Source organism: Parafrankia discariae (assembly GCF_000373365.1).
GTDB lineage: Bacteria > Actinomycetota > Actinomycetes > Frankiales > Frankiaceae > Parafrankia > Parafrankia discariae.
On the sequence record NZ_KB891126.1, the window covers coordinates 57,672 to 115,342 of the forward strand.

49 protein-coding genes and 1 riboswitch (2 of these 50 cut by a window edge) are annotated in these 57,671 nt (G+C 72.8%); of the genes, 29 read left to right on the plus strand and 20 right to left on the minus strand.

What is annotated here, in order from left to right; translation table 11 throughout:
* On the minus strand, nt 1-614 hold the 5' portion of the coding sequence (locus B056_RS0106290) for a CaiB/BaiF CoA-transferase family protein (protein WP_026239391.1). It extends 1,807 nt beyond the left edge of the window; 614 of the gene's 2,421 nt are visible here — the first part of the coding sequence; it begins with the start codon at nt 612-614; its stop codon lies beyond the left edge, outside the window.
* A 536-nt stretch (nt 615-1,150) separates the two neighbouring features.
* Between B056_RS0106290 and B056_RS35415 the strand changes: the two genes are divergently transcribed.
* Nucleotides 1,151-2,737 (plus strand): WS/DGAT domain-containing protein, encoded by a 1,587-nt coding sequence (locus B056_RS35415; RefSeq protein WP_018501044.1) that lies wholly within the window; start codon nt 1,151-1,153, stop codon nt 2,735-2,737.
* Between the two features lie 72 nt (nt 2,738-2,809).
* Here the strand turns inward: B056_RS35415 and B056_RS0106305 are convergent, their stop codons facing one another.
* Nucleotides 2,810-3,817 (minus strand): helix-turn-helix domain-containing protein, encoded by a 1,008-nt coding sequence (locus tag B056_RS0106305; protein WP_018501045.1) that lies wholly within the window; start codon nt 3,815-3,817, stop codon nt 2,810-2,812.
* Nucleotides 3,818-4,065: 248 nt separating this feature from the next.
* On the opposite strand from B056_RS0106305, the gene B056_RS0106310 reads away from it, so the two are divergent.
* Nucleotides 4,066-4,905: an alpha/beta fold hydrolase gene (locus tag B056_RS0106310; RefSeq protein WP_018501046.1), complete on the plus strand. Its 840-nt coding sequence runs from the start codon at nt 4,066-4,068 to the stop codon at nt 4,903-4,905.
* A 16-nt stretch (nt 4,906-4,921) separates the two neighbouring features.
* On the plus strand, nt 4,922-5,779 hold the full coding sequence (locus B056_RS0106315; RefSeq protein ID WP_018501047.1) for an alpha/beta hydrolase: 858 nt from the start codon (nt 4,922-4,924) through the stop codon (nt 5,777-5,779).
* Between the two features lie 113 nt (nt 5,780-5,892).
* Here B056_RS0106315 and B056_RS0106320 read toward each other — a convergent pair whose 3' ends face one another.
* The 3 genes from B056_RS0106320 to B056_RS0106330 all read right to left on the minus strand — a co-directional run bounded on the left by B056_RS0106320 (nt 5,893) and on the right by B056_RS0106330 (nt 8,864).
* Nucleotides 5,893-6,657 carry a maleylpyruvate isomerase family mycothiol-dependent enzyme gene (locus B056_RS0106320; protein ID WP_018501048.1) on the minus strand — a complete coding sequence of 255 codons (765 nt, stop codon included), beginning with the start codon at nt 6,655-6,657 and terminating at the stop codon, nt 5,893-5,895.
* A 128-nt stretch (nt 6,658-6,785) separates the two neighbouring features.
* The gene (locus B056_RS0106325) at nt 6,786-7,952 is read right to left on the minus strand and encodes an acyl-CoA dehydrogenase family protein (RefSeq protein ID WP_018501049.1); all 1,167 of its coding nucleotides are present in this window, start codon (nt 7,950-7,952) and stop codon (nt 6,786-6,788) included.
* A gap of 150 nt (nt 7,953-8,102) precedes the next feature.
* Nucleotides 8,103-8,864: an SDR family NAD(P)-dependent oxidoreductase gene (locus tag B056_RS0106330; protein WP_018501050.1), complete on the minus strand. Its 762-nt coding sequence runs from the start codon at nt 8,862-8,864 to the stop codon at nt 8,103-8,105.
* A gap of 204 nt (nt 8,865-9,068) precedes the next feature.
* Between B056_RS0106330 and B056_RS0106335 the strand changes: the two genes are divergently transcribed.
* A complete protein-coding gene (locus B056_RS0106335; RefSeq protein WP_018501051.1) occupies nt 9,069-9,266 on the plus strand; it encodes an antitoxin in 198 nt (65 codons plus the stop codon).
* Nucleotides 9,267-9,350: 84 nt separating this feature from the next.
* A complete protein-coding gene (locus tag B056_RS0106340) occupies nt 9,351-10,592 on the plus strand; it encodes a low temperature requirement protein A (RefSeq protein ID WP_018501052.1) in 1,242 nt (413 codons plus the stop codon).
* A gap of 63 nt (nt 10,593-10,655) precedes the next feature.
* Here the strand turns inward: B056_RS0106340 and B056_RS0106345 are convergent, their stop codons facing one another.
* On the minus strand, nt 10,656-11,000 hold the full coding sequence (locus B056_RS0106345; protein WP_026239392.1) for a YybH family protein: 345 nt from the start codon (nt 10,998-11,000) through the stop codon (nt 10,656-10,658).
* Between the two features lie 200 nt (nt 11,001-11,200).
* Here B056_RS0106345 and B056_RS0106350 point away from each other — a divergent pair, with 200 nt between their 5' ends.
* Nucleotides 11,201-12,124, plus strand: coding sequence for a LysR family transcriptional regulator (locus B056_RS0106350; RefSeq protein WP_018501054.1), 924 nt, complete (start codon nt 11,201-11,203; stop codon nt 12,122-12,124).
* A 50-nt stretch (nt 12,125-12,174) separates the two neighbouring features.
* Here the strand turns inward: B056_RS0106350 and B056_RS0106355 are convergent, their stop codons facing one another.
* Complete coding sequence (locus B056_RS0106355; RefSeq protein WP_230202850.1) at nt 12,175-12,975, minus strand: alpha/beta fold hydrolase; 801 nt, start codon at nt 12,973-12,975, stop codon at nt 12,175-12,177.
* Nucleotides 12,976-12,983: 8 nt separating this feature from the next.
* Nucleotides 12,984-13,916, minus strand: a complete 933-nt coding sequence (locus tag B056_RS0106360) for an enoyl-CoA hydratase (RefSeq protein WP_018501056.1) — start codon at nt 13,914-13,916, stop codon at nt 12,984-12,986.
* 273 nt (nt 13,917-14,189) lie between these two features.
* Between B056_RS0106360 and B056_RS0106365 the strand changes: the two genes are divergently transcribed.
* From B056_RS0106365 to sigJ, 6 genes are all read left to right on the plus strand, one after another.
* Nucleotides 14,190-15,050 (plus strand): hypothetical protein, encoded by an 861-nt coding sequence (locus B056_RS0106365; RefSeq protein ID WP_018501057.1) that lies wholly within the window; start codon nt 14,190-14,192, stop codon nt 15,048-15,050.
* A gap of 217 nt (nt 15,051-15,267) precedes the next feature.
* Nucleotides 15,268-15,666, plus strand: coding sequence for a PPOX class F420-dependent oxidoreductase (locus B056_RS0106370; RefSeq protein ID WP_018501058.1), 399 nt, complete (start codon nt 15,268-15,270; stop codon nt 15,664-15,666).
* A 304-nt stretch (nt 15,667-15,970) separates the two neighbouring features.
* Nucleotides 15,971-17,110, plus strand: a complete 1,140-nt coding sequence (locus B056_RS0106375) for an acyl-CoA dehydrogenase family protein (protein ID WP_018501059.1) — start codon at nt 15,971-15,973, stop codon at nt 17,108-17,110.
* Complete coding sequence (locus B056_RS0106380) at nt 17,107-18,375, plus strand: acyl-CoA dehydrogenase family protein (protein WP_018501060.1); 1,269 nt, start codon at nt 17,107-17,109, stop codon at nt 18,373-18,375. The genes B056_RS0106375 and B056_RS0106380 overlap by 4 nt, the downstream gene beginning before the upstream one ends.
* A gap of 171 nt (nt 18,376-18,546) precedes the next feature.
* Nucleotides 18,547-19,242 carry an NAD(P)-dependent oxidoreductase gene (locus B056_RS0106385; protein ID WP_018501061.1) on the plus strand — a complete coding sequence of 232 codons (696 nt, stop codon included), beginning with the start codon at nt 18,547-18,549 and terminating at the stop codon, nt 19,240-19,242.
* Entirely contained in the window at nt 19,235-20,113 is an 879-nt protein-coding gene (gene sigJ / locus B056_RS0106390) for an RNA polymerase sigma factor SigJ (protein ID WP_018501062.1), read from the plus strand. The genes B056_RS0106385 and sigJ overlap by 8 nt, the downstream gene beginning before the upstream one ends.
* 13 nt (nt 20,114-20,126) lie before the next feature.
* Here the strand turns inward: sigJ and B056_RS0106395 are convergent, their stop codons facing one another.
* Nucleotides 20,127-21,785: a carotenoid oxygenase family protein gene (locus tag B056_RS0106395; protein ID WP_018501063.1), complete on the minus strand. Its 1,659-nt coding sequence runs from the start codon at nt 21,783-21,785 to the stop codon at nt 20,127-20,129.
* A gap of 185 nt (nt 21,786-21,970) precedes the next feature.
* Between B056_RS0106395 and B056_RS0106400 the strand changes: the two genes are divergently transcribed.
* The 5 genes from B056_RS0106400 (at nt 21,971) to B056_RS0106420 (ending at nt 26,303) form a co-directional block, all read left to right on the plus strand.
* Nucleotides 21,971-22,864, plus strand: coding sequence for an NAD(P)-dependent oxidoreductase (locus B056_RS0106400; protein ID WP_026239393.1), 894 nt, complete (start codon nt 21,971-21,973; stop codon nt 22,862-22,864).
* A 560-nt stretch (nt 22,865-23,424) separates the two neighbouring features.
* On the plus strand, nt 23,425-23,997 hold the full coding sequence (locus tag B056_RS0106405) for a carboxymuconolactone decarboxylase family protein (RefSeq protein ID WP_026239394.1): 573 nt from the start codon (nt 23,425-23,427) through the stop codon (nt 23,995-23,997).
* Between the two features lie 97 nt (nt 23,998-24,094).
* Nucleotides 24,095-24,928 (plus strand): TauD/TfdA dioxygenase family protein, encoded by an 834-nt coding sequence (locus B056_RS0106410; RefSeq protein ID WP_018501066.1) that lies wholly within the window; start codon nt 24,095-24,097, stop codon nt 24,926-24,928.
* A 122-nt stretch (nt 24,929-25,050) separates the two neighbouring features.
* Nucleotides 25,051-25,245: a ferredoxin gene (locus B056_RS0106415; protein ID WP_026239395.1), complete on the plus strand. Its 195-nt coding sequence runs from the start codon at nt 25,051-25,053 to the stop codon at nt 25,243-25,245.
* Nucleotides 25,246-25,493: 248 nt separating this feature from the next.
* A complete protein-coding gene (locus B056_RS0106420) occupies nt 25,494-26,303 on the plus strand; it encodes a CYTH domain-containing protein (protein ID WP_018501068.1) in 810 nt (269 codons plus the stop codon).
* A 93-nt stretch (nt 26,304-26,396) separates the two neighbouring features.
* Here the strand turns inward: B056_RS0106420 and B056_RS0106425 are convergent, their stop codons facing one another.
* Entirely contained in the window at nt 26,397-27,089 is a 693-nt protein-coding gene (locus tag B056_RS0106425; protein WP_076784648.1) for a TetR/AcrR family transcriptional regulator, read from the minus strand.
* Nucleotides 27,090-27,217: 128 nt separating this feature from the next.
* Here B056_RS0106425 and B056_RS0106430 point away from each other — a divergent pair, with 128 nt between their 5' ends.
* The 4 genes from B056_RS0106430 to B056_RS0106450 all read left to right on the plus strand — a co-directional run bounded on the left by B056_RS0106430 (nt 27,218) and on the right by B056_RS0106450 (nt 31,653).
* Nucleotides 27,218-28,726: an NAD(P)/FAD-dependent oxidoreductase gene (locus B056_RS0106430; RefSeq protein WP_018501070.1), complete on the plus strand. Its 1,509-nt coding sequence runs from the start codon at nt 27,218-27,220 to the stop codon at nt 28,724-28,726.
* A 353-nt stretch (nt 28,727-29,079) separates the two neighbouring features.
* The gene (locus B056_RS0106435) at nt 29,080-29,388 is read left to right on the plus strand and encodes an EthD family reductase (protein ID WP_018501071.1); all 309 of its coding nucleotides are present in this window, start codon (nt 29,080-29,082) and stop codon (nt 29,386-29,388) included.
* Between the two features lie 478 nt (nt 29,389-29,866).
* A complete protein-coding gene (locus B056_RS0106445; protein ID WP_018501073.1) occupies nt 29,867-30,259 on the plus strand; it encodes a PadR family transcriptional regulator in 393 nt (130 codons plus the stop codon).
* Complete coding sequence (locus B056_RS0106450) at nt 30,256-31,653, plus strand: permease prefix domain 1-containing protein (RefSeq protein ID WP_018501074.1); 1,398 nt, start codon at nt 30,256-30,258, stop codon at nt 31,651-31,653. Before B056_RS0106445 ends, B056_RS0106450 begins: the two co-directional genes overlap by 4 nt.
* Before the next feature lie 51 nt (nt 31,654-31,704).
* Here B056_RS0106450 and metH read toward each other — a convergent pair whose 3' ends face one another.
* The 4 genes from metH to B056_RS0106470 form a co-directional block, all read right to left on the minus strand.
* Nucleotides 31,705-35,463 carry a methionine synthase gene (gene metH, locus B056_RS0106455; RefSeq protein WP_018501075.1) on the minus strand — a complete coding sequence of 1,253 codons (3,759 nt, stop codon included), beginning with the start codon at nt 35,461-35,463 and terminating at the stop codon, nt 31,705-31,707.
* A 16-nt stretch (nt 35,464-35,479) separates the two neighbouring features.
* Nucleotides 35,480-35,556, minus strand: a riboswitch (S-adenosyl-L-homocysteine riboswitch).
* 28 nt (nt 35,557-35,584) lie between these two features.
* Complete coding sequence (locus B056_RS0106460) at nt 35,585-36,466, minus strand: alpha/beta fold hydrolase (protein WP_230202852.1); 882 nt, start codon at nt 36,464-36,466, stop codon at nt 35,585-35,587.
* Nucleotides 36,467-36,919: 453 nt separating this feature from the next.
* Nucleotides 36,920-38,800, minus strand: a complete 1,881-nt coding sequence (locus B056_RS0106465) for a lytic murein transglycosylase (protein ID WP_230202853.1) — start codon at nt 38,798-38,800, stop codon at nt 36,920-36,922.
* Between the two features lie 267 nt (nt 38,801-39,067).
* Nucleotides 39,068-39,502: a VOC family protein gene (locus B056_RS0106470; RefSeq protein ID WP_018501078.1), complete on the minus strand. Its 435-nt coding sequence runs from the start codon at nt 39,500-39,502 to the stop codon at nt 39,068-39,070.
* A 160-nt stretch (nt 39,503-39,662) separates the two neighbouring features.
* Between B056_RS0106470 and B056_RS0106475 the strand changes: the two genes are divergently transcribed.
* Nucleotides 39,663-40,823, plus strand: a complete 1,161-nt coding sequence (locus B056_RS0106475; protein WP_018501079.1) for a helix-turn-helix transcriptional regulator — start codon at nt 39,663-39,665, stop codon at nt 40,821-40,823.
* 113 nt (nt 40,824-40,936) lie between these two features.
* Nucleotides 40,937-42,250, plus strand: coding sequence for a DUF2252 domain-containing protein (locus B056_RS0106480; RefSeq protein ID WP_018501080.1), 1,314 nt, complete (start codon nt 40,937-40,939; stop codon nt 42,248-42,250).
* 63 nt (nt 42,251-42,313) lie between these two features.
* Here B056_RS0106480 and B056_RS0106485 read toward each other — a convergent pair whose 3' ends face one another.
* Complete coding sequence (locus B056_RS0106485) at nt 42,314-42,997, minus strand: alpha/beta fold hydrolase (protein ID WP_026239399.1); 684 nt, start codon at nt 42,995-42,997, stop codon at nt 42,314-42,316.
* 108 nt (nt 42,998-43,105) lie between these two features.
* Here B056_RS0106485 and B056_RS0106490 point away from each other — a divergent pair, with 108 nt between their 5' ends.
* Complete coding sequence (locus B056_RS0106490; protein WP_018501082.1) at nt 43,106-43,576, plus strand: MarR family winged helix-turn-helix transcriptional regulator; 471 nt, start codon at nt 43,106-43,108, stop codon at nt 43,574-43,576.
* Complete coding sequence (locus tag B056_RS0106495; RefSeq protein ID WP_018501083.1) at nt 43,576-45,417, plus strand: MFS transporter; 1,842 nt, start codon at nt 43,576-43,578, stop codon at nt 45,415-45,417. The genes B056_RS0106490 and B056_RS0106495 overlap by 1 nt, the downstream gene beginning before the upstream one ends.
* Here B056_RS0106495 and B056_RS0106500 read toward each other — a convergent pair.
* Complete coding sequence (locus B056_RS0106500; RefSeq protein WP_018501084.1) at nt 45,398-46,063, minus strand: response regulator; 666 nt, start codon at nt 46,061-46,063, stop codon at nt 45,398-45,400. The genes B056_RS0106495 and B056_RS0106500 overlap by 20 nt on opposite strands.
* Complete coding sequence (locus tag B056_RS0106505; RefSeq protein WP_018501085.1) at nt 46,060-47,478, minus strand: sensor histidine kinase; 1,419 nt, start codon at nt 47,476-47,478, stop codon at nt 46,060-46,062. Before B056_RS0106505 ends, B056_RS0106500 begins: the two co-directional genes overlap by 4 nt.
* 247 nt (nt 47,479-47,725) lie before the next feature.
* Between B056_RS0106505 and B056_RS0106510 the strand changes: the two genes are divergently transcribed.
* Together B056_RS0106510 and B056_RS0106515 are read left to right on the plus strand one after the other, a co-directional pair.
* Complete coding sequence (locus B056_RS0106510; RefSeq protein WP_018501086.1) at nt 47,726-48,511, plus strand: ABC transporter ATP-binding protein; 786 nt, start codon at nt 47,726-47,728, stop codon at nt 48,509-48,511.
* The gene (locus tag B056_RS0106515; RefSeq protein WP_018501087.1) at nt 48,508-50,961 is read left to right on the plus strand and encodes an ABC transporter permease; all 2,454 of its coding nucleotides are present in this window, start codon (nt 48,508-48,510) and stop codon (nt 50,959-50,961) included. The genes B056_RS0106510 and B056_RS0106515 overlap by 4 nt, the downstream gene beginning before the upstream one ends.
* A 34-nt stretch (nt 50,962-50,995) precedes the next feature.
* Here the strand turns inward: B056_RS0106515 and B056_RS0106520 are convergent, their stop codons facing one another.
* The 3 genes from B056_RS0106520 to B056_RS0106530 form a co-directional block, all read right to left on the minus strand.
* Entirely contained in the window at nt 50,996-53,047 is a 2,052-nt protein-coding gene (locus B056_RS0106520; protein ID WP_230202854.1) for a DUF6461 domain-containing protein, read from the minus strand.
* A 320-nt stretch (nt 53,048-53,367) separates the two neighbouring features.
* Nucleotides 53,368-54,822: a glycoside hydrolase family 6 protein gene (locus B056_RS0106525; protein WP_018501088.1), complete on the minus strand. Its 1,455-nt coding sequence runs from the start codon at nt 54,820-54,822 to the stop codon at nt 53,368-53,370.
* Between the two features lie 461 nt (nt 54,823-55,283).
* The gene (locus tag B056_RS0106530; RefSeq protein WP_018501089.1) at nt 55,284-55,721 is read right to left on the minus strand and encodes a type II 3-dehydroquinate dehydratase; all 438 of its coding nucleotides are present in this window, start codon (nt 55,719-55,721) and stop codon (nt 55,284-55,286) included.
* Between the two features lie 336 nt (nt 55,722-56,057).
* On the opposite strand from B056_RS0106530, the gene B056_RS0106540 reads away from it, so the two are divergent.
* On the plus strand, nt 56,058-57,224 hold the full coding sequence (locus B056_RS0106540; RefSeq protein WP_026239403.1) for a DegT/DnrJ/EryC1/StrS family aminotransferase: 1,167 nt from the start codon (nt 56,058-56,060) through the stop codon (nt 57,222-57,224).
* 200 nt (nt 57,225-57,424) lie between these two features.
* Nucleotides 57,425-57,671 carry the 5' end (the start) of a Gfo/Idh/MocA family protein gene (locus B056_RS0106545; protein WP_035750363.1) on the plus strand. It continues 848 nt past the right edge of the window, so only the first 247 of its 1,095 coding nucleotides appear in the window; its start codon is at nt 57,425-57,427; its stop codon lies off the right edge, out of view.

The window sequence follows — 57,671 nt, forward strand, 5'->3', positions numbered from 1 at the left end:
CCGGCCAGGGCGCCCACCGTCGCCGCGAGACCGGCGCCCGCGCTGGCCACGGTGAGGTCGGCGAACGCCGGGCCGGGGCGGTTCGCCCGGATCTGGGTGAGCAGGCCGGACCGGGCCGCCAGCAGGATCTCCAGCCCCTCGGTCCCGCCCCCGGCGTTGAAACCGGTCCCGACGCGGACGGCGACCAGCCGCGGGTTGGCCCGGCCGAGGTCCGCGCAGCCCAGCCCCCGCAGCTCGATCGTCTCCTCCGGCCCGGCGAGGAGGATGACGTCGGCGTCGCGGGCGAGCGCGGCGATGGTCTCCGCCGCCGCGGGCTCACCCTCGTCCACCTCGACGATCCGCTTGCCGTGGTCCCAGACCCGGTTGAACTCCACCCCGGTGTCCAGGGCGGGACGGCGGCGCGGGCGCACCCGCGTCACCCGCGCGCCGAAGTCGCGCAGCAGCGCGCCGGGGAGGCTGGCGGCGAGCCCCGCGCCGACCGCGGTCACCCCCAGGGCGACCTCGACCACCCGAATCCCGGCCAACGGAGCGGCGCTGACAGCGCCGTCAGCGGCGGTGGTGCCGTCGGCCGGCCGCGGTAACTCCGAGTCCGATCGTGATGTTGCCGTGCTCATCGAGCCCCTCCAACCAGGTGGCGGCCGGCGGGACCCGTCAGCCGAGGGAGAATGTCGACGTGGACGTCGGCCAACTCTCCCCGGCGGGCGCGGTGACGTGCAAGGCCACCGTCGGCGACCGCCCGCCGGCCTGACCTGCGTCCTGTCGCCGGCGGGGCCCGCGGCGCCCGCCGGCGGGACCTGTGGTGCGCCACTGCGTGACCTGCGGTGGTCTGACCAGCTGACCCAATTAACCCGTTTCGCCTCCTTTATGGCACTTTGGTGCGCCCGACCGAAGGTACCGTGGTCATAGCCGGACGCGGCGTATGCGCTGGTCACCCCCAATGATCGCTGCAGGTTGCAGATCGCTTGCTGTGCGTCTCCGATCGGCGACGAGAGACCTCCACCACAACTGCGGATGTTCCTGTCGGTACTGGCAGTAATCAATGCATGGGTATAGGTATCTCTCGCGCACAGTCGCGCCGATCCGCCAGGACCGTTGATCAGTTGGTTCCGGCCTGTACCCGACGCCCGCGGACGGGTTGGGGCAGCGTCTGATGGGTCTGCTCGACGCGATCACGAACATGGGCCACACTCCGGCGCACGTCCGCCCGCTGACCCCGGGCGACCGCGCCTATCTCGCCTTCGTCCGCCGCAATCCCGGCGAGTACCAGGACATCGGCGCGCTGCTGCACTTCGACGGCGCCCCGCTGGACCTGCCGGCCCTGCGGGCCCACGTGGCCGAGCGGCTGCGTGACCCGCGGGCGCGGATGTTGACCGACCGTCTCGACACGGTGCGGGTCTGGTCCCCGGAGCGGGGAGCGTCGGCCGAGGAGACCCGCTGGGTCTCCGACCCCGACATGAACCTCGACGACCACGTCGTCGCCGTCGACCTGCCCCCCGCCGACGGGGCCACCGCGACGGGCCAGGCCGCGGACGCCGCCCACGACGTCCGGCTGCGGGCCGCCGTCGACGCGATCGCCGCCCGGCCGATCGACCTCACCCGGCCGCCGTGGATGCTCTACCTGCTGCGTGACCCGACCCCGGGCGCGACGGGCACCGCGCTGGTCTACCGCTCCAGCCACGTCCAGCAGGACGGCTTCGCGCTCTACCGGGTGATGCACCTGCTGTTCGGCGAGAGCGACGAGGTCGATCTCGGGCTGGCGCCGGCGATCCGCCGCCCCCGCCCGGCCGACTACGCCCGGTTCGTCGGCCGCGGGATCTCCTGCCTGCTGCCGACCCGGCGTCTCGAGTCCTGGGGCGGCCCGCCGAGCGGTCCGGCCCGGCACACCTGGGTGACCGTGGAGCTCGCCACGCTGCGCGCGGTGGCCCGTCAGCACGGCGTCACCGTGAACGACGTCTACCTCGCCGCGCTCGCCGGGGCCCTGCGCGCCTGGTCGCTGCCGGAGTGGGAGCGCAGCGGCCGGCAGCTGCACGCGCTGATGCCGGTCAGCATCCGCTCCGCGGCCGAGCAGGACATCCTGTCGAACCACAGCACGGGAGCGCGTGTCCCGCTGTTCTGCAGTGAGCCCGACCCGGCCCGGCGGGTGGCCCTGATCGCGGCGGAGACCCGCCGGATGAAGCAGGGCGGGCTGGGCCTGGTGGAGCGCCACCACTTCCCGCTCATGGCGGCGCGGGCCTCCCAGCGGATACTCGCCAGCGTCGGCAGCTACCCGGCGCAGATCAACAAGATGGCGGTGGTGGCGACCAACGCCCGGTCGATCCGCGGCCCGTTCTCCATCGCCGGCCGCCGGATGACCAGCCTGGTCGGCATGGGCCCGCTGCTCGTCGGACGTCAGCACCTGGCCGTGGCGATGTTCGGCGTGGACGACCGGGTCGGGGTCACCTTCGTGGCCAGCGAGAGCGTCCCGGACCATGCCCGGCTCGCCGACCTGTGGCTGGCCGAGCTGGCCGCGCTGGGCCGCTCCGACGCGCCGGCCGGGGTGAGCGTGCCGACCCAGCGCCTGCCCGCGGCTTCGGCCGCGGTGACCGCCGTCATGGCCGGCGCGGTGCCCGGTGCCGTCTCCGGTGCCGTTTCGGGCGCTGTCTCGAATGCGGTGACCGGTGCCGTCCGGACCGAGGTCGGCGCCCTCATCCGCCCCTGGCGCCGCCGCCTCGCCACCCCGGCGACCCCCGCCGTGTGACTCTCCCGTTCCCTGCCGGAACCACCCCCGCGGCGGCCCGGTGATACGTGGTGGGTGAGTGATCCCTGGATGTCACTCACCCACCGCGCATCCTCCGGCGCTGAGACGGGACCCCGGGCTCGGGGGTCCGGCGGGCTGGCGGCGCCATTGCTGGGGAGTGGTGCCGTAGGCGGCTCGGAAACGGCGGGTGAAGTGGGAGGGGTCGGCGAAGCCGTTGGCCCGGGCGATGGCGGCGATGCTGCGGCCGCGGGCGTCCCGGGCCACGAGCTGGGAGCGGGCGCGTTCCAGCCGGTTGCGCACGATCCACTGTTCCAGGCTGAACTCCGCCTCCCGGCACAGCCGGTAGAGGTGACGCACGGAGATCCCGACCGCGGCCGCGACGCCGTCCGCGTTCAGACCGGGATCGGCCAGGTGGGTCAGGACGTGGTGCCGCACCCGGGCCAGCGTGATCTCCGCCGGTGTTCCCGGGGCCCCGTCGGGGCCGCGGGCCGCGCTCACCAGTAGCGCCCGGACGAGCTCGACGGTCGCGGTGCCGATGCCCGCGGCGGACTCGTCCCGCTCGAGGGCCGGGGCGTCGCGGGCCAGCGCGGCGAGATGGTCGGCGACCAGCGGGTAGAGCGGGCTGCGCGCGAGGTTCGGGGCGCCGCGCCGGACGACCTCGCCCGGCAGGCCGAGCGAGGCGAGCGGTACCTGCAGGCCCTGGCCGCATCCGCCCTCGGCGTTGGCGTACTCGAACGCGGAACTCAGATCGGTGCAGTACAGCTCGCCGGCGCCCAGCTCGCGGCGGACCCCGAACTGCTCCTGGACGGCGCGCCCGTGCCGGCGCTGCGCGAAGGACAGCACCGGGGGAGCACTGTCCCGGCGCACGTGCCGGTCGGTACGGATCATGTGCTGGCCGGCGTTGACGGTCGTGCGGATCAGGGCGACCTCGCCGAAGCTCCACGACTCGATCCGGCCCCGGATGTCGTGCCGCGCGTGCACGCTGAACCGACTGGGGACGGTGAGCGCCACGATGGCGTCCCGGGCGACCTCGGCCCGCCGCGGCGCCGGCAGATGGTCGAGATCCAGAACCGTCCCCACCGGTGCTCCTCCCGTCCCGCTTCTTTCTGCCCGGCCGGCGCGGGGTGGCGGCGGACCGGCCATGAGCCCCGCCGAACGGTCCGATCAGTCGTCCCAAGGCTCGCGGATGTGGCACGGAGAGTCCAGAACCGTGCGCGCAGAGACCAGCGGAATCCACCCGATCCGCCTAGCGTGGAAGTGAGAGGACGCCTGCTGACGACCGGCGCCGGGGTCGACTCGCACGACCCGGGCCGCCGAGAGGAGACATCGTGGCGACCGTGACGACGCTGGACGGCACCGAGATCTACTACAAGGACTGGGGCGAGGGCCGGCCCGTGCTCCTCAGCCACGGCTGGCCGCTGCAGGCGGACAGCTGGGAGGCCCAGATGCTCTTCCTGGCCTCGAACGGGTACCGCGTCGTCGCGCACGACCGCCGCGGGCACGGGCGGTCGTCCCAGCCGTGGAACGGCAACGACATGAACACCTACGCCGACGACCTCGCCGCCCTGATCAGCCACCTGGACCTGCGCGAGGTGACTCTGGTCGGGTTCTCGACGGGCGGCGGTGAGGTCGCCCGCTACGTCGGCCGGCACGGCACGGACCGGGTCGCGCAGATCGTGCTGGTCTCCTCCGTGCCGCCGTTCATGCTGAAGACCGACGACAATCCCGGCGGCGTTCCGATCGAGGTTTTCGACGGCCTGCGGGCCGCCTCGCTCGCCGACCGCTCGCAGGCCTACCGGGATCTCGCCGACGGGCCGTTCTTCGGCGCCAACCGCCCCGGGCAGGAACGCTCCCAGGGCATCCGTGACTCGTTCTGGCTGCAGGGGATGCAGACCGGCGCGCGCAACGCCTACGAATGCATCGCCGCGTTCTCGGCCACCGACTTCCGGCCCGATCTCGCCGCGTTCGACGTGCCGACGCTGGTGATCCACGGGGACGACGACCAGGTGGTCCCGATCGAGGTCGGCGGCAGGCGTTCGGTGGAACTGGTCAAGGGCGCCGAGCTGACGGTGTACGAAGGTGCTCCGCACGGCCTCACCGAAACGCACAAGGACCGGCTGAACGCCGACCTGCTCGCTTTTCTCGCCACCCATCCCGCCTCCGTCTGACCGACAAGGAGACACGTTGAGCATCGACAGCGGCTCGGCCGGCCCCGCCGGCCCCGGCGAACCCGACACGATCGTCCTGGTGCACGGCCTGTGGATGACTCCACGCAGCTGGGAGGGCTGGGTCAGCCGGTTCGAGGAGAAGGGGTACCGGGTCATCGCGCCGGCCTACCCCGGTTTCGAGGTGGAGGTCGAGGCACTGCGGGCGGACCCGCAGGTCATCGCGGACCTCACCGTCCCGGCCACCGTCGACCATCTGGCCGCGGTGATCGAGGGCCTCGACTCCCCGCCGATCATCATCGGACACTCGTTCGGGGGCACTCTCACCCAGCTGCTGCTCGCTCGCGGGCTGGGCGCCGCGGGGGTCGTCGTCGACTCGGCGCCGACCGAGGGAGTGCACGTCAACCCGCTGTCCCAGGTGAAGTCGCTGTTCCCGATCCTGAAGAATCCCGGGAACTTCCACAAGGCGGTCGGGTTCACCCCGGAGGAGTTCCACTACGCCTTCGCCAACACCCTCAGCCGGGAGGATTCCGACAAGGTCCACGAGCGTTACCACATCCCGGCTCCGGGGAACTGGGTGTGGGTCTACGGCCTGATCGCCAACTTCAAACCGGGACACCAGGAGACCTGGGTCGACTACGACCGCGACGACCGGGCACCGCTGCTGTTCATCGGCGGCGGGTCGGACCACATCATGCCGCCGTCGGTGAACAGGTCGAACGCGAAGAAGTACCACAACTCCGCCGCACTGACCGAGTACTTCGAGTTCGAGGGCCGGTCGCACTGGACCTGCGCCGAGCCCGGCTGGGAGGCCGTCGCCGACCACGCGCTGCAGTGGGCCCTGAAGCACGCCGGCCAGCGCCCGGCCACCGGCTGACCCCGCCCGTCCCACTTCACCCGCTGATACCGGGGTGACCTTCGGTCGCCCTCCGGGCGCGCCGGCGCCGCGACCTGCGTGCGGTAGCGGCGCCGGCGCGCCCGGACGTCAACTCAGGACGCGTAGTTCCGCAGGACTCGCAGTGCCAGTTCGGCGTGCGGCCCGCGGGCGACCAGGCCGGAGGCGGCCGGGTCCAGCCGGCCTGCCCCGACCCGGCAGAACGCGCCCGCGGAGCCCGTGACGGTCGAGGCGGCCGCGGGGGGTCCGTACCGCCAGGCCGAGCCGTCCGGCGCGGTCAGCTCGCAGTACACCTCGTGCGGTTCCGCGCCGGCGATGATGAAGGAGTAGGGAAGCGTGCGGTGCCCCAGCCACGCGATGTGGCGCAGCCGGGCGGTGTCGGGAAAGTCGATCCCGAACGGGCTGGTGATGTCGAGCCCGTGCGCCCAGTGCTCCGCGATCCGGGTGACCGCAAGCGTCGCCGGCCGCAGTGGTGCCGCCACCCAGCGGAGCTGGCTGCCCGGATCGGCTCGCCGCAGCGCGGCGAGCGCGGCGTGCCGCGCGGTGCGCCAGCGTTCGAAGACGGCGCTGGGCGCGGCGCGCTCCCGGCGCACCCAGACATCCATGAGGTCGTCCACGGTGGACGTGCCGCCGTCCGAGCCGGACGTGCCGGTCAGCAGCGGTGACGGGCGGCCGTCGACGCTCGCCGCGACGGCTTCCTCGCTCTGGGCCAGATGCAGCACCACGTCGGCGACGGACCAGCCCGCGGCGGCGGACGGAGCGGCCCACCGGGCGTCGCCGAGACCGTCGAGGATGGCTTCGAGGCGATCACCCTCGGCCGCGAGGTCGTCGAAGATCTCCACAGTCGAGATGATCCCCATGGCCGCAGCATAGATCATTCCGCGACCGCCGTTTCACCGGACGCCCACTGCCCGCCACCCGAGCAGCCGAGTGGTCGTGCCCGGTCGGCTGCTCGGGCGGCGCATGCGGTGCGCCGCGTGCGGCGTGCTCAGTACGACTTGGGCAGGCCGAGCACGTGCTGGGAGACGTAGTTGAGGACCATCTCCTGGCTGACCGGGGCCAGCCGCATGATCCGCGACTCGCGGAAGTAGCGCTCCACGTGGTACTCGCGGGCGTAGCCCATCCCGCCGTGGGTCTGGATGGCCTGGTCGGCGGCCTTGAAGCCGGCGTCCGCGCACAGCCACTTCGCCATGTTCGCCTCGGGCCCGCAGGGCAGCCCCTGGTCGTAGCGCCAGGCGGCCTTGCGCGCCATCAGCTCGGCGGCGTCCAGCCGGATCTGGGCCTCCGCCAGCGGGAAGGCGATCCCCTGGTTCTGCCCGATCGGCCGGTCGAAGACGATCCGCTCCTTGGCGTAGCGGGTGGCCTTCTCCACCGCGGCCCGCCCGATGCCCAGCGCCTCGTGGGCGAGCAGGATTCGCTCCGGGTTCAGCCCGTCGAGCAGGTACTTGAACCCCTTGCCCTCCTCGCCGATGCGGGTGGACTCGGGCACGAAGTAGTTGTCGATGAAGACCTCGTAGGACGAGACCGCGTTGCGCCCCATCTTCGGGATGGCGCGCAGGTCGATGTGGTTGCGGTCGATGTCGATGAGGAACAGCGACATTCCCTCGGTGGGCTTGGTGACCTCCTCGCGCTTCGTCGTCCGCGCGATGAGGATCATCTTCTGCGAGTCGCCGGCCTTGGTGATCCAGACCTTCCGGCCGTTGATCCGGTAACCGCCGTCCACCTTCTCGGCGAAGGTGGTGATCCGGGTGGTGTCCGTCCCGGCGTTCGGCTCGGTGACGCCGAAACACACGTGCAGCGAGCCGTCCGCCGCCGACGGCAGGATCTCCTTCTGCAGGTCCGGGCTGCCGTGCTTGACGATCGTGTTCAGGCCGAAAATCGTCAGGTGCATGATGCTGCACCCGTTCATGCCGGCACCGGAGGCGGCGATCTCCTCAAGCAGCAGTGACGCCTCGGCGATCCCCAGGCCGCCGCCGCCGAACTCCGTCGGGATGGCGATGCCGAGCCAGCCGCCCTCGGCGAACGCGTTGTAGAAATCCCATGGGAACTCGCCCTGCTGGTCCTTCTCCGCCCAGTACTCGTCCCCGAAGCTGCGGGCGAGCTCCCGCGCACCGGCCCTGAGCTGCTCCTGATCCTCGGTGAGTTCGAAGTGCATCGGCTGACCTTCCACTGGACGAGGCGGGGACGAGATGGGCGGGACGGCAGTCGCCTGCCGGACTGCTGTTAGACAGCGCTAACAGACTGGCACGTCACGGAGCCTCCGGTCGCGGGCCTGTTCCGATTTTCACGGACCGGCGCTCGGCGCTCAGCGCAGGACCGTGCCGCCGTCGACGTTCACGACCTGCCCGTTGATCCAGGATCCCTCGTCCGAGAGCAGGTAGGCGACCATGCTCGAGATGTCCCGGGCCTCGCCGTGCCGGGTGCTGCGGGTGCGGGCCAGCATCGCCGACAGCATGTCCGGCGGGGCGCCCTCCCGGATCTCGGTGGTGAGGATCAGCCCGGGCGTCACCGCGTTCGCGCGGATCCCCTCGGTGCCCCACCGGGACGCGACGTGCCGGGCGAGCGCGTTGATGCCCGCCTTGGTCACCGCGTACGCGGGGCGCTGCGGCTCGCCGGTGAACGACGCGATGGACGACGTGTAGACGAGCGCGCCGCCGCCGCGTTCCAGCAGCCGCGGGATGGCGTGCCGGCTGACGAGCATGTGGCCGCGCAGGTTCACCGCGACCGTGCGGTCCCAGATCGCCAGGTCGATGTCGACGACGTTGCTGTCCTTCTGGACGGCGCCCATGTCGCCGGCGTTGACGTGCACGGCGTCCAGGCCGCCGTGGGTGCGCACGGTGAAGGCGACCAGTTCGGCGACGGAGGCGTCGTCGGAGATGTCGAAGCCCGCCGCGACCGCGTCGCCGCCGGCCTCCCGGATGGCCGCCGCGGTCCGCTGCGCGCCGGCGAGGTCCAGATCGCCGACGACGACCTTGGCGCCCTCCCGGGCCAGCCGCCCGGCCGAGTCGGCCCCGAGCCCGGTGGCCGCGCCCGCCACCAGGATGATCTTTCCCTGTAGTCCGTCCATATCCCGCTTCTCCCACAGTCTCGCGGCGGGGCGCCACCAACCGCTGCCCAGGTCCGTCCGCCGCGTCCGGCCGGCCGCGCGGGAAAGCGGTGCCTCTGACCTGGGCAGTGGTGCTGTGGACCGGCGCCGCTGTCCCGCCGCACGTGAGACCATGTGCCCCGCATGCGGGCAGGGCCCGCCAACGACGGAGCGGAGAGCCAACGGATGTTCGACCGGCTGAAAGATCTCAAGGACAAGGCCGAGGATCTCGCCGAGGAGCACGACGACAAGATCGTCGACGGTCTGGAGAAGGCCGGTGACATCGCCGACGACCGGACCGGCGGCAAGTACGGCGACAAGATCGACATCGGTGTCGACAAGGCTCAGGACTACGTCCGGAAGCTCGGCGAGACCGACAGCTGAACGCCTGCGCCGGCGCCCACGAGCTGTCGTCTCCCGGAACCGCTCGTAACGCGGTCGTTGGCTCGGCTCCGGTGTCGTACGCGAATGATCACGAAGGGGTCGACCGTGCCGGAGACGTCCGAGCCGACCGCCCCCGTCGGGCGCCGCTGGCGGGTGCCGATGGGGGCCCGCTCCGCCGATGAGAGCCACCGGGCGTCGACGCCGCTGGAGCTGCTGTTCGACCTGACCTTCGTGGTCGCCGTCGCCGCCGCGGCGGTCGAGCTGGCGCACGCCGTCGCCGACGACCACGTCGGGGACGGCCTCGTCAGCTTCCTGATGGTCTTCTTCGCCATCTGGTGGGCGTGGATGAACTTCACCTGGTTCGCCTCCGCCTACGACTGCGACGACGTCCCGTACCGACTGCTGACGCTGCTGCAGATGGGCGGTGTGCTCGTGCTCGCCGCGGGCGTGCCCGCCGCGTTCGAGGACACCGACTTCACCGCGGTGACGGCCGGCTACGTGATCATGCGGGCGGCGATGGTGACGCAGTGGCTGCGTGCCGGGCACGGCGACCCGGCGAGCCGGGCGACCGCCTACCGCTACGCCGCCGGCACCGTCGTGATCCAGGCCGGCTGGCTGGCCCGGCTGGCTCTGCCGGAGACCGCGGGGTTCGTCGGCTTCTTCGTGCTCGTCGCGCTGGAGCTGGCCGTCCCGCTGTGGGCCGAGCGGCACACGGCGACCACCTGGCACCCGCACCACATCGCCGAGCGGTACGGCCTGTTCACGATCATCGTGCTCGGCGAGAGCGTGCTCGCGGCCTCCCGCGCGCTCACCCCGGCGGTCGAGGCCGGCGTCACCACCGACGCCGTCCTGCTCGGCGGCGGCGGGCTGGGCGTGCTGTTCGGCTGCTGGTGGCTGTACTTCGCCGCGCCCGCCGGCCGGGGCCTGGCCACCCACCGCGGGATGTCGTTCTACTGGGGCTACGGGCACTACGGGATCTTCGCCGCCCTCGCCGCGCTCGGCGCGGGCCTCGAGGTCACGGCGGAGACCCTCGTGCACGACATCCACGCCTCGGACGGCGTCGCCGGGTTCGCCGTCGCGCTGCCCCTGATCGCGTTCCTGCTGCTGCTCTGGGCCCTGCACGCGCCGCTGGAGGCCGCGCCGGTCACCTACCTCGGTGTCGTCGTGGCCGCCTGCGGCGCGCTGGCCGTGATCGCCTGGACGGCGGCCGCCGGCCTCGCCCTGCCGTGGGCCGTCGTCGCGCTGAACCTGCCGATCTGGGCCGCCATCGCGCTCCAGGTCATCGTGGACGACCGCCGCGCCCGGACGTCCACCGTGTTCGGATGACCACCCCCGTGCTCGGATGACCACCGTGGACGCCTGACCGCCCGTGGGCGTGGGCCCACGGGCTCAGCGTGCCGGCGGGGTGAACTCGGGCTGGTCGAGCAGCCGCAGCCAACTCCCGTCCGGCTGGCGGCGGACGACCTGCGCCCGGGCGCCGGCCCCGTCCCTCGGCGGCGTCGACGTGAGCGCGATGTCGCCGCTGACCAGGGTGGGCAGCGGCTGCTCCGGCTCGAAGCGGGGGCCGCCGGCCAGCACCGCCGCCCACAGCTTCCGGATGGCCTCCCGGCCGACCGTCCGTCCGCCGGGCGGGTAGGCCAGCACCGCGTTCTCCTCGTAGAGCGCGGCGACGCCGGTGGCGTCACCGGCGTTGGAACGCTCGACGAACAGCCGGGTGATGTCCTCGGGCCGCATGGCCTTCTCGTAGTCCTGGTAGCGCCGCTCCTGGCCCTGGTCAAGGTCCTGCTCCTGCTCCTGCCGGCGCGCTTCCTGCCGGTCCGCCTGCTGCTGCGGCATGGCTGCCTCCCTGGTCGGCTGTGTCCTGCCGTCCAGCCTGCGACCGGGGGAATCAGAAGTCCAACAGATGGATCTACTCACGGCTAGCATCATTGCTTATGGAACTGCGTCAGCTGGAGTACTTCGTCGCGGTCGCCGAGGAGCGGAACTTCACCCGGGCGGCCGAGCGCAGCCACGTCAGCCAGTCCGGGGTCAGCGCACAGATCCGCCAGCTCGAACGGGATCTCGGCGCCGAGCTGTTCGACCGGTCAGGACGCGCGGTGACGCTCACCGCCGCCGGGGAGGCCGCGCTGGGCTGCGCCCGGGCCGCGCTCGCCGCCACCGCGGCCCTGCGCCAGGCGGTCGGCGAGGTCACCGGCCTGATCCGCGGCCAGCTCACCGTCGGCATGGTCACCGGCTGCACCGTCACACCGTTGTTCGACGCCCTCGCCGGTTTCCGCGGCGCCCACCCAGGGGTGGACGTCTCCCTGCTGGAAGGCAACTCCGACCAGCTCGTCTCGGAGGTCCGCGCCGGGACGGTAGACCTGGCCCTGGTGGGCAGCGCCGCCCCGGCCCCCGAGGGGCTGGGGGCGCTGACGATCGTCGAGGAGCTGCTGGTGGCGGCGGTCCAGCCCGGTCACCCCCTGGCGGAGCGGCCCCGGATCACCCTGCGTGACCTGTGTCGGCACCCGGTCGTGTGCATGCCGCCCGGCACCGGCCTGCGCACCGTGTTCGACCGGGCCTGCCAGGCCCGCGACCTTCACCCCAGGATCGCGTTGCAGGCCAGCGCGCCCGATGCCATAGCCGACCTCGCCAGCCGCGGCCTGGCCGTGGCCGTCCTCAGCACGTCGATGGCGGCGGCGTACGGCGACCGCCTCGTCGCGCTCCCCGTGGAGGGCCTCGACCTGCCGGCGCTGCTCACCCTCGTCTGGCGCGCCCCGGCCGGCCCCGCGGTCCGAGAACTGCTCGCCCACGCCCGCCGGGCCTTCGCCGTCCCCGATCCGGACAGTCCCCGAACGGCGCTCCAGCCCCGCCACGCCTGATCCGCCATGGCGGATCCCTCGGTGAGCCGGCCCGGGGGCGGCGAGGTCCGTCACGCGCTCACGGCACCGTCCCGGCCGACGTCGGTGAGCCGGTCCAGGAAGGGGACGAGGGCCGCGAGGTAGGCGTCGGGATCACCGCTCCACAGGTCGTGGCCGGCGCCGGGGATGGTCTCGATCTCGACCGCCGGCAGCGCGCGGCGCCACTGGTCGGCGACCTGGTCGGTCACCACCGTGCTGCGGCGCCCGCCCCTGATCACCAGGACGGGGAAGTTCAGTCCGGAAAGCCGGTCCCACAGCGGTACGTCCCGGCTCTCGGCGAAGATCGCCCGTGCCGCGTGGTCCGCCATCCGGTCGATCATCGGCACACCGCGGATCTCCGCCCGCAGCTGCCGCTCGACGACGGCGTCGGGCGGGCGCACGTGCCGTGCCCCGTAGTCGCCGACCACCAGCCCACGCACCCGCTCCGGATGCGCCAGCGCATGACCGAGCGCGTAGGACGACCCGCGTGAGAACGCGACGAGGACCGGCCGCTCCACCTCGAGCGCGCTGATGACCGTGCCCAGGTCGCCGACGTGGTCCTCCCAGGTGTACCCGCTGGCCGGCGCGTCGCTGCCGCCCCGCCCCCGCAGGTCGACGACGACGACCCGTCGCCCGGTGGACCGGTGCTCGTGGACCCGCTGCTCACCGAGCCGGTCGAGTAGCCAGCCGTACTCGGCCGCGGACTCGCCCATGCCCGGCACCACCACGACCGGCGGCGCGGCGGCGCCCCGTCGTCCGTTGTCGAGCGCGTGCAGCCGGACCCCGCCGTTGCTGACGAAGACGGACCCCCCGGCGCCACGCGGCTCGGTCACCGCCGCCGTCACGAGGACCTGCCGCGGTTCTTCATGGATGTCAGCCCGGCGAGGGAGGGAGTGCCGTTGTTCCGCAGCGCGGCGCGGGCGTGGGCGAGGTGGTGCATGTCGAACACCGAGTCGACGGCGGTGGTGAAACCCTGGACGTCGAGGGTGTGGTTGACGGCGCGCTTGGCCATGCGCAGCGCGAACGGGTCCTGGCGGGCGATGCGGCGGGCAAGCTCCAACGTGGCCGGGTACAGGTCGTCGAGCGGGACGACCCTGTTGACCATGCCGAGCCCGAGCGCTTCGGCGGCCGTGACGGGACCACCGGTGAACAGCAGCTCCTTGGCCTTGCGAGCCCCGAGCTCCCAGGTGTGACCGTGGTACTCGACCCCGCCGATGCCCATGTGCAGGACGGGGTCGGAGAACTCGGCGTCGTCGGCGGCGACGATGAGATCGCAGGGCCAGCAGAGCATGAGCCCACCGGCGATGCACTTGCCCTGGACGGCGGCGATCGACGGTTTCGGGATGTCCCGCCAGGTCTTCGCGTAGTGCAGGTAGTGCCGGGTCTCCCAGTCGTAACCACTGTCGGGCGTCCACGCCGGGCGCGGGACGTCACTCTCGGTTCCGGACATGTCGTGGCCGGCCGAGAAGTGCTTCCCGGTAGATCTCAGGATGATGACCCGGACCTCGGCGTCGGCGTCGGCGGCCTGCCAGGCCTCGTCGAGCTCGCGCAGGACCGTGGCGTTCTGTGCGTTGGCGGCCTGCGGCCGGTTCAGTGTGATGACGGCGATGTGCTCGTCGACGACCTCGTAGTCGACGTGCTCGGCCTTGTGGTCGACGTGCTCGGGCCGCGTCGCGCTGTCACCCGCGCCGCCGGCCGGGTTCGTGGTCGGGCTGTCGTTCGCGTTGCCGGTCGAGCTCAGGGCCGGGCTGTCGGTCGCGTTGTCGGGATGCATCGGGTCTCCTTCGCCGGTGCTGGGCGGACGGGAGCGGGACCGCGGTCGACGGGAACCCGGGGGAGCTGTCCGACATTGACGTCGACATCAGTATTCATCCACGGGAGTCGGAAAAGGTCAACGCTCACCCCCAGCCTCGCCCCCATCCCATGCTTCCCGCCACCCCTGCGCCCCTTCCCGCCCCGCTCACAGCCCCACTCGTCCGGGTGGGTGTTCTGGGAGGCTCGGGCTCGCTTTGATGGTGTCCCGCTGGACGCGAGGGGGTCGGTTGCCGTGGAGATCGACGGGATGATGCTGGCGTTGCTGGAGATCCCGGCTGAGTGCACGGTCGAGTACAACCGGTGGTACGACCTCGACCACATGCCCGAGCACCTGGCCAAGCCCGACGTGCTCCTGGGACGTCGCTACGTCGCCCCCCGCGACCTGCGGGAAGCGCCGGGGGTCGTCCGTTCCGACCTGCTCGGCGGGTATCCGCCGTACCTGACCACCTACTGGTTCGGCGGTCCGCTCGACATGACCAGTGAGCAGGCCCGGGAGGGCTGGCTCGCCCTGGACCGGACGCTCCTGCGGGGCGGGCGCTTCTGGCGGATCGGGCGGCCTCGCCACAGCTCGCGGTGGCGGGTCGCCGCGGCCTGGAGCCGCCCGGGGTGCCTGGTGCGGTCCGTGGCCGTCCCGTATCTCGCGCACCGGGGGGTGATCGTGGCTCTCGGGCGGGCGCCGTCGGCGGCCCGGCTGGACGAGGCGGTGGCCTGGTGGGAACGGGTGCACCTGCCCGACCTGGCGGCCGTCCCCGGGCTGCTCGGCGCCGTCCGACTGAAATGGGCGGACGGGGCCGGCGCGGGCGGGGCCGGCGGAGGCGAGCCTGGGGCCGACGGGGATGGCGCGGCGGCGTCGGGGTCGGATCTCGTGCTGCACCTGCTGCTGTGCGAGGACCAGCCCGAGCTGGTGATGGGGCGGATCGAGGAGGCCAAGCGGTACTGGCGGGCCGTCGGTCGGTTCCCCGCGCACCGCGGGGCTTACGAGGAGCTGGCCTTCCTGCCCTACCGGCTGATCGTGCCGCTCGAGTACGACTTCGACATCACCGAGGACGCGGCCGAGGAGGTCGCCGCCGCGACCACGGACGTCGTCGGCTGACGGGGCTGGCTCGCGCCGTCCCCGGCCGTCCCCGGCCGGCTCGGCGCGGCTGGTGCCGGGTGGGTGGCGCGGGTGCGGGAATATCACGATGGTCCGGCGCCGCTGAGCGTTCGGGCGGCGACGTTCACGACCGGTGGCGTCGTCCAGGCGGGGTGGGGCCGCGGGGCGGTCGAGGTCGCCGTGCCGTGCCGGTACCCACGACGACGGAGGTAAGGACATGGGCAAGCTCGAGGACGGGGCGAAGGCGCTGCTGGAGCAGCCCTTCCACGGGTGGGTGACCACGCTGACCGCGGACGGCTCGCCGCACAGCACGGTGGTCTGGGTCGACGTGGACGGCGACGACGTCCTGTTCAACACCGCGGTCGGGCGGGTCAAGGAGAAGCACCTGCGCAAGGACCCGCGGGTGTCCGTGGGCGTGCTCGACCCGGAGGACCGCTACCACGTGGTCAGCGTGACGGGCACGGCCACCCTGGACACGGAGGGCGCCGACGCCCACATCGACCGGTTGGCCAAGAAGTACCTCGGGGTCGACAGCTACCCGTTCCGCCAGCCCGGCGAGCAGCGGATCATCGTGCGCATCACGCCGACGAAGGTGATCTACAGCGCCGGCTCCTGAGCGCCGGCCCCGGCGTCGGTCTCCGCCGGGGCCGCCCGCGGTCGCCGCTCCGGCTCGGACCCGCCTGGCTCCGGCCCGCCCCGGCGACCTTCTGGCGACCGCCCGGGCACCGTCCGTGGGATTCCGGTCGCAGGGTCCCCGGGTGGGCCGGTTCCGTCACCGCGTCAGGGGTGGGATCGGGGGTTCCCGGCGGTACCGGGGTAACTGTTGAAGTTCTGTCAAAAATCGCTATACGTTTTCAGTCTGACCTCTTGCGGTGCCAGGTGGCGCGCGAGGGCCTCAAGCGTCGTGGAGGTAACAGACTGTGCTGCTGGAGTTGGATCCCGATCAGGAAGTCCTGCGGGAGGCGACGGCTCGGTATCTGACCGACCGGGTGCCCACCGAGAAGATCCGGCGGCTGCGGAACGACGTCTCGGGATTCGAGGCGGATTACTGGCGTGCCGGCGCCGAGCTCGGCTGGACGTCCCTGCTGGTGGCCGAGGAGCACGGCGGCGGTTCGATCAGCGGGGCGGGCCTGGTCGACCTGACCGTGGCCGCGCACGAGTTCGGGCTCCGGGCGGCGCCCGGACCGCTGGTGCCGACGAACGTCGTCGCGGCGGCGCTGAGCGCCGTCGGCGGCGCGGCGCACGAGGCCGTGCTGGCGGGGCTGCTGGAGGGCACGGCGATCGCCTCGTGGGGCTACGCCGAGCCGGCGCCGAACGACCGGCTGGGCACGGTGGAGCTGACCTGCCGGGTCGAGGGCGACGAGATCGTCCTCGACGGGGTCAAGCGGCCGGTCGAGTCGGCGGGCGTGGCGCAGTTCCTGCTGGTCACGGGGCGCGGCGAGGCGGGCCTCACCCAGGTGCTCGTCCCGACCGACACGCCGGGCGTGACGGTCGAGCCGCTGCGCACCGTCGACCTGACCCGGCGCTTCTCCAGCGTCCGGTTCGACGGGGCGCGGGTGCCGGCGAGCGCGCTGGTCGGTGAGCTCGGCGGGGCCGCGGAGCAGGTGGAGCGCCAGCTTCAGCTCGCCCTGGTGATTCTCAGCGCGGAGAGCGTCGGCGCGATGCAGGCCGCCTTCGACATGACGGTGCAGTGGGCGTTCGAGCGTTACTCGTTCGGCCGGCCGCTGGCCTCCTACCAGGAGCTCAAGCACCGGTTCGCGGACATGAAGTCGTGGCTGGAGGCGGCGCACGCCATCAGCGACACGGCGGCGAGCGCCGTCGGCGCGGAGTCGCCGGACGCCCCCGAGCTGGTCAGCGCCGCGAAGGCGTTCATCGGTGAGTACGGGGTCGAGCTGCTCCAGGACTGTGTCCAGATCCACGGCGGGATCGGCGTGACCTTCGAGCACGACCTGCATCTCTTCCTGCGCCGGGTCGTCCTCGACCGCGCGCTGTACGGCACCCCCGCCGAGCACCGGCAGCGGATCGCCGGCGTGGTCGAACATCTCAAGGAGCGGGCATGAGCACGGGCGACATCGAGGACGTCGAGACCTTCCGCCAGCGGGCGCGGGCCTGGATCCGGGGCAACCTCGCGCCGCTGCCGGCGGGCAGCGGGATCGGCGTGATGCGCGCGGGGGAGAGCGACGAGGCGGAGCTCGCCGCCGTCGCGCGCCAGCGCGAGATCCAGCGGATGTTCTACGACGCGGGTTTCGCCGGGATCGCCTTCCCCCGTGAATACGGCGGCCAGGGGCTCACCGCGGACCACCAGAAGGCCTTCAGCGAGGAGATCTCGGGCTACGAGTATCCCGCCGACATCCAGGCCCCGACCTTCTCGCCGTGCGCCGCGGTGCTGCTCGACTTCGGCACCGAGGAGCAGAAGCGCCAGCACATCCCGGCGATTCTGAAGGGCGAGGAGCTGTGGATGCAGTTCCTGTCCGAGCCGAGTGCCGGTTCGGACGTCGCCGCCGCGCTGACCAGCGCCGTCCGCGACGGTGACGACTGGATTCTGAACGGCTCGAAGATCTGGACGACCGGCGCCTGGTGGTCGGACTGGGGCCTCGTCCTGGCCCGGACGAACTGGGACGTCCCGAAGCACCGCGGGCTGACCGTGTTCATCCTGCCGATTCACCAGCCGGGTATCGAGGTGAACCGCATCGAGATGCTGAACGGCAACAAGGAGTTCTGCCAGGAGTACCTCACCGACGTGCGGGTCCCGGACACCGACCGCATCGGCGAGGTCGACGACGGCTGGACGGTCGGCACCCGGTGGATGTTCCACGAGCGGATGCTGCACAACTCGCCGCTGGTCACCATCCCCGCCGACGGGGCGCGCGGCACGATCCGCGCCACCCACCTGGTGGAGATCGCGCGTGACGCCGGCCGGCTCGAGGACCCGCTGGCCCGCGACCTGATCGGCGAGGGCCGCATGCTCGACCTCGTCACGCACGCGCTGCAGGGTCGGCTGTCCCGCGGCCTGCGGTCGGGCAGGATGCCTGACCAGTCGGCGGCCATCGGCCGGCTGTTCACCGGTGTGACGGCCGCCCGGACCACGACGCTCTCGTTCAACCTCGCCGGCGGGGCGAGCGCGGCCTGGACGGACGACGACGGCGCGACCGCCGAGTGCGGCAACGACTTCCTGCTGCGGCAGGTGAGCTGCATCGGCGGCGGCACCACCGAGATGGCCCGCAACGTCGTCAGCGAGCGGGTGCTCGGCATGCCCCGCGAACCGGCGAAGGACCGCGGGATCGCCTTCCGGGACGTCCCGCGGGGCGCCTCGAACCGGGGCTGACCCCACCGGTCTCCCGAACAGCGGCCGGGCGCGTCACCCACGCGCCCGGCCGCTGTCGTTCGCCCGTCACATCCGACCTGCGAGATCCGACGTATCCGTGGAGCGCCCGCGGCGCGGGAACCAGACCGCGCCATCGGGCGGACACGAGCGCAGGCGAGGGACGGCAGCTTTATGAAGATCACGGTTTTCGGAGCCGGCGGGGCCACCGGGCGCCTCCTGGCGCGACAGGCACTCGACGCGGGCCACGCCGTGACGGCGGTGACCCGCCGCCCCGCGGAGTTCCCGCTGGCCGGTGAGCGGCTCACCGTCATCGGGGCCGACGTGTCCGACGGGGCCGCCGTCACGCCGGCGATCGCGGGCGCCGACGCGGTGCTGTCCAGCCTGGGGGTTCCGTTCACCCGTGCCCCGATCACCGTCTACAGCCAGGGGACCGCGCGGATTCTCGAAGCGATGGCGCGGCACGGCGTGAAACGGCTGGCCGTCGTCAGCTCGACGGCGGTCGACCCCCACCCGCACAGCGAGGGCGGGTTCGTGCTCAACCGGATCATGCAGCCGATGATCGCCAGGACGATCGGCCGGACCACGTACGCGGACATGCGGGCCATGGAGGGGATCGTCCGCGAGAGCGGCGCGGAATGGACGATCATCCGGTCCGCCGGGCTGTTCGACGCCGACCGAGTCTCGCGCTACACCGTCAGCGAGAGCCCACTGGACGGAGTCTTCACCAGCCGCGCCGACCTGGCCGACTGCCTGCTGACGCAGGCCACCGGGAGGAGCCTCGTCGGCCGGACGGTCGAGATCACGACCGGCGAGAACGCCCCGACCCTCCTGCGGGTGATCCGCCGGGAGGCGTTCGGCCGTGACTGACCCCGCCTGGTGCGCCGAACAGTTCGAACGCCAGCGTCCCCAGCTGCGCGCCGTCGCCTACCGCATGCTCGGCTCCTTCGCGGACGCCGACGACGCGGTCCAGGAGGCCTGGCTGCGGCTCAGCCGGGCCGACGGGACGGCGATCAACAACCTGGCCGGTTGGCTGACCACCGTCGTCGGGCGCGTCTGCGTCGACCTGCTGCGCGCCCGCCGGGCTCGGCGCGAGGACCTGCCAGGCACCTGGCTGCCCGACCCGGTCATCATCGAGACCGACAGCCCCGATCCCGAACAACACGTCCTGCTGGCCGACTCGGTCGGTCTGGCGCTCCTCGTCGTCCTGGACAGTCTCCAACCGGCGGAGCGGCTCGCGTTCGTGCTGCACGACATGTTCGGCGTCCCGTTCGACGACATCGCCCCCGTCCTCGAAAGGACCCCGGCGGCGACCCGGCAGCTGGCCAGCCGCGCCCGCCGTCGTGTCCAGGGCAGCGGCACCCGGCCGGATCCCGACCTGCCCACCCAGCGTCGCGTGGCCGAGGCCTTCCTCGCCGCCGCCCGCGACGGTGACTTCGCCGCGCTCGTCGGACTCCTCGACCCGAACGTCCGGCTCCGGGTCGACACCGGGCCCCGCGCCTGGCTCGCCCCGCGGCTGCTCACCGGAGCCGGTGACGTCGCCGGCCACGCCGCCGCGCAGGGCCCACGCTTCGCCGGTCTCTGGGAACCCGCCCTCGTCAACGGCGCCGCCGGCATGATCGCGCGCGGCCGGGCCGGGCTGATCGCGGTCGTCGGCCTCACCGTCGTGAACGGCCGGATCCGCGAGATCGACCTGATTCTGGACGCCGACAGGCTGGCCGCCGTCGACGTCAACAGGTGACGCGCCCGGAGCCCTAGCCGAACGCCTCCACGATCTCGGTGACGATGGCGCGGGTGGCCGGGGAGAGGTCGTGCCAGCCGGTGCCCAGGTCGGCGGCGAACGAGCGCCGGTAGCCGGCGCCGGGGGAGCGGAGGGTCTCCGTGTAGCCGGAGTGGGACAGCACGGGCATGCGCAGGCCCGGGGCCGTCGCCACGGCGCACGGGCCGTGACCGAGCGCCAGGGCGTCGAAGACCTGCAGCTCGGTGCGGTCCCCGTGCTTGACGAAGACCACCACCCAGCCGTCGCCACCGGCCCCGTCGGGCACGAAGACCGGGGACTCGCAGATCGTCCCGGCCGGGAACGTCCACGCCGACCGCTCGGTCATCGACTCCAGCTCGACGCAGACCAGCGACGACGGGATCTCGGCCGTGGGCAGGTCGTCGACGTCCACCACCCGGAACGGATGGTCGGCGTACATCTCGACGATCGCCGAGACCATCGTGTCGGGGGTGGCGCCCCAGTACGCCTGCCACAGGTACCGGCCGCGCTCGAGCGCGGCCGGCCGGGTGTCGCGGGCGTACAGCAGGGTTCCCCAGTGCCGCCGCGGGTCGAGGAAGTACCTGCTCTGCCGCACCTGCCCGGTCCGGCCGTCGATGACGTGCCGCCCGACCGGCGCGGCGTCGACCGGCGTCGGCATGAACCCGGACAGGCAGCTGGGCAGCCGGGCCCCGGTGCGCCACACGGTGTCCGAGCGGGTGATCGCGTAGTTGATGTCCCAGCCGTTCGAGTGCGCGACGTACAGCGTGACGTCGTCGCCGTCCTGGCCGTAGTCGGCGAACTCGTGGAAGGACTCGTACGGGACCCGCGCGTGCGTCACCGGCACGGCGGAGCCGACCCGGGCCCGGGTCAGCTCCCGCTTGGCGACCAGGTAGATGTCGGTGAACGGCAGGTGCGGCTTGGTGCGGCCGCGGCCGGCGACGCTGCCGGGCTCCGGCTGGAAGCCGATCTCGGTGAAGACGACGTAGTCGCGGGTCACCGCGATCTCGTGGGTGCCCTGCGAGATGCGCGCCCCGGGGACCTCCCAGGTCTCCAGCTCGCCGTGGCCGTCCCAGCGCACCACCGACAGCGGGCCCTCCACGTCCGTGGTCGACCGGCCGCGCGGACGCAGGTGGATGTTGCTCCACCACAGGCAGCCCTCGTCGGGGTCGACCACCGGGTGCGAGGTCGTCTGCACCCCGGGGAACAGCGGGTGCGCCCTGACCTGGGGGTACTCGGACAGCGCGCCGAGGAACGTGCGGTAGGTCATCGTGACCGGGTCGAGCTCCACCGGCCGCTGTCGGTCGGCGGTGAGCAGCAGCCGGTCACCGAAGAAGTGCGGCGCGGTGTGGCTCAGTGCCGGACGGGTGCCGGCCAGCAGCCGCTGGAGCTCCTCCGGGGCCAGCGCGGCCCGCAGCCCGCCGAGCATCGCCAGGTCCGGGGTGACCACCCGACGGGTCCGCCAGGTGCGTCTCGCCAGGTCGACCCGGGTCAGCATTCCCGGGCCGCTCGGCGCGAAGTCCAGTACCGTCGGCTGGGCCGGCCCGACGACGAACACGAATCCGGTCAGTCCGTCCGGCCACCGGCCGTCGGTGACGACGAGATCGACCTCGTATTCCCGGCTCTGTTCGAGCACGTGGTAAACCGCGTGGTCCACGAGAAAACCTCCCGCCGACCCGTCGGCGGAGCGGCTGAGAGAAATTCTCGGAGTCCGCGACGGCCGGGCGGTTGACTCAGGGTGAACGCCGCGGGAAAGCACCTGTGCCGGGTTTGTTCGCATGGATCGATCGTCGGAGCGCATCAAGTAGACGCATCAGTCTACTTTCTGCGAGGCTGTCGTCCGTGGCGGGAACGAGGGCGACGGTCGGATTCGTGGGCCTGGGGAGCATGGGCGGTGCCCTGGCCGCGAACCTGGTCGCCGCCGGGTTCGACGTCGTCGCCCATGACGCGGCCGGCCCGGACCGGGTGCCGGCGGGGGCGGCCGGCGCGGCCGACGTCGCCGAGGTCGCCGGCCGGGCGGACACCGTCGTGTGCAGCCTGCCCGACGGGGCGGCGTCCGAGCAGGTCGCCGGTGAGATCGTCGCGCTGGCCGGCCGGCGGGCGGCGCACGTCGTCGACACCTCGACGGTCGGGGTGGCCGCCGCGCGCCGGATCGCCGCCCGGCTGGCCGGTGCCGGTGTCGGCTACGTCGACGCGCCGGTGTCGGGTGGCGTGGCGGGCGCCCGGGCGCGCACGATCACGGTGATGTTCGCCGGGTCCGCCGCCGACTGCGCGGCGGTCACGCCCGTCCTGGCCGGCCTGAGTGACCGCCGGGTCAGGGTGGGCGACGAGCCGGGCCTGGCACAGGCGCTGAAGCTGGCGAACAACTTCCTCTCCGCGACGGCGCTGGCGGCGACCAGTGAGGCGATAGCCTTCGGCACCGCGGCCGGACTCGACCCGGTCACGATGCTCGAGGCGCTGAACGGCGCGAGCGGCCGGAGCTCGGCGACCGGCGACAAGTTCCCCAACCACGTACTGACCGGGCGCTACGCGGCGGGTTTCACCAACTCGCTGATGGCGAAGGACGTCGCGCTCTATCTGGCGGCCGTGCGGGAACGCGACGGCGCCGTGGGGGACTCGGACAATTCGCGGAATTCGCGGATCGGGTCGGTCACGGCGGCGGTGTGGGAGCGGTTCGCGGTCGTCGATCCGGGCGTCGACTTCACCCGGATCTATCCCTTCGTGAAGGGCACCTGACCCCGCCGGAGGTCTGCTCCGAGTATCACCAAGTCGGCTCCGGGCCGGGATCCGTCTCGCTTGTGGATCTTTTGGAAGTCGGTGTCCGGAAACTGATCCGGACTAATCTTATTCTCGCTGATGATCGATATTGGTCCTCTTTTTTGCGAGAGGGAAATTTTCAAAAAGTGCAACCGACGACTGGCGAAGCTCCTGTCCGCCGTCGGACCGCGCCCGCCCGGGGCGGAGGTGGGGGCTGGCTCTGGCGCTTAATCCGGTGGGATCGCGGGCGGTAGGGTGGTTCTCGGATGCGTGATATCTGTTTTCCGGACATTGCGGTGGCGTCGGAATTTCCGGGGGGTCCAATACCGTCCGTGACGCGGTGCCGGAGGTGATGATCGGACGGCCGGAATCGATCTACGGGTCTTGACCGGTGCAACGCCAGGTGATAGTTATTTTTTGGGATTCGTTCGGTTCGGACGGCTCGCGCCGATTATCACAGTACTATTAACTTGCTGTGTGATCGACATCACTATCGGTTGCCGGGCGTTCACCGGTGCATGGGCGGAGGAACCTCTGATATGGCACGGATCGAACCGCTTCCCCTCAGGCAATGGCCCAAGGAGATGCGTCCGGCCCTGGCAGCCCTGACGCCGCCCGTGCCGCTGCACCCTCCGATGCCCTCCGAGGGCAAGCCCAAGGCGCTGAACACGCTGGGGACGCTCGCCCACCACCCCACGCTGGCGCACGCCTTCTTCACGTTCAACGGCCACATCCAGCGCGCGACGACGCTGACGCTGCGGCAGCGGGAGATCGTCATCCTGCGGGTGGCGGCACTGCGTAAGTGCTACTACGAGTGGACGCAGCACGTCGTCATGGGCCACGACATCGGCCTGACCGACGACGAGATCACCCGCATCGCGCTGGGTCCGGACGCGCCCTTCTGGGACCCGGTCGACGCGGCGCTGATCCGCGCGGTGGACGAGCTCCTCACCGAGGGCGCGATCGGCGCCGGCACCTGGGAGACCCTCGCGGCCAAGCACGACACCCAGCAGCTGCTGGACATCATCTTCACGGTCGGCGCCTACGAGACCCTGGCGCTGATGATGCGCTCGTTCGAGCTCGAGCTCGACGACGACCTCATTCAGACCTGACCACCGGGCGAGACCCGGACCTGACCGGCGGGAGAGTGACCCGGCCCGGCGCCGTCCCCAGCGGGTGGTGGCACACCCGGATCCGACAGGAGTAGTCATGGCCGTGACCGTCACCGAGATCAGCCCGGAGGTCGGCGTCGAGATCGCCGGCCTCGCCGGTCACCGGCTCGCCGATCCGGCGGTCGCGGCCGACTGCCAGGCCCTGCTGGCCCGCCACGGCGTCGTCGTCTACCGCGAGACCCACGTCGGCGACGACGACCTGGTCGCCTTCAGTCGCCTGCTCGGCCAGGTGGTCGTCGCCCCCGTGGGCGGCACGGACACCCACCCCGAGATCTCGAAGATCACCCTGGACCCGGCCGAGAGCGTCCTGGCCGCCTACCGGCGGGGAACCTTCTTCTGGCACATCGACGGCGCCAACGACGAGCTGCCGCAGAAGGCCACCCTGCTGACGGCCCGGCAGGTCTCCGACGAGGGCGGCGACACCGAGTTCGCGAACACCTTCGCCGCCTACGAGGCGCTCACCGCGGCCGAGAAGGAGCAGTTCGCGAAGCTGCGCGTCGTGCACAGCTTCGCGGCCTCGCAGTCACTGGCCGAACCCGACGCGTCGGAGCGGACCCGCGCGCTGTGGGCCCGGGTGCCGGCGCGCGAGCACCCGCTGGTCTGGACCCGCGGCAACGGCCGAAAGTCGCTGCTGGTCGGCGCGACGACCGACCACGTCGTCGGCTGGCCGGCGGAGGAGAGCCGCGCCCTGCTCGACCGGCTCCTCGAGTGGTCCACCCAGCCGAGGTTCGTCCTGCGCCACCACTGGCGCCGAGGCGACCTCGTGATCTGGGACAACACCGGCATGCTGCACCGGGCGATCCCATACACGGCGACGTCGCACCGGTTGATGCACCGAACGACCCTCGTGGGCGAAGAAGTCGTAGCCTGACCTCCGCGCGCGGCACCCCCGCGCGAAGTTCTGACGTCCATCGGACGGTCGGCCCACGGGCGAGGCCGAGGCCGGCGAGACGACGGACGTCCGCACTGTCGAACTGCCCGATGGAGGTCAGCATGAAAGTGGTCGTGGACTTCAAGCTCTGCGAGAGCAACGCGCTGTGCGTGGGGCTCGCTCCCACGGTGTTCGAGCTTGACGACAACGACTATCTGAACATCCTGGACGAGACTCCCGATGAGGACCTCGCGAAGGATGTCCGCGCGGCCGTCACCGCCTGCCCCAAGCAGGCCATCAAGATTGTCGACGACTGAGCGGCACGGCACGCACAGCCTGAACGGCACGTAGAGCACACGCAGAACACACAGCGGGTCAGCGCCGGGCGGACCGCCGCCGTCCGGCGCGTCGGCCGTGTGTCGCGGTGACGTGAATAGGGGATGACGGTCACGCAGACGATCTCTGGCTGGCAGGTGAACGCCTCGTCCTCTTATCGTTGAGGTTGATGACCCGCGTTCACTCAAGTCCCCGTGACCAGGCCCGCTTCGGGGTCGGCGGGGATGATGTGGCCGGCGGGGCCCGATTCGCCCGACATCGGCACGCCGCGCAGCGATTCTGGCAGCTCTCCGACACCGATCTCGACGACCTGCTGGCGCTGACCGGTGAGGCCGACCGGGTCGAGCTGAAACTGGTCGTGCCCGTCGCGGCGCACGAGGCGACCTGCGCCGCGCTCGGCATCGAGTTCACCCGTGCCCGGTCACTGCGGGTCTTCTACCTGGACACCCCCGAACGCACGCTGCATCGCAACGGCGTGGTGGCCCGGGTGCGCAGCATCGCCGGGCGCGCCGACGACGCGGTGGTGAAGCTGCGGCCCGTCGTCCCGGCCGAGGTGCCGCCACGGCTGCGCCGTTCGCGGAACTTCGTCGTCGAGATCGACGGCATGCCCGGCCGGTACGTCTGCTCCGGGGCGCTGCGGGCCCGCCTGGACACCGTCGACGTCGACCGGGCGATGGCCCGGCGGCGCGCGCTGCACCGGCTGTTCACCCCGGCGCAGCTGCGGCTGCTGGCCAGCCGCCTACCGGCCCGGCTCAACGTCGACGATCTCGCGGTGTTCGGCCCGGTGGACGCCCGCCGGATCAAGATCGTTCCTGCCGGCCACGACCGCGTGCTGCTCGCGGAACGCTGGACGTATCCCGACGGCTCGCGCATCCTCGAGCTCTCCACCCGCTGCCGACCCGCCGAGGCACTGCGCGTCGCCGGGCGCACGGCGGACGTCCTGTGCCGGTACGGCGTCGACCTCAGCGGGCCGCAACAGACGAAGACCCGCGCCACCCTGGACTTCTTCGCCGGTGAGCTGACCACCCGCCGGCGGTGAGGGCGGCGGGCGGCGGGCGTTCCCGCGCGGCCTGTCGGCGACCATCCGTGGTGCTCTGACGGAGCCGGTCCAGGGAGCTTCGCCCCGAGAGGGTCACGGGGCCGCCGGCCGGTAGCCGCGCACGAACAGCGCGACGCCGGAGCGGACCGCGGTGTCCAGCTGCTCGCCGTCCACGCCCGGCGGCGGCGGGTAGAGGAAGACACCCAGTTCGGTGATCTGCCAGGCCGTGCCGGTGACCAGGACGATGAACTGGCTCGCGGCCCGGATCGGGTCGTCGACGCGCAGCGCGCCCGCGTGCGTGAGGCGGGTCAGCTGGCTGATCACCTCCGACCAGACGGGCCCGGCGACGCGGGTGCGCCACAGATCGAGCAGCTGTGGCTGGCGGGGGCCCTCCGCCTGGAGGAGCCGTCGCAGCAGCGCCGTCCGGGGATTGAGGAAGATCGCCGTCAGTCGTCTCGCGAGATCGTTCAGCTGTGACTCGGCGTCGGCCGGAAGCTCGGCCGGGCCGGTGGCCGGGCTGCTGGTCAGGCCGCTGATCGGCGCGTGCAACGTCTCGAGGGTCGCGTTCAGATGCGTGTCGATGACCGCCCGGAACAGCGTCTCCTTGTCGCCGAAGTGGTTGTAGACGGTCTGCCGCGAGACCGGGGTCGCGGTGGCGATGTCGTCGAGGGTCGTGGCCGCGTACCCCTGGCGGACGAAGAGATCGAGCGCCGCCTCCACGATCGCTTCCCGCTTGGCGGGAAGACCGCGCCGCGCTCGCCGGGGCCCACCTTCGCTGCCTGACATCGGGTCAGGCTAGCCTTGGACACTGATGTCCAACTTTCTAGACCTGAACGTCCAATCTGGCCGCTGGCCGCGGCTGGTGAGCGGGACGGCCGCCCGCGCCCGTCCCGTTTTCGACCAAGGAGAGATCGGTGCCCAACCCCGACACCCCGCCCGGCGACCGCCCGCACACCGTCGTGATCGGGGCCGGACCGGCGGGTCTGACCGCCGCCTACCGGCTCGCCGCCAGAGGGGCGCCGGTCTCCTGCTACGAGGCCGACGACGTGGTCGGCGGCATCAGCCGCACCGTCGTGCGTGACGGGTGGCGTTTCGACATCGGGGGCCATCGCTTCTTCACGAAGGTCTCGCAGGTGGACGCGCTCTGGCGGGAGATCCTGCCCGAGGAGGATTTTCTGCTGCGTCCCCGGATGAGCAGGATCTACTACAACGGGAAGCTTTACGACTACCCGCTGAAGGCGCTCAACGCTCTCCGGAATCTCGGCCTGGCCGAATCGTCGCTCGCCATCGGGTCGTACCTGTGGGCGCGCGCCCGGCCGCCGAAGGAACGGGCGAACAACTACGAGGCCTGGCTGGTGGCGCGGTTCGGCTGGCGTCTCTACCGGACCTTCTTCAAGACCTACACCGAGAAGGTGTGGGGGATACCGGTCAGCCAGATGCCGATCGACTGGGCGGCCCAGCGGGTGAAAAGCCTGTCACTCGCCGCCGCCATCGTGAACGCGGTGTTGCCGAAGCGGAACCAGAAGAAGATCACCAGCCTCATCGAGGAGTTCCGCTACCCCAAGTACGGGCCGGGAATGATGTGGGAGGCGGCGGCCCAGGTCGAGAAGCTGGGCGGGCGGATCGTGCTGAACGCGTCCGCGACCAGGGTCCACCACGAGGACGGCCGGGCGGTCGCGGTCACCGTGCGGACGCCGACCGGTGAGCGCTCGCGGGTGCCGGCCGATCACGTCGTCTCGTCGATGCCGATGTCGACCCTGCTCGCCAGCATGGACCCGCCGCCACCCGCGCACGTGCTCGAGGCGGCCGGCGATCTGCGCTACCGCGACTACCTGACCGTCGCGCTCATCGTGCCGGAGGAGTTCGGCTTCCCGGACAACTGGATCTACATCCACGACCCCGGGGTTCGGGTGGGGCGCATCCAGAACTACGGATCGTGGTCCCCGTACCTGGTCAAGGAGGGGCGGACCTGCCTCGGGCTGGAGTTCTTCGTCTTCGAGGGGGACGACATGTGGATCCGCCCGGACGACGAGCTGGTCGCGCTGGGCACCGCCGAGCTCGAGGCCCTCGGGCTGGTACGCCCCGGCGCGGTCGAGAAGGGCTACGTCGTCCGCGTCCCCAAGGCGTATCCGACCTATGACCAGTTCTACCGGCGCAACGTGGAGGTGATGCGGGAATGGCTGGCGCGCCACGTTCCCAACGTCCACCCGGTCGGCCGGAACGGCATGCACCGGTACAACAACTCCGACCACTCGATGCTGACCGCCATGCTCACGGTGGAGAACATCCTCGACGGCACCGGGCACGACGTCTGGACGGTCAACGTCGAGGAGGAGTACCACGAGGAGAAGACAAGGGGGGGCGGTCGGCCCACGGGCGGGGGGACCGGTCGGGACGCCCCGGTGATTCCCCGTCCAGTGTGAGAGCCCGCCGGAAGTCCGCCCCCCTCGGGCGACCTGTGCGCCTCGGACCCCACCGTCCGGCGAGGTGTGGTTGTTGAGTGGGTCCCGGCTGTCGCTGAGGCGCCGCGGTTCCGCGGCGCCGTTCCTGGGAGCCTCACTGGGTGCCCCGGCCCCGGCCTCCCGGCGGGTGCGGACCGGTGGGAGGCGGTCGGCCTCCCACGATCGCCGGCTCACGACCGTCGCCCTGGATGACCGCCGTCCCGATGGTGCGGTCATCTGACGGGTACGTGAGCGTCATCGTTTCCGGTCAACGGGTGCGTGGGCGGCGTGTTGTGGGAGAAGCTGGGAGAAACGCGTCGCATCCGGCCGGCGCGATGGACGAGGAGGTCGACGCCGTGATCCGGCTCAGCGTGTTCTACCCGAAGACCGAGGGCGCGACGTTCGACATCGACTACTACGTGAACAAGCACATCCCGATGGCCTGCCGGATGTGGGGGCTCACCGAGGTCGAGGTCGACCAGGGCATCCGCGGGCCGTACGTGGCCGCGTCGCACTTCCTCTTCGAGTCGGCGGAGGCGCTCCAGGCGGCGATGAGTGCCGACAGCACGGCCATCAGCGCCGACCTGACGAACTACACGACGATCACTCCCGTCATGCAGATCAGCGAGATCGTCAGCAGCTGAGTCCGCCGGCCCTTGGTCGCCGGTCCTGAGTCCACCGCAGGTCATCAGGTCACCGGCGGCAGGGGCTGGCCCGGGGTAGGACGGTCCCGTCCGGAGCGTTCCCGCACCTCAGCGTTCCCGCACCTCCCGCTTTCAGCTCACCAGCTCCGGCGTGACGGCTCCGCCGGTGCGGGAGAGCCGCTCGACCCGGTCCCCGGTGTCGTCGACATCGAGCCCGGGCTCGATCGGCACCCAGATGCCGAAGTTCCCCCGGCCCTCGGCGTGCGGATACTCCGCCAGCCGCGGCGAGGGCCACGCGGACCGCTCGCCCGCGCCGCGCCTCCCGGGTTCGAGCCGTCCCGTTTCGCCTGCCGGCTCCGGCGGGCGATGACATCGCCACGCGACGCTCCGAGCACGGACGCGTGCCGGGCTCTGTTGTCCCTCAAGATTACCTAGCAGTACTATGCATGGAGCTTCTAGGGTACCGAGGGGAGGTGTCGTGAAGGTCGCGAAGGATCTGGTGGCCGCCTCGGCGACGCCGATCGTGCTCGGCATCCTGGCGGAGGAGGAGAGCTACGGCTACGCCATCCTCAAGCGGATCGACGAGCTGTCCGGCGGCGAGCTGGCCTGGACGGAGGGCCTGCTCTACCCGTTGCTGCACCGGCTCGAGCGGCTCGGGCACGTGGAGTCGAGCTGGCGGTCGGCCACCGGCGAGCGCCGGCGCAAGTACTACCGCATCACCGACACCGGCCTGGCCGAACTGGCCGAGCAGCGCCGCCAGTGGGCCACCGTCGTCGACGCGCTCAAGGAGATCTGGACGGGCCTCGGCGACCGCGGCCCACTGACGGCCATCCCGGCCATCTCGGCGATCCCAGTGGAGGGCCACGCATGACGGCACAGGAGGGCCCGCGGGCGCTGGAGGCACAGCAGCCGCTGGACGCGTTGGAGGCGCAGTTCGCGCAGTGGCGGCACTACGCGCAGCGCCGCCGGGAGCTGCGCTCCGCCGACGCCGACGAGCTCGAGGACCATCTCCGCGGCTCCGTCGACGAGCTCGTCGAGGTCGGCCTGAGCGCGGACGAGGCGTTCCTGGTCGCGGTCAAACGGATGGGCAGCCTCGACGAGCTGTCCCGCGAGTTCGCCCGGGAGCACTCGGAGCGGCTGTGGAAGCAGCTGGTCCTGACCGGCGGCCCGGCCGCGGACAGCCGCTCGCGGCGCGACCTGCGGATGCTGGTGCTCTGCGCCGCGGGCGCGGCGGTGTCGGTCAAGGCGCCGGAGCTGTTCGGCGTGCGGATGACCGACGACGGCTCGGCTTCGTTCTACGGGCCGAACCTCAGCCTGTTCGTGCTGCCCTGGCTGGCCGGCTTCCTCGCCTGGCGCCGCCAGGCCGGGCGCACGCTGATCGGGATCATGGGAGCGCTGTTCGCGCTCGGCGCGGTGGCGGCCAACGTCTACCGCGTCGCCGACGACTCGCAGTCGTTGGTCCTCACCAGCATCCACCTGCCGATCGCCCTGTGGCTCGTGGTGGGCCTGGCCTACGCCGCGGACGACTGGCGCTCGTCCCGCAGACGCATGGACTTCATCCGCTTCACCGGCGAGTGGTTCGTCTACTTCGTGCTCATCGCGCTCGGCGGCGGTGTGCTCACCGTGTTCACGGCCGGCACCTTCGAAGCCATCGGAATCGCTCCGGACGGCTTCATCTCGCAGTGGCTCCTTCCCTGCGGCGCGGCGGCCGGGGTCATCGTGGCCGGGTGGCTCGTCGAGGCGAAACAGAGCGTGGTCGAGAACATCGCCCCGGTGCTCACCAGGCTGTTCACCCCGCTGTTCACCGTGGTCCTGCTGGCCTTCCTCATCGCCGTCTGCTGGACCGGCACCGGCGTCGACGTCGAGCGGGACGCGCTGATCCTGTTCGACCTGCTGCTGGTCGTCGTCCTGGGGCTGCTGCTCTACTCGATGTCGGCCCGCGATCCGCTGGCCCCGCCCGACCTGTTCGACCGGCTGCAGCTCGCCCTGGTGGTGAGCGCGCTGGCCATCGACGTGCTGGTCCTGCTGGCGGTCACCGGGCGGATGACCGAGTACGGCACCACGCCCAACAAGACCGCGGCGCTCGGGGAGAACGTCATCCTGCTGGCGAACCTCGCCTGGTCGGCGTGGCTCCTGCTGCGGCTGGTCCGCCGGCGCGCGCCCTTCGCGGCGCTGGAACGCTGGCAGACCTCCTACCTGCCGGTCTACGCCGCCTGGGCCTGGGTCGTGGTCCTCGTCTTCCCGCCGCTGTTCGGCTACGCCTGACCAGCGGGCGGCCCGGACCTCCGGGGTCCGGGCCGGATCCCGGCCGGATCCCTACTCGGGGTCGTAGGCGAGGTTCGGGCGCAGCCAGCGCTCGACGTCGCCGACCGTCAGGCCGCGCCGCGCGGCGTAGTCCTCGACCTGGTCGCGGCCGACGCGCCCGACGGTGAAGTACCGCGACCCCGGGTTGGCGAAGATCAGCCCGCTGACGGCGGCGGCCGGGGTCATCGCGAAGGACTCGGTCAGGCCCAGGCCGACCCGGCCGGCGTCCAGCAGGTCGAACAGGGCCTGCTTCTCGCTGTGGTCCGGGCTCGCCGGGTAGCCGAAGGCGGGGCGGATGCCGCGGAACCGCTCGGCGTGCAGGTCCGCCAGCGCCGGCTCGGACCCGGGCTCGAACCAGGCGCGGCGCGCCTCGAGGTGGACGTACTCGGCGAACGCCTCGGCCAGCCGGTCGGCGAGCGCCTTCACCATGATCGACCGGTAGTCGTCCTGCCGGGCCTCGAAGGCGGCCGCGAGCGTGTCGGCGCCGTGGATGGCCACCGCGAACCCGCCGAGATGGTCGCCGGCCGGGGCCACGTAGTCGGCGAGGCTGCGGTTCGGGCGTCCCGTGGGCTTGGCGGTCTGCTGGCGCAGCATCGGCACCCGCAGCCGGCCCGCCGCGTCGGCGCCGGCAGCAGCGCCAGCGCCACCACCAGCACCGACGTCGATCAGGATGTCGTCACCGTCGGAGTTCGCCGGCCAGAAGCCGTAGACGCCCTCGGCCCGCAGGGAGCCGTCCGCGATGATCTGGTCGAGCAGCGTGTTGCCCTCGTCGAACAGCTCGCGGGCGACCGGCTGGTCGAGGATCGCCGGGTACTTGCCCTTCAGCTCCCAGGCGAGGAAGAAGAACTGCCAGTCGATCATCTCGCGCAGCGCGGTGAGCTCCGGCGTGACGACCCGGACGCCGGTGAACGCCGGCGTGGGCAGCTCGTCGAAGGAGACCTGCTCGCGGTTCGCCCGGGCCTGGGCGAGGGTGAGCAGTGGCTGCTGCTGGCGTTTCTCGTGCTGCTCGCGCAGGTGCCGCTGCTCGTCCCGGTTGCGGACGGCGAGGTCGGCGGCCCGGTCGCTGTCCAGCAGGTCGGAGACCACACCGACGACCCGGGAGGCGTCCAGCACGTGGACGGTGGTGGCGTCGTAGGCGGGGGCGATGCGCACGGCGGTGTGCTGGCGTGAGGTGGTCGCCCCCCCGATCAGCAGCGGTATCTTCAGCCCGCGCCGCTGCATCTCGGTGGCCACCGAGACCATCTCGTCCAGCGACGGGGTGATCAGGCCGGACAGGCCGATCGCGTCGGCGCTCTCGGCCACCGCCGTGTCGAGGATGACCTTCGCGGGGACCATGACCCCCAGGTCGATCACGTCGTAGTTGTTGCAGCCCAGGACCACGCCGACGATGTTCTTGCCGATGTCGTGGACGTCGCCCTTGACGGTCGCCATCACCACCTTGCCGTTACCGCTGCGGCCGGAGGCGTCGGCGGTGCCGTCCAGCAGCGCCTGCTGCTTCTCGGCCTCCATGAACGGTTCCAGGTAGGCGACGGAGCGCTTCATCACCCGGGCGCTCTTCACGACCTGCGGCAGGAACATCTTCCCGGAGCCGAACAGGTCACCGACGATCTTCATGCCGTCCATCAGCGGGCCCTCGATCACGTCGAGGGCGCGGGCCGCGCCGACCCGGGCCTCCTCCGTGTCGGCCTCGATGAAGTCGACGATGCCGTGCACCAGCGCGTGGGACAGCCGCCGCTCCACCGGTCCCTCGCGCCACGACAGGTCCACGACGCGCTTCGTGCCGCTGCCGGTCACCGTCTCGGCGAACGAGACGAGCCGGTCGGTGGCGTCGTCGCGCCGGTCGAAGAGCACGTCCTCGACGAGTTCGAGCAGGTCCGCGGGGATGTCCTGGTAGACCGCGAGCTGGCCGGCGTTGACGATGCCCATGTCGAGCCCGGCCTGCACGGCGTAGAAGAGGAACGCCGAGTGCATCGCCTCGCGGACGACGTCGTTGCCGCGGAAGGAGAACGACAGGTTCGAGATGCCGCCGCTGATGTGCACCCCGGGGCAGCGCTCCTTGATGCGCGGCAGCGCGTCGAGGAACGCCTTCGCGTAGCCGTTGTGCTCGGCGATGCCGGTGGCGACGGCGAGCACGTTCGGGTCGAAGACGATGTCCTCGGCCGGGAAGCCGACCCGCTGGGTGAGCAGGTCGTAGGCCCGGCCACAGATGGCCACCTTGCGCTCGGCGGTCTCCGCCTGGCCCTGCTCGTCGAAGGCCATCACGACGACGCCCGCGCCGAAGTCGCGGATGCGCCGGGCCTGCTCCAGGAAGGGCTCCTCGCCCTCCTTCAGGCTGATGGAGTTGACGACGCCCTTGCCCTGCACACAGCGCAGCCCCGCCTCCAGGACGCTCCAGCGCGAGCTGTCGATCATGATGGGCAGCCGGGCCGCCTCCGGCTCGGTGGCCAGCAGGTTCAGGAACGTCGTCATCGCCCGCTCGCTGTCGAGCAGGTCGGCGTCCATGTTGACGTCGAGCAGGTTCGCGCCGCCGCGGACCTGCTCCAGGGCGACGTCGATGGCGCCCTGGAAGTCGTTGCCCTCGATCAGCCGGCGGAACCGCGCCGATCCGGTGACGTTGGTGCGCTCGCCGATCATGACGAAGCCGGTGTCCGGGCCGATCTCGAACGGCTCCAGCCCGCTGAACCGGGTGCGCCCGGGCAACTCGGGAACCGGGCGCGGCGCGGTGCCGGCGACCGCGGCCGCGATCTTCGCGATGTGCGCCGGGGTCGTCCCGCAGCAGCCGCCGACGACGTTGACCATGCCCGCCGCGGCGAACTCGCCGATCAGCCGGCCGGCCTCCTCGGGGGACTGGTCGTAGCCGCCGAACGCGTTCGGCAGGCCCGCGTTGGGATGGCAGGCCGTGTACGTGCCGGCGAGGCGGGCGAGGTCGGCGACGTGCGGGCGCATCTCGTCGGCGCCCAGCGAGCAGTTCACCCCGACGACCAGCGGGTTCGCGTGCGCGATCGAGCTCCAGAACGCCTCGACGGTCTGCCCCGACAGCGTCCGCCCGCTCAGGTCGACGATCGTCACCGAGATCCACAGCGGCAGGTGCGGGGCGACGTCACGGGCGGCGGCGATCGCGGCCTTCGCGTTCAGCGTGTCGAAGATCGTCTCGATGAGCAGCAGGTCGACGCCGCCCTCGGCCAGGGCGGCGATCTGCTCGGCGTAGGCGTCCCGGACCTCGTCGAAGGTCACCGCCCGGTACGCCGGGTCCTCCACCCGCGGCGACAGCGACAGCGTGACGTTCAGCGGCCCGATCGACCCGGCGACGAACTTCCCGCCGGCCTCGTCGGCGGCCTGGCGGGCCAGCCGCGCGCCGCGCACGTTCATCTCCCGCACCAGCGACTCCAGGCCGTAGTCGGCCTGGCCGATGCTCGTGGCGGTGAACGTGTTCGTGGTCGTGATGTCCGCGCCGGCCGCGAGGTACTGCCGGTGCACGTCGAGGATGACGTCCGGCCGGGTCAGGTTCAGCAGGTCCGGGTCGCCGGTGACGTCCTTCGGGTGGTCGGCGAACCGCTCCGTGCGGTAGTCGGCGGGGGTGAGGCCGGCGTTCTGCAGCATCGTGCCCCAGGCCCCGTCGAGGACGACGACCCGCCGCGCCAGCAGCTCCCGCAGCGCCCGCTCGCTGGCACCGGTCTCCGCGCCTCCGGCGGTGCGCCCGACGGCGGCACCACCCTCGACGGCCGCACGGCCCTCGACGGCCACCTCGTCGAGCGATCCGGAACCTGCCATCGCGAACACCTCCCACGTGAGGGAGGCGCCCTTGCCGGAGTGTTTCAGACCGAGCGTGGCGGACCTTCGTCCGTTGCAGCGCCCCTCGACCTGGTACCCGACGATACCGTGCCCGTCCTGATCACTTCGAGTCCGGTCCGGGTGTGTTTCGGGTCAGGTGGTCCGTCAGCAGGGTCCGCAGAGCCAGTCGTTCACTCCACATCGGCGCCGTCGCGGGAAAGACGTGCACGCGCGCGTGGGGGAGGGCCGCCGCCAGCTCGTGCGCGGTCCCGGTCCGGTGGATCAGATCGCCGTCCTGGCCGACGACCAGCGTCCGCGCCCGCACCCGGACCAGCCGGGCCCGGTCCGGAACGGGCGCGTTGCCCGGCCGTTCGGTCGGCGCCGAGCAGGCCATCAGCATGAGCGCGTACGCGCGCAGATAGACGGCGCCGCCGCGGGCGTCCCGCAGCTGCGGGGACATGCACCGCGCGATCTCGGCCCGCAGCGCCTCCGGTTCACCGGCCAGCCTGGCGACGTGGACCCGCCGGAACATCTCGTGGATCTCGGCCGGGATCGGTTCGTCGACCGCCGGGGGCAGCAGCAGCGCCAGGGTCGTGAACAGGTCCGGTTCCTGGTCGGCCAGGGCGAGCAGCGCGCCCGCGCCCATGCTCTGCCCGACCGCCGCGCTCGCCCCGACCACGCGGGCGACACCGGCCAGCTCCGCGGCGAGGTCGGCGTACGTCCAGCCGTCCGGCCGGGGCGACGAGCCCCCGTAGCCGCGGAAGTTCACCGCGACCAGCGTCCCGGGGACACCCGCCACCGTCGGCAGCATGACCCGCGCCGACGCGCCCCACGCGTGCGCGACCAGCACCACCGGGTCGCCGTCGCCCATGACGAGGACCTCGTTCACGGCGTCCGGGGCGCCCACCGCCCGAACCTCCGGCGTCCGCCGGTTCACCCGAACCTCCGGTGTCCGCCCGTTCACCTGTGCTTCCGGTGTCCGCCCGTTCGTCCGTGCGCTCACCGACACCTGCTTCCCCGCCCCGTTCCGACTTCCCCGCCCCGTTCCGACAGCCGCGTCCTGACACCCGCGATCCGACAGCCACCATCGTGGACGGTGCCGGCCCGCGCCCCGCGCGCGCCCCTCGAGCTCTGACAGCCCTCGAGTCCTTGACAGCCCTCGGCCAGGTGGCCTGTGCGGGAGCTCCCGGGCTCCCGCCGGCCGGGGCCGCACGGCATGACCATGATTAAACGGACGAATCCCTCGAACGTTGGGGCGTCCTTCTTGCCGGTTGGCATCTTTCTCGCCCTTTCGGAGTGGATTTCGCCGGTAGTTCTGTCTGAAACGGCGAGAAAGAAATCAAATGGCGAGTAGCCGAGCGCCAGAAACCGACCCGGAGCATTCACCTTCAGACCGAGACCGCTGACAGACCGAGACCGCTGACAGACCGAGACCGCTGACGAGACCCGCCAATGGTCAGGGTGCCGTGGACCGCGCGCCGGCGGCCGTCGGGCCACCCGTTCCCGGCGCGGTGGTCGTCGCGGGGCCGGATCCCACCGCGGCCGGCGTCGAGGTGGTCGGCGTCGAGGTGGTCGGCGTAGCGGGCGGTGGCACCGTGGCGGCCGGTGGTTTGGCCGCGGATGGTGTGACGGCCGGTGGTGTGGCGGGCTGGACGGGAGTGCCCGGCGTGCCGGTGGACGCCCCGGGTGCGGCCGCTGGCGGCTCCGGGGACGCCGGGTGCCCGGTGGACGCGGTGCTGGTGGGCACCGGGCGGGCGGCGAAAGCCTTCGCGTCGAGCTGGCCGATCAGCAGGCGCACCGTGTACACCCGACCGGACCCGGCGTGCGCTTCGAGGGCGAGGACGAACCGTCCGCCGGGCAGGCCCGCCGCGGCGAGGTCCCCGCCGGAGAGCCGGGCGAGCAGGATCGGCTCGTTCTCCACGGCCGGCGTTCCCGTGCCTCCGGGTGCGGTTCCCGCGGTGTCGGGGGACGCCGGCGCGGGTCGGCCCGGCTCGGCGGGAATCGTGAGCTCGCTTCTCGTGATCGGGCGACCGGCCTCCGTCGTGGCGGTGGCTACCACCCGCAGCGGTCCGGCCGGAGCCGGGCGGCGTGCCGCGGTGAGATCCAGCGCCTCGAAGCCGGCGGTGGCGCCGTCCAGCTCGACCGGAACGGCAGCGAGATCACCTACCGAGAGACCGAGACCGCGCAGTGCCGCCGCCCCAGGGTCCTCGCCGGCCTGGCCGCCGCCACCCGGCGCGGGTTCCGCCGGGATGACCTCGACGCGGGGACGCTTCTCCTCGCCGGCCGGCAGCGTCGGCCCCGGGGCCGCGGGTCCGGTCGGCCCGGCCGGGGTGGGGGACCCGGTCGACGGCCCGCCGGAGGACGGTGTGCCCGGCCCGACCGGCACCAGCGGCTCGCCAGCCGGCTCCGGGGCGGTCAGCTCGGGGACGGGCGGCTCCGGCGCGGTCGGCGCGGGGTCGCCGGCCTGCGCCGGCTCGCCGGGCAGCGCGGTCGCGCCGTCCTCCTGATAGGCGGTCATCCAGGTCAGCACGGCGTTCACATAGGACGCCGACGGGTTGTAGGCGAAGATCGCGGCGCGCAGCTGGTCGGGCCGGCTCACATCCCGCCCGTGGGCGCAGAGATAGCCGCCCGCGGCGAGCGTCGCGTCGTGGATGTTCTGCGGATCGCGCCGCCCGTCGCCCGACCCGTCCCGGCCGGACGTCCGCCAGGTGGTCGGGATGAACTGCATCGGGCCGACCGCGCGGTCCAGCGTGGCGTCGCCGTCGAACACGCCGTCGTCCGAGTCGGGGATCAACGCGCGCCCGTCCCGGCCGTCCAGGACGGGACCGAGGATCGGCCGGGTCACCGTTCCGTCCGCGGCCATCGGCCGGCCCGCCGCGTGGCCGGACTCGATCTTCCCGATGGCGGCGAGAAGCTCCCACGGCAGGTGGCAACCGGGTAGTTCTTGTTCGACGCGCCCGGCGGCCTGTCGGTAGGCGTCGAGGACGCGGTCGGGGATACCCCGCCCACCCGTGATGACGGTGCCCGCCGACCCCGGGCCGTCGTCGCTCCCGGTTCCGTCCTTCCCGGTGCTCCCGTTCCCGGCGGTTTCGTCCCCGGCGGGGGCTGTCGCGTCCGAACCGTCCTCGTCGGCTGCTCCGGGCTCCTCCCCGAGGGGGTCGAGCCCGAGCGGGTCGACGCCCGCGGGGATCTCGGTGAGGCTCGCCGCGTCGGTCGGCGCCGTACCCGGTGGTCTGGAGTCCGCCAGGTCCCACCGGCCGGCCCGGTCGGGCGGCAACGGCTCCGGCCGGGCCGCCGCGCCGGAGCAGAGCAGCAGCAGCCCCGCCGTGGCGACCACCGGCAACGCCGCCCGGACACGGCCGTCACGGGGCTGCCGGGGCTGCCGTCGGGGCCGCCGGTGGCGGCCGGTCGGTGTGTCGCCGTCCGTCGGCGTCGTCGGACCGCCCGTCGACGTTGACGGATCGTTCGCCGACGTCATCGGATCGGACGAGGGGCAGGATCCGCCGGGAAGTACCGCACCCGGGCAATTGTGGCTGCCCGGCGCGACCATGGGGCGAAGAACAGGTGACGCGAACGCGACCCGCCCCCCAGCGGACGCCCCCGTTCAGCCCTCCTGCGCCGGCGGGCAGAGACAGAACGGGTGGCCGGTCGGGTCGAGCAGCACCCGCCAGCGCTCGCCGCCCGGCTGGAAAGCGGCCTGCGTCGCCCCGAGTTTCTCCGCGAGGCTGATCGAGGCCTCCAGATCCGCCACGCGGAAGTCGAGGTGGACCTGCTGGGGCGCGGACTGGTCGGGCCAGCGCGGCGGCTGGTAGCCCGCGACGCGCTGGAAACCGATCATGATTCCGGTGCCCGGCGGGCTCAGGAAGGCCCAGGCACCCTCCTCATCCGCGCCGCCGACGCCCCAACCCGTCAGCTCGCCGTAGAAGGTCGCCAGCTCCTTCGCGTCCGGGCAGTCGAGCATCAGCCCGGCCCAGGTCACCGGCGCGGCCTGGGGCGGCTGGGTGGTCTCCGCGGTCTCAGTGGTCTCAGTGGTCGCCATCGTCGAACTCCTTCACTCGTCTGCCAGCCGGCTGAGCGGCTGCCTGCCGGCCTCGGATCCGTCTTGCCGGTGCGGGTGTCTCCATCCTGGCGCCGATACCTGACTTCTTCTGTCAGGTATCGCCGGGAGATGACAGGAAGAGACGGGGGAGAATCCGGTCGTGCGCGCCAGCCGGCTCCTTTCCGTCCTTTTGCTGCTGCAGACCCGCGGCCGGCTGACGGCCCGCGAGATGGCCGCCGAGCTGGAGGTCTCGGTCCGGACGGTCTACCGGGACCTGGACGCGCTCGCCGAGGCCGGCGTCCCCGTGCTGGCGGAGCGCGGGGCCACCGGCGGATACGAGCTGCTCGCCGGCTACCGCACCCGGCTGACCGGGCTGACCGCGGCCGAGGCCGACTCCCTGCTGCTCGCCGGGCTCCCGGACACCGCCGCCGAGCTCGGCTTCGGCGCGGTCGCCGCCGCCGCCGAGCTCAAGCTGCTCGCCGCGCTCCCGGCCGAGGCCCGGGAGCGGGCGCTCCGGGTGCGGGAGCTCTTCCACCTGGACGCGCCCGGCTGGTTCCGCGCCGCCGAGCCGGTGCCGCTGCTCGCCGAGGTCGCCGGCGCGGTGTGGGGGCGGCGGCGCGTCCGGATCGACTACCTGCGCTGGCGCGCCCCGCGCCGGGTGGTCCGTGAGCTCGAGCCGCTCGGGGTCGTCCTCAAGAGCGGCACCTGGTACGTCGTTGCCGCCGCTCGCGCCGGCGACGGCCAGGCCGACACCGCGGACGCTCCGCCCGCGGAACCCGCGGAACCCGCGGAACCCGCGGAGACGCCGGAAGCGGCTGGGACGTCCGCGTCGGCCGAGGTGACGGAGGCGGCTGACCCGGCTGACCCGGCCTCGGCCTTCGACGGGTCCGTGCGGGTGTACCGGGTCGCGAAGATCCTCGGCTTCGCGGCGCTGCCGGAGACGTTCGAGCGGCCGGAGCACTTCGACCTGCCGGCCTACTGGCAGCGGTGGACCGCCGGGTACGAGGCCGGGGTCTACCGCGGGACCGCCACGGTGCGGCTGTCCCCGGAGGGCCGGCGGATGGTCCCCTTCCGGCTCGCCCCGGCGGTGGCGTGGGCGGTCGAGCAGACCGCGGGCGAGCCGGACGCCGACGGCTGGGTGCGCGCCGAGCTGCCGATCGAGTCGGTCCGGCACGCCCGGGGCGACCTGCTCGTGCTCGGCCCCGACCTGGAGGTGCTCGGTCCTCCGGAGCTGCGCGCGGCGATGGCGGAGGCGGCCGCGGGCCTGGCGGCACGCTACAGCCCGCCCGCGAACCCGCCCGCCCGCCGACCCGGATGCTGACCCGGGTGCTGAGATGCCCGGCCCCCGGCCCGGCCCCCGGCCGGGAAGCGCTGGCATGCTGAACGGATAACGCGCGGACCACAGTGGTAGCCGCGCGAGGAGGAGCGCAGCGCATGACGACGTCCGCCCCCGAATCCGAGCGCGCCCAGGTGATCGGGGACGTCTTCACCGCGGCGTTCGGTGAGCTGATGGCCGCCGAGCCGGGCGCGTTCCGGCGCAAGTTCCGGAAGATGGCGGCCTCACCGTTCGCGTTCTACCGGGGTTCGGCCGCGCTTTTCTACGCCGATGTCCACGACCTCGACGACCCGTTCCTCGACGAGCGGACGAGCCGGGTGTGGATTCACGGTGACCTGCACGCGGAGAACTTCGGTACCTACATGAGCAGCAACGGGGTGCTGGTCTTCAACGTCAACGACTTCGACGAGGCCTACGTCGGGCCGTTTCGCTGGGACCTGCGCCGGCTGGTGGCCAGCCTCGCGCTGCTCGGCCGGGCCAAGGCGCTCAGCGACGCCGTGATCACCGGCCTCGTCGAGGCCTGCGCGGACGCCTACCGGGAGAAGATCCGCGACCTCGCCGAGGGCGGGTCGTCGGCGGACCTGCTGACCCGGACGTCCACCTCGGGTGTGGTGCACGCGTTCCTGCAGCAGGCGCGGCGCTCCACCCGGGTCGGCCTGCTCGACGACCTCACGGTGGTCGAGCACTACGACCGGCGCTTCGCCCGGGTGGACGGCGTCACCGCGGTTGACGAGGAGACCCGTGCGAAGGTCCTCGAGGCGTTCGACCGTTACCTGGCGACGGTGCCGCCGGGCCGGCGCACCCGTCCGGTGTCGCTGACCGTCAAGGACGTCGTCGCCCGGCGCGGGGTGGGCATCGGCAGCGCCGGCCTGCCGTCCTACAACCTGCTCGTCGAGGGCCAGACCGAGGCGCTCGACAACGACGTCGTCCTGTACATGAAGCAGGGGCAGGTCCCGGCGGTCAGCCGTTTCGTCTCCGACGAGCGGATCCGCGAGTACTTCCACCACCAGGGCCATCGGACGGCCGTCTCGCAGCGGGCGCTGCAGGCCGACAGCGACACCTGGCTCGGCCACACCGAGGTCGACGGTGTCGGCCAGCTCGTCGCCGAGGTGTCGCCGTACGCGCAGGACCTGGACTGGTCCGAGGTGAACGAGCGGGAGCAGATGTTCGCCCTGGTCGCCGACCTCGGCCGGTCGACCGCGCGGATGCACGCCGTCGCCGACGACGAGAGCGAGCACGACCTGGTCAGCTTCTCCACCGAGGACGCGATCCACGAGGCGATCTCGGCGGACGAGAAGTCGTTCACGGCGTCCCTGGTCGAGTTCGCGCACGACTACGGCGCCCAGGTCCACCACGACCACGCGCTGTTCGTCGACATGTTCCGCAACGGGCAGATCATCGACGTCGACTGAGGCCAGGCGCGCGGCCAGGCACCGACCCGTCGGTGCCTGGCCGCGCGCCTGCCGGCCGGGCGGTCAGACGCCGAGGAAGTCCAGCACGGCGTTCATCGCCCGCGGGTTGGCCTGCACGGAGAAGTGGTCGGCGCCCTCGATGGTCCGTCCGGTGGCCTTGGGGAACAGCGCGGCCAGCTCCTCGGGGGAGCCCGCCCCCTCGTCCCGCTCGCCGGTGACGATCAGGACCTCGCAGCCGACGGTGGCCAGCTCGGCCGCCGTGAGCGTCCGCCGCGGCCGGCGGGCGAACGCGTCCACCGCCGCCATGTCGTTGCCGGCGCGCCGGGCGAGCCCGCGGATCAGCCGGGCCAGGATGTCGGTGCCGTCGTCCTGCGCCGGGGTGGCGCCGAGCACCGGGCCCCGCTGCGGGCGGGGCTCCAGCAGCCGCGGGCCCACGCCCATCAGGGCGAGCCGGTTGAACGGCGCCAGCCCGCGCACCGCGCACTCGAGCAGCAGGTGGGCGCCCGCGGAGAAACCGACGGCGTCGACGGGCCCGCGCCCGGCGAACGCCTCGGCGATCTCGGCGGCGGCGTCCGGGTAGGCCGCCGGATCGGTGTCCCGGCGGGAGCGGCCGTGCCCGGGGAGGTCGACGGCGATGACCTCGCGGCCCGCCTCCTGGAGCAGGTCGATCCAGCCGGACCCACGCCAGCCGTGGTCGCTCGACGACGCGAGGCCGTGGACCAGGACCACCGGCGAGATGTCAGCCATATCGGGACAGTAATCCCAGCTCGCCGGCCGGCGCGCCCGATTCCGGACCTGGCCGGGGCTGTCGGCGTACATCTGGTCAGTCCGGACTTGTAAGTCTAGGCTGATGGAATGCTCGCAGACGCTGAGATCGCCCAGGCCGGCGCACCCGAGGCGGGTGACGTCCTCGAGATCGCCGCCAGGCTGCGGCTGAGCGTGAGCCTGCTGGTGCGGCGGCTGCGCCTGGTGCAGCCGGCCGGCGAGCTGACCGTCGGCGAGATCGCGGCCCTCGTGCGCCTCGAGCGCGGCGGCCCGTCCACCGCCGCGGCCCTCGCGAAGAAAGAGACGATCAGCCCACAGTCGATGGGAGCGACGCTCGCCGGGCTCGAGGATCGCGGCCTCGTCGAGCGCCGGCCGGATCCGGCCGACGGCCGGCGGGTGATCCTCTCGCTGGCCGACGCCGGGCACGAGGCGCTGCGCGACCGGCGTAACGCCCGCAGCGAGCAGCTCGCGCGGGCGCTCTCCACCGGCTTCAGTGACGCCGAGCTCGACTGCCTGAAAGCCGCCGGGCCGCTGCTCGAGCGCCTGGCGCAGAGCCTGTGATGGCGAAGGCGACCACCACCACCGGAAAGCACCGCTGGGCCGTCCTCGCGAACACGACCGCCGCCGTCTTCATGTCGGCGCTGGACGGCTCCATCGTCCTGATCGCCCTGCCGCCGATCTTCCTCGGCATCGACCTGGATCCGCTCGCGCCCGGCAACGTCAGCTACCTGCTCTGGATGATCATGGGATACCGCCTGGTGCAGGCGGTGCTCGTCGTCCCACTGGGGCGGTTGGGCGACATGTTCGGCCGGGTGCGGATCTACAACGCCGGTTTCGTGGTCTTCACCGTCGCCTCCATCCTGCTGTCCTTCGATCCCTTCCACGGGCGCTCCGCCGCGACCTGGCTGATCGGCTGGCGGGTGCTGCAGGCGGTGGGCGGCTCCATGCTGGCCGCGAACTCGGCCGCGATCCTCACCGACGTCTTCCCGGCCGACCAGCGTGGTCTCGCGCTCGGCATCAACCAGGTCGCCGCGCTCGCCGGACAGTTCATCGGCCTGGTCGCCGGCGGGGTGCTGGCCGTCCTGGACTGGCGCGCGGTGTTCTGGGTGAACGTGCCCGTCGGTGTCTTCGGCACCATCTGGGCCTACCGGACGCTGCGCGAGCCCGAGCGCCGGGAGCGCCCGAAACGGGACCGTTTCGACTGGTGGGGCAACGTCACCTTCTCGGTGGGCCTGGGCGCGGTGCTGATCGCCGTCACCGAGGGCCTGCAGCCCTACAAGAACCACACGATGGCCTGGACCAGTCCGAAGGTCCTGGCGCTGCTCATCGGCGGTGTGCTGCTCCTGGTGGCCTTCGTCGTCATCGAGAAACGGTTCGAGTCACCGATGTTCGAGCTCGCGCTGTTCCGCATCCGGGCCTTCAGCGCCGGGAACGCGGCGAGCCTGGCGGTGTCGGTCGCGCGCGGCGGCCTACAGTTCATGCTGATCATCTGGTTGCAGGGAATCTGGCTGCCCCTGCACGGCTACGACTTCGACGACACCCCCTTCTGGGCCGGGATCTACCTGCTGCCGCTGACCGCCGGCGTCCTCGTCGCGGGCCCGCTGGCCGGGTTCCTGTCCGACCGTTCCGGCGCCCGCGGCCTGGCCACCACCGGAATGCTGGTGTTCGCGGGCAGCTTCATCGGCCTCATGCTGCTGCCCGTCAACTTCTCGTACTGGGCGTTCGGCCTGCTGATCACCGTGAACGGCATCGGCGCCGGGATGTTCTCCGCGCCGAACTCGTCCTCGATCATGACCAGCATCCCGTCCCACCTGCGCGGGGTCGGATCCGGGATGCGCTCGACCTTCCAGAACGCCGGCAGCGCGCTGTCCATCGGCATCTTCTTCTCGCTGATGGTCGCCGGGCTCTCGGGCAGCCTGCCGGGAGCCTTCTCCACCGGCCTGCGGGCGGAGGGCGTGCCCGCCGACGTCGCCCAGCAGGTCGGCTCGCTGCCTCCGGTGGCGTCGCTGTTCGCCGCGGTGCTCGGCCTGAACCCGGTCGAGCACCTGCTGAGCTCGACCGGCACGTTGGACGCCCTGGCGCCGGACCACCGGGCGACCGTGACCGGCCGGGAGTTCTTCCCCAACCTCATCTCGGCGCCGTTCCACGACGGCCTGGTCGTCGTGTTCGCCGCCTCGGCGCTGCTCAGCCTGCTCGCCGCCGCGGCGTCGGCGTTGCGCGGCGCCCACCAGGCCGCGCGGGACCCGCTCGAACCGGTCCCGCTCGAGGTGGGCCTGCTCGAGATGGTGCCGGCGGAGCCCGTCCTCGTCGAGCCGGCGGGCCGCGAGCGCGGCGGCTCCGGGACGGCCGGCGCGGGCCCACCCGAAGCCGATGACCCGGGCGCTACCGACCCCCCGGGGTGACCAGCCCCGTCTCGTAGGCGACGACGACCGCCTGGACCCGGTCCCGTAGCCGTAGCTTGGCGAGGATCCGGGCCACATGGGTCTTCACCGTGGCCTCACTGAGCTGGAAACGCGCCGCCAGCTCGGCGTTGCTCAGGCCACGGGCGAGAAACCGGAGGACCTCCAGCTCCCGTGGGGTCAGCGTCGCCAGGTCGCGATGCGTCGCGGCGGCCACCCGCTCCGGCGCGGCGAACCGCTCCACCAGCCGGCGGGTGATCGTCGGTGCGAGCAGCGCGTCCCCCGCGCGGACCAGCCGGACGGCGGCCACCAGTTGCTCGGGGCTGACGTCCTTGAGCAGGAAGCCGCTGGCGCCGGCGGTCAGCGCCGAGTAGACGTACTGGTCGACGTCGAACGTGGTCAGGATGATCACCCGGGGTGCCTCCGCCGGGGTGCTCAGGATCCGGCGGGTGGCCTCCAGCCCGTCCATCACCGGCATGCGGATGTCCATGAGCACGACATCCGGGCAGGTCCGCCGGACGGCGTCGACGGCCTGGGCGCCGTCGGCGGCGTCCGCGGCGACCTCGATCCCGTCGGCGGTGAGAATCATCCGGAACCCCGCGCGGACCAGCGCCTGATCGTCGGCGACGACCACCCGCAGCGGCGTCACGGGTTGTCCGGGCCGTCCGGGCCGTCCAGCGGGATCTCCGCCAGCACCCGGTACCCGCCGGTCGGGCGCGGGCCCGCCGTCAGCGTGCCACCGTAGACGGCGAGCCGTTCCCGCAGGCCGATCAGCCCGGTGCCGCCGCCCGCCCCGACCGCCGACGCCGAGCCGACCATCGAGCCCGCGCCGACCGCCGACACCGCCCCGCCCACCGAGGCCCGAACGCCGCCGGTGTCGATCACTTCGACCCGGACCAGCTCCGGCGAGTAGGTGACGGTGACGCGGACCCGCGCGCCGGCGGCATGCCGGACGGCGTTGGTCAACGCCTCCTGCCCCACCCGGAACGCGGCCAGGTCGACGCCGCCGGGCAACGGCACCGGTGTTCCCACCGTGCTCAGCTCGACGTCGACACCCGTATCGCGGACGCGCCGCACCAGCCCGTCGAGGCGACCGAGCCCCGGCTGGGGAGTGAGGTCGTCGCCGCCGGTCGTGGTCAGCAGGCCCATGACGTGCCGAAGTTCGGTCATCGCGCTGCGGCCGCTGGCCTCCACCGCGCGCAGGGCCTCCCGCGCCTGGTCGGGCGCGGCGTCGAGCACCTTGCGGGCGGCGCCGGCCTGGATGACCATCACGCTCACATTGTGCGTGACCACGTCGTGCAGTTCGCGCGCGATACGGGCCCGTTCCTGATCGGTGGCCTGCCGGCGCTCCGCGGCCCGCTCCGCGTCCCGTACCCGCGCGCGCTGGGTGCGGGTGTGCGCGGCGTTCGCGGCCAGACCGAGCGGGATGAGCAGGAGGAAGGGGAAGTAGTCAGGGGCGATCTCGGGGATGCTCGTCCGGTGGTCGAGGCTGAGCACCACGACACCACCGGCCAGGCCCGCCGCCGCCCACGCCCGGTGCGGGCTGTACATCGCGGCGCTGTAGCCGGCGATCAGGCAGGCCGCGAACGCGAACGTCGTCAGGTCGTCGATGTGCACCCCGAGCTTCAGCAGCGCCGCCGCGGCGATGACGACTCCGTAGGTCGCCAGCGGGAAGCGCCGGCGCGCGGCCAGCGGCAGCGCGATGAGAACGGCCAGCGCCAGCTGCCAGTCCGCGACCTCCACCTGGACGGCGATGAGCCGCGGCGCCTCGGCCGGGTCCGGCGGTTCGGCCGGGTCCGGCGGCCCGGCCCGGCCCGCCGGTAGTGGCGCGGTCGGCGGCGCGGGCGCGGGCGGGGGCACCCGCACCGGCCGGTCCGGTCGCTCGACGGACCAGGCCTGACTCTCCCGTTGTTCCGGTACGGCGAGGAGACGGTCACCGTGGATGGCGGTCATCGCGCCCAGGGCCAGCACCACGGCGAGGATCGCGTCGGCTGACCACGCCCAGACGGTGAGGCTGGCCGGGCCGGTCCGTTCCCGGTGCCGCCGCACCGCCGCCCAGATCACCGGCCCAGTCTGGCGCGAGTGGCGTCCGGCCACATCCGCCGAGGTGCGCAGCGGCCGTACATCGCCGGCCTACCTCGCGGGGATGACGTCGCGCCCGCTCCGCCGAACGGAGCAGTGGACATCGGCATGACGGCCGACGCGCCCGCCCCGCGCCGGCCCCTAGCGTCCCGACCGACGCGGCCGAGACGGCGGCCGAGACGCGGCCGACCGACGCGGCCCACCGACGCCCGGACCTTGTGGAGGACCCATGCCCGTGCCCCCAGCCATCGCCGTTCATGAGATCACCAAGAGATACGACGGCGCCGCCGCGGCGCTGTCCGGGATCTCGCTCACCGCGGCACCCGGCGAATCGCTGGCGATCGTCGGGCCGTCCGGCAGCGGCAAGTCGACGCTGCTGAACATGGTGGCCGGGCTGGACCGGCCGAGTACCGGCAGCGTCACGGTCGACGGTGTGCGGGTCGACCGGCTGAGCGAGACCGCCGCGGCGAAGTTCCGCCGCGCACGGATCGGAATGATCTTCCAGTTCTTCAACCTGCTCAATGATCTGACGGTCCTCGACAACGTGCTGCTGCCGGCCCAGCTGGCCGGCACGCCGGCCGCCCGGGCACGTGCCCGCGCCGACGAGCTGCTCGGCTACCTCGGCATGGCCGGGCACGCCGGCGCCTACCCGGGACGGCTCTCCGGCGGCGAGCGTCAGCGGGTCGCCGTCGCCCGCGCACTGATGAACCGGCCCGCGCTGCTCCTCGCGGACGAGCCGACCGGCGCGCTGGACAGCGCCGCCGCCGCCCAGGTCCGGGATCTGCTGGCCGCCGTCAACGCCGACGGGCAGACCATCCTGCTGGTCACCCATGACGCGGCGCTCGCCGCCTCCTGCGCGGGCCGCACCGTCGAACTGGTGGACGGGACCGTCGCCCGCGACACCGGTGCCCGCGACACCGGCACCGACACCGGCACCGACACCGGGGACGGCGGTGCCGGTGCCGGCGGCGCCCGCGACACCGGCTCCGGTGACCCGGCTCCGGTGGCCCGGTGAACCCCGCCGGGCCGCTGGTGCGCGTCGTGCTCGCCGGTGTCGGCCGGCGCCGGGCCCAGGCGTCGGTGGTGGCGCTGACCGCGCTGCTCGCCGTGACGGCCTCGGTGCTCGCGCTCGGCCTGCTCGCCGGGTCACGCGCGCCGTTCGACCGCGCGTTCGCCGCTCAGCGCGGCGCGCATCTCACCGTTCAGTTCGACGCGACGAAGGCCACGGCCGCCCAGCTCGCCGCTACCGGGTCGGCGACGCCGGTCGCGCGGGCCGCCGGCCCGTTCCCGCTCGCCGAGCTGCGGCCCCGCATCGTCAGCGGCGCCCCGGGACTCCCCGTCGGACTCGGACTGCCACCTATGACGGTCGTCGGCAGGGACCGGCCGGGCGGCGGCCCTGACTCGATCGACCAGGTCGCCGTCGTCGAGGGCCGCTGGGCCACCGGCCAGGGAGAGATCGTTCTCGATCCGGAGAACCTGCCACCCTCGCTGCTCGGTGCCCGGCTCGAGCTGCCCGACCTGCCCGGCGCCCCCGCCCTGACCGTGGTGGGCCTCGCCCACTCGACGGGTGGCAGCGCCCGGGCCTGGGTCGCGGCGGACGCCCTGGCGGCGCTGGTTCCAGGGGACGGCCCCGCGGGTTTCCAGATGCTCTACCGGCTCACCGCCGCCGGCACCGAGGGCGCGATCGACTCCGGCCGGGCGGCGATCTCGGCCGGTGTACCCGCCGGCGCGGTCACCGGGAGCAGGTCCTACCTGGACGTCCGGGCCGGCGCCCTGGTCCGGACCGCGGTGTTCACCCCGTTCGTGGCGGCGTTCGGCGTACTCGGCCTGGCCATGTCCGTGCTGATCGTCGGCACCGTCGTCGCGGGCGGCGTCGGCGCGACGATCTGGCGCACCGGAGTGCTGAGATCACTGGGGCTCACCCCGGCCCAGGCGGCCGGGGCGCATGTCGCCCAGGTGCTCGTCCCGGCCACGGGTGGTGTCGGCCTGGGCATCCTGTGCGGCAACCTGCTCGCCCAGGTCGTCTTCGACGAGTCGGCGAGTGCCTACGGCGCCGTCACGCCGTCCGTGCCGCTGTGGGTGGACGCGGCCGTCGGCGCGGGTGCTCTGGTGCTCGTCGCCGTCGCGGCGCTGCTGCCCGCCCTGCACGCCGGGCGGCGCAGCCCCGTCGAGGCGATGCGGCTCGGGCGCGTGCCCCGACCGGGGCGGGGCCGGTGGGCCGGCCGGCTCGCCGCCCGGCTGCCGCTGCCGCGGCCGCTGAGCCTGGGGCTCGCCCATCCGTTCGCCCGTCCCGCCCGTTCAGGCGTGCTCGCCGTCGCGGTGGCGTTCGGGGCGATGGGGGTTTCGTTCGCGGTCGGCCTGGCCGCGACCCTCGACTCCATCACGACGGACAACAGCCGGGACGAGGCCGGAGCGGTCGTCGTGGACAACCACGTCCAGGTGGAGCATGACCGGAGCCCGGGAGCCGCGGCGCCGGTGCCGGTGCCGGCACCGGCCCAGGCGCCGGCCCGGGCACCGGCTGCCGTGGACGGGGCGGCGGTCGCGGTCCAGGCGGCGGACGTGGCCAAGGTGATCGCGGCACAGCCGGGCACCGGCCGATTCTTCACCAGCGCGTCCGCCGAGGTGCGCGCGCTCGGGATCGTCGGGCCGGTGACGGTCACCGCCCACACCGGCGACTCGTCCTGGGGCGCCCGCCCGCTGATCGCCGGCCACTGGTTCCGCGGGCCGGGCGAGGTGGTCGCCGACACGCGACTCCTGGACGAGACCGGCGCGGGGATCGGCGACACCGTGACCGTCTCCGCGAACGGGGCGTCGGTGGTCCTGCGGATCGTCGGGGAGGTCTTCGACCTCGATGACGACACCGTCGACCTGGCAACCGACGAGGCCTCCCTGCGTGGCCTCGACCTTGGCCTGGTCCCCGACAGCTTCAGCATCGATCTTCGGCCCGGGACCGACCTGGTGCGCTACGTGGACACCTTGCGGGCCGCGCTCGCCTCGCACTCGGTGGAGGTGCGGGCGAACACCGGGGAGGGCTCCGAGGTGATTGCGATCATGGACGCGCTCATCGCCACCCTCACCCTGCTTCTGGTCGTCGTCGCGGGCCTCGGCGTGCTCAACACCGTCGTTCTGGACACCAGGGAGCGCGTCCACGACCTCGGCATCGTCAAGGCGATCGGCATGACACCGCGGCAGGTCCTCGCGATGGTGCTCACCTCGGCCGCGGGCATCGGGGCCTGCGCCGCGGCGGTCGGGGTGCCGGCCGGCGTCGCGCTGCACCACCGCGTCGTGCCGCTGATGGGCAACGCCGCGAGAACGGACATGCCGCGGACCTACATCGACGTCTACGCTCCGGTGCCGGTCGCCCTGCTGCTCCTCGGCGGCCTCCTCATCGCGGTGCTCGGTGCCCTGGCCCCGGCCGGATGGGCGGCCGGGACCAGGGCCACGACCGCACTGCGGGCCGAATGAGGCCCCTGCCGCCCGGTCAGTGCTGGCTGAAGGGTCAGTGCTGGTTGATCAGGTACGCGACGTCGTTGTCGACGATCCGGTCCAGCTGCTCGGGCAGGATCGGATGCCCGGTGAACCGCTCGACGACGACGAGACCCTTGGCGACCCGGTCCGTCGCGCCGGCCAGGTCGACGTCCCGGAGCAGCGGGACGACCGCGTCGGGGACGGCGTCCGGCCCCGGTTCGAACGCGGCGAGCACCTCGCCGTCCCGGGCGAGCGAGAGCCGGGTGAGCGCGTTGATGTTCCAGAACATGCTCGCCGCCAGGCCGTGCCGGGAGACCGCGGACAGCACCGGATGCCGCGAGCCCTGGAAGCCGTTGTCCTCGACGGCGAGCACCGCGCGGTCGTCGCCGTCGAGCGGCAGGACCAGCACGTACGGGTCGGTACGCCGGTCGTCGCGCAGCCGGGACAGTGAGCACGGGGCGCCGGGATCGGCGTCGAAGCAGCGCACGACGTCCTCGGCCGAGGCGCCGACCACGACGGTGAACGTGGCGGCCTCGCGGAAGGCGCTGCGCCGGCGCACCCACCGGTACCGGGTCTCGGGCAGCGTCACGACCGGCGGGAGCTCCTCGCCACGCAGCCGGTGCCCCAGCTGGTCGGTGCGCCGGTGGACGGTCTCGGGTGCGGCCGGGGCGCTCCAGACCACCAGGTCGTAGGTCTCGTCCTCGCCGGCGCCGTCCCGCCCGCGGGCGTGAACCCGCAGCCGGTAGTCCCCGGGCCAGGGCGGTGTCGTCAGGTGAGCGAGCTCGGTGGCCGGGCCGGCACCGGCCGGCCCGCCGGCGCCCGTTCCCGCCGCCGTTCCCGCCGCTCCCGCACCCGTTCCGGATCCCACTCGGGTGTGGGCTCCGGTCGCCGCGGCGGCACCGTTCGCGGCCGTCCAGCTCACATCGACGATCTCGTCCCAGCGGACGGCGTCGGCGGGGGCGGGCGGGACCGGCGGTGTCGCCAGCACCCGCAGCGACACCCGCACCCGGCCGGTACCCACGCCCGTCCGGACGAGGACGCCGCCCGCGACGGCCTCCACCAGACCGTTGCGGGCGAAGCTCGGCGGGTTCGGCAGTTCGCCCTCCACCAGCCCGAAACAGTTCCCGTCGACGGTGACGCAGCCGGCGGCCTGCCGCGGCAGCCGGTACTCCGCGCGCCGTCGGGTCAGGAGCGCGGCCGGGTAGGCGGGCGGCATCGGCCGCGACGGGAGTACCAGCGCGGCGGATCCCACGGCCGTGCCGACGATGCCCGGCGCGCCGGTGCCGATCATCGGCGGGTCCAGCTCGCGCAGGACGGCGGCGGCGACGGTGACCGCGAGTGCCAGGTGGGCGGCTCCGTGCCGGGCGGCCAGGGTGGGCTCGTCGGCGAGCTCGTCCGGCGGCCCGAACAAACTCCCGCCGAGTGTGGCCCCGTCGAGTGTGGTGTCGTCGAGTGTGGTGTCGCCGAGCCGGCTGTCGTCCGGGCCGCCGCCCTCGAACGGGGCGTCGCCCTCGAACGGGGCGCCGCCGAGCGGGCCGTCCGCACCGGCGGGGTGGTCCGCCGCCAGCAGCGGGGCCACGGCGGGATGCCCGACCAGCGCACGCAGGTAACCGTGGATCAGATCGGACACCCCGGGGTGGAGCTCGTCCAGGAGCGCGACCGCCTGGACCGCCTCGGACTCACCCGCCGCGGCGGCCGAGGCGCGCGTGCCGTTCCCGCCGAGCGGGGCGCCCGGCCGGGCGTCGACCAGGAATCGGGCCAGGCCGCGCGGGGCACGCAGCGGAAGCTCGTCGACGGCGAGCTCGAGCGCGCCGAGCAGCCGTTCGGGCAGGCACGGCCCGGCCGAGCGCAACGCGGTCAGCACCGGTCCCCCGGCCGCGGCCGGCAGCGGGAGCGCTGCCGGCAACGCTCCCGCTACGCCGAGCCGGCCGAGCTCAGCCGCCGGGGTGGGCGGAATATGGGCCACCAGCTGGGGAAATACCTCCGCGACGACGTGTGCGAGCGGATCCAGGAGGTCCGCCGGCAGCTCGACGGTCTGCTCGGGGAGGGAAATCTGACGGCTTTCCAGGTCCGGTCGAAACACCCACGAAACTTTACTGACCGGCCGCTCTTTTCGGCTTGATCGGCGCTCTGACAGCGTGACGATCAGGCAACACACATTCGTGGGGATCAGCCGCGGGTACCGGGGACTCGGCTATTTCTGACACCGGCGGCCGCGATCAGATGTTTGTGTCGAAGCAGGCAAGACGCTGCTTGAACTGGTGTGACGCGGAAATGATCCGAACCGCGGCGGCACGGAAACCGACAGCGCCGCCGCCCGTCCGTCCGGTGCGCCGGGCCCGGGCGGGCCCGGCGCACCTCGTTCCACCATCGGGCCAGGCGGCGGGCCTGGCCCGATGCTCCTCAGCCGGTGCGGCTGCCCAGGCCAACGGCGTAGTCCGGCCAGAACTGGCCGGCGGCGGGGCCGCCGTTGCAGGTGCCGTCCGACTCTCCGGGGACCTTGACCCAGAAGAACGCGTCGACGTCACTGTCGCCCGTCGCGGCGGTGGGCGTGGTGCCGAGCGCGCGCCCCGGCGGGTTGCACCAGGCGTTGTCCGGCGCGGGGCCCAGCCCGTTGCGACTGGTGTCCACGATGAAGTGGGCTCCGCCGCCCAGCGTGGCGTCGACCGCGTCACCGAAGGCGACCTCGCCGGCGGTGGCACCGAAGTTCGACACGTTCAGCGCGAATCCGCGCGCCCGGTCGACCCCCGCCGACTTCAGCCGGGCGGCCATGGTGGCTGCGCTGTGCCAACCGGCGTTGCCTGCGTCGAGGTAGACGGTCGCCCCCGCGGCGTCCAGGACGTCCACCGCGTTCGACAGCATTCCGTAGCGGGTCTGCTGATCGGCGGGGGAGAGGCAGTCGATCTGGGCGATGGCGTCGGGCTCGAGCACGACCGCGGCCGGCCCGCCGGAGAGCCCGGCGGCGAAGGCGGCGATCCAGTCGCGATAGGCCTGCGTGCCGCCGGCGCCGCCGGCGGAATAGCTTCCGCAGTCGCGGTTCGGGATCGCGTAGGCCACGAAGACCGGCAGCGCGCCGCTACCCCTGATGGTGGTGGCGCGGCCGGCCACGTTGCGCTGGGTCGTGGCCGGATCGGCATAGCCGAACCAGTCCGCGTGCGCGCCACGCAGGATCTTCTCCAGCGCCGCGATGGCGGATGGATTCCCGCCGCGCAGCGCGTTGATCGCGGCGGCGACCTGGTCGGCCGGATCGATGTAGAACCTGGCGCCGGCGAACGGGTTCCCCGCCGTCGCGGCGGCGGGCGCCGGCGGCGCGGCCACCGGCGGGGCCTGGGCGGCGACGGACGGTGCGGCGCCGGTGAGTGGTGCCACGGGCACCTGTACCGCGGTCAGCCCGGACGGGGCCGGTCGTGCGGGGCCGGTCGCGGTCGGCCCGGTCGTGCGCCCGGCGGCGGGCGGGGGCACGCGGTCGGCGACGGCCGCCGCGAGCGCGTCCACCGCTGGTTCGGAGCTGTCGGGGCCGGCGAGGCCCCGGCCGAGACCGACCCCGCCGAGCAGAGTCAGCGCCGCCGTGACCGCGAACGCCGTGCGGGCGAGCCCGCCCGCCAGCGGCGACCGTCGTGATCCGGGGGCGCCGCGCGAGGGCGCTGTGGCCGGGCGGTGCGTCGCGGCTGGGCGAGCCGCGGCCGGGCGCCGCACCGACGAGCGGTGTGTGGCCGAGTGGTGCGAGGTCCGGCGGGTGCCGGCCGGGTGAATCGACGTCTGGTGGTCGGTGTCCGCGCCGGCGGCGTCGCCGCCGAAGCCGTATTCGACGGTGCGCGGCCGGGCGGCGGGATTCCTGTTGGGGCGAGCCGCGGGCACGTGCCCTCCCGTCTTCACAATGCGTTGCCTCGGTGGGTCCCCTCCCGCCCAGAACTGTAGCAGTGCCAGGCGCTGGAACATGACCGTGCTCATCGAGAATGGGGCAACAACCTGTGTCGGGAAATCCAATTCCGCCCCAACGTGCCCGGTCGGTGGGCGCCCGGCGAGTTCGCATCCGTACCCGGATCTACTCTCACGTGACTGCTGGTCCGGCTCCGGCGCGCCGGCCGGTCCAGGTCTGGCCCGGCCGGGGCGGGTCACCGGCTCACCGCGAATTCCGGTGCGCTGGGAATCGTTGTCCGCGTGGCCCGTAGGTGCCGGCCGGGGTGGTTCGCGGTGGCGTCCGTCCGACCACCGTCGTTGCCGGACGGGAACTTCGACGTGACGCAACCGTCACAGTGACGACTGTTACGTGCGAGTAGGTGCCGGCACAATGCGTCGTAACCCGGGGCGCCGAGGATTCAGGACGCTGTGACGGTCTTCATGAGCGCGTCGGCGGCCAGTTCGTAGCCGAGCGGGCCGAGTCCGGCGATGATTCCGGCGGCCAGCGGCGAGATGACCGATTCGTGCCTGAACGATTCGCGTGCCCACACGTTCGACAGGTGCACCTCGATCCACGGCCGCGGGTAGTTGGCCAGCGCGTCGCGCAGGCTCCAGCCGGCGACCATGAGCGCGCCCGGGTTGACGACCGCGCCCACGGAGTCGTAGTTGTCCTGGATGGCATGGATCAGCTCACCCTCGGACTCGCGCTGGATCGACACGATCTTCCAGCCCCGGGCGGCGACGCGCTCGGCCATCGCCTCCTCAATGTCGCGGAGTGTGGCCGTTCCGTAGATCTCGGGCTGACGCCTGCCAAGAATCCCCAGGTTCGGGCCGTTCAGCAGGAGAAGATTGCTCACAGTGTACCTCTACAAGGGTGTAGCGGATGTTCGGGCACGGTGTTTATAACAGGGCGCATGCTTCACCGCCGGCCAGGGCCGGCTGTGCGGCGCTGCTCCTACCCGCTCTCGGCGTGATTCGCAAGCTCGATGGTGGTGGGGGCCCGTGGTGTCGGGGTGGTGACAGCGTCGTCCGCGGCCATCCGGGAGAGCGCTGCCAGTTGCCTGGTGTTCCCGTAGTACCGTCCTTTGCGCACCGGGTTCGATGGATTTCGTCCGTCGAAGGCCGGCATGGGGGGGCTGTCGACATCGCCGCAGCCTCGCAGGCATCTGTATCCGTCATGAAGGGTTAGGTATATGAGCGACAGTCGACGCCCGGCGCCCGAGTTTCCCGCCTGGCCGCAGTTCGACGGCGCGGAACGTGACGGACTGATCCGCGCACTGGAACAAGGTCAGTGGTGGCGCATGGGCGGTGGCGAGGTCGACGCCTTCGAGCGGGAGTTCGCCGAGTACCACGGCTCGCGCTACGCCCTCGCGGTGACGAACGGCACCCACGCGCTTGAGCTGGCGCTGCAGGTGCTCGGGGTCGGCCCCGGCACGGAGGTCATCGTCCCCGGGTTCACGTTCATCTCGTCGTCGCAGGCCGCCCAGCGGCTCGGCGCCGTCGCCGTCCCGGTCGACGTCGACCTCGACACGTACTGCATCGACCCGGCGGCGGTGGAGGCCGCGATCACGCCGCGGACGAAGGCGATCATGCCGGTGCACATGGCCGGCCACCTCTCGGACATGGACGCGCTCGCCAAGATCTCCGCGAACTCCGGTGTCGCGATCATCCAGGACGCCGCACACGCCCACGGCACCCGGTGGCAGGGCCGCAAGGTCGGCGAGCACGGCAGCGTCGCGGCCTTCAGCTTCCAGAACGGCAAGCTGATGACGGCCGGCGAGGGCGGCGCGGTGACCTTCCCGGACGCCGAGCTGTACGAGCAGGCGTTCCTGCGGCACAGCTGCGGCCGTCCGCGCACGGACCGCCGTTACTTCCACCAGACGTCCGGCTCGAACTTCCGGATGAACGAGTTCTCGGCGTCCGTGCTGCGCGCGCAGCTCGCCCGGCTCGGCGGACAGATCGACACCCGGGAGCAGCGCTGGCCGGTGCTGGCCGGCCTGCTGGCCGAGATCCCCGGTGTGGTCCCGCAGGGCCGCGACCCGCGCTGTGACCGCAACTCGCACTACATGGCGATGTTCCGGCTGCCCGGCGTCGGCGAGGAGCGGCGCAACGCCCTCGTCGACGCGCTGATCGAGCGCGGCCTGCCGGCGTTCGCGGCGTTCCGCTCGATCTACCGCTCGGACGGCTTCTGGGAGACCGGCGCGCCCGACGAGACCGTGGACCAGATCGCCGCGCGCTGCCCGAACGTCGAGGCGCTGAGCGCGGACGGCATCTGGCTGCACCACCGCACGCTGCTCGGCACCGAGGAGCAGATGCACGACATCGCGGCGATCGTCGCCGAGACGCTGGCGGACGCGTGACGACGACCGTGAGCTCGCCGGCCCCGGGGCCCGGCGACGCGCTCGTCACCGCGAGCGCCCTGGCGTCGTCGGGGGCGCTGGCGTCGTCGGAGGCGCTGGCTTCCACGGGGGCCCTGGCCGCACCGGTGGCCCTGGCGGCGCCGGCCGCCCCGCCCGCCGCCGCGTCCGCGGTGACCGTGGTCCGCGCGGCACCGGGCCGGGTGCGTGTCGCCGTGGTCGGGCTCGGCTGGGCCGGGCGGTCGATCTGGCTACCCCGGCTGCGTGACCACGCGGGGTACGACGTGGTCGCGCTGGTCGACCCCGACGCGGCGGCCCGGGCCGAGCTGGCCGCGGCGCTGTCCGCGCAGACACCGGTCGGGCTGTTCGACCACCCGGACGCGCTGCGTCGGGCAGAGGTGGACCTCGCCGTGGTGGCCGTCCCCAACCATCTGCACAGCTCTGTAGCCG

Excerpts from the sequence above, each read along its gene's own strand:
- B056_RS35415 (WP_018501044.1), top strand. The coding sequence starts at position 1,151 with ATGGGTCTGCTCGACGCGATCACGAACATGGGCCACACTCCGGCGCAC.
- B056_RS0106320 (WP_018501048.1), bottom strand. The coding sequence starts at position 6,657 with ATGGGGATCATCTCGACTGTGGAGATCTTCGACGACCTCGCGGCCGAG.
- B056_RS0106325 (WP_018501049.1), bottom strand. The coding sequence starts at position 7,952 with ATGCACTTCGAACTCACCGAGGATCAGGAGCAGCTCAGGGCCGGTGCG.
- B056_RS0106330 (WP_018501050.1), bottom strand. The coding sequence starts at position 8,864 with ATGGACGGACTACAGGGAAAGATCATCCTGGTGGCGGGCGCGGCCACC.
- B056_RS0106335 (WP_018501051.1), top strand. The coding sequence starts at position 9,069 with ATGTTCGACCGGCTGAAAGATCTCAAGGACAAGGCCGAGGATCTCGCC.
- B056_RS0106340 (WP_018501052.1), top strand. The coding sequence starts at position 9,351 with ATGATCACGAAGGGGTCGACCGTGCCGGAGACGTCCGAGCCGACCGCC.
- B056_RS0106345 (WP_026239392.1), bottom strand. The coding sequence starts at position 11,000 with ATGCGGCCCGAGGACATCACCCGGCTGTTCGTCGAGCGTTCCAACGCC.
- B056_RS0106350 (WP_018501054.1), top strand. The coding sequence starts at position 11,201 with ATGGAACTGCGTCAGCTGGAGTACTTCGTCGCGGTCGCCGAGGAGCGG.
- B056_RS0106360 (WP_018501056.1), bottom strand. The coding sequence starts at position 13,916 with ATGCATCCCGACAACGCGACCGACAGCCCGGCCCTGAGCTCGACCGGC.
- B056_RS0106370 (WP_018501058.1), top strand. The coding sequence starts at position 15,268 with ATGGGCAAGCTCGAGGACGGGGCGAAGGCGCTGCTGGAGCAGCCCTTC.
- B056_RS0106380 (WP_018501060.1), top strand. The coding sequence starts at position 17,107 with ATGAGCACGGGCGACATCGAGGACGTCGAGACCTTCCGCCAGCGGGCG.
- B056_RS0106385 (WP_018501061.1), top strand. The coding sequence starts at position 18,547 with ATGAAGATCACGGTTTTCGGAGCCGGCGGGGCCACCGGGCGCCTCCTG.
- B056_RS0106405 (WP_026239394.1), top strand. The coding sequence starts at position 23,425 with ATGGCACGGATCGAACCGCTTCCCCTCAGGCAATGGCCCAAGGAGATG.
- B056_RS0106410 (WP_018501066.1), top strand. The coding sequence starts at position 24,095 with ATGGCCGTGACCGTCACCGAGATCAGCCCGGAGGTCGGCGTCGAGATC.
- B056_RS0106415 (WP_026239395.1), top strand. The coding sequence starts at position 25,051 with ATGAAAGTGGTCGTGGACTTCAAGCTCTGCGAGAGCAACGCGCTGTGC.
- B056_RS0106425 (WP_076784648.1), bottom strand. The coding sequence starts at position 27,089 with ATGTCAGGCAGCGAAGGTGGGCCCCGGCGAGCGCGGCGCGGTCTTCCC.
- B056_RS0106435 (WP_018501071.1), top strand. The coding sequence starts at position 29,080 with ATGGACGAGGAGGTCGACGCCGTGATCCGGCTCAGCGTGTTCTACCCG.
- B056_RS0106450 (WP_018501074.1), top strand. The coding sequence starts at position 30,256 with ATGACGGCACAGGAGGGCCCGCGGGCGCTGGAGGCACAGCAGCCGCTG.
- metH (WP_018501075.1), bottom strand. The coding sequence starts at position 35,463 with ATGGCAGGTTCCGGATCGCTCGACGAGGTGGCCGTCGAGGGCCGTGCG.
- B056_RS0106470 (WP_018501078.1), bottom strand. The coding sequence starts at position 39,502 with ATGGCGACCACTGAGACCACTGAGACCGCGGAGACCACCCAGCCGCCC.
- B056_RS0106480 (WP_018501080.1), top strand. The coding sequence starts at position 40,937 with ATGACGACGTCCGCCCCCGAATCCGAGCGCGCCCAGGTGATCGGGGAC.
- B056_RS0106485 (WP_026239399.1), bottom strand. The coding sequence starts at position 42,997 with ATGGCTGACATCTCGCCGGTGGTCCTGGTCCACGGCCTCGCGTCGTCG.
- B056_RS0106490 (WP_018501082.1), top strand. The coding sequence starts at position 43,106 with ATGCTCGCAGACGCTGAGATCGCCCAGGCCGGCGCACCCGAGGCGGGT.
- B056_RS0106495 (WP_018501083.1), top strand. The coding sequence starts at position 43,576 with ATGGCGAAGGCGACCACCACCACCGGAAAGCACCGCTGGGCCGTCCTC.
- B056_RS0106510 (WP_018501086.1), top strand. The coding sequence starts at position 47,726 with ATGCCCGTGCCCCCAGCCATCGCCGTTCATGAGATCACCAAGAGATAC.
- B056_RS0106540 (WP_026239403.1), top strand. The coding sequence starts at position 56,058 with ATGAGCGACAGTCGACGCCCGGCGCCCGAGTTTCCCGCCTGGCCGCAG.